This window comes from Streptomyces sp. NPDC037410 (assembly GCF_055602235.1).
Genome location: NZ_JBVJWR010000003.1, coordinates 429,518 through 487,188 on the forward strand (window position 1 = coordinate 429,518; position 57,671 = coordinate 487,188).

At 67.6% G+C, this 57,671-nt stretch carries 37 protein-coding genes and 6 pseudogenes (1 of these 43 cut by a window edge); 26 read left to right on the plus strand and 17 right to left on the minus strand.

The window, feature by feature from the left end:
• Window positions 1-101 precede the first annotated feature (101 nt).
• From ACZ7HT_RS07335 to ACZ7HT_RS07345, 3 genes are all read left to right on the plus strand, one after another.
• Window positions 102-1,217 (plus strand): ABC-three component system protein, encoded by a 1,116-nt coding sequence (locus ACZ7HT_RS07335; protein ID WP_471161008.1) that lies wholly within the window; start codon window positions 102-104, stop codon window positions 1,215-1,217.
• Complete coding sequence (locus ACZ7HT_RS07340; protein WP_471161011.1) at window positions 1,214-1,675, plus strand: ABC-three component system middle component 2; 462 nt, start codon at window positions 1,214-1,216, stop codon at window positions 1,673-1,675. The genes ACZ7HT_RS07335 and ACZ7HT_RS07340 overlap by 4 nt, the downstream gene beginning before the upstream one ends.
• Before the next feature lie 133 nt (window positions 1,676-1,808).
• Window positions 1,809-3,530 (plus strand): hypothetical protein, encoded by a 1,722-nt coding sequence (locus ACZ7HT_RS07345; protein ID WP_471161014.1) that lies wholly within the window; start codon window positions 1,809-1,811, stop codon window positions 3,528-3,530.
• Between the two features lie 28 nt (window positions 3,531-3,558).
• Here the strand turns inward: ACZ7HT_RS07345 and ACZ7HT_RS07350 are convergent, their stop codons facing one another.
• The 5 genes and pseudogenes from ACZ7HT_RS07350 to ACZ7HT_RS07370 all read right to left on the minus strand — a co-directional run bounded on the left by ACZ7HT_RS07350 (window position 3,559) and on the right by ACZ7HT_RS07370 (window position 8,035).
• Entirely contained in the window at window positions 3,559-3,885 is a 327-nt protein-coding gene (locus tag ACZ7HT_RS07350) for a hypothetical protein (protein ID WP_471161017.1), read from the minus strand.
• A 13-nt stretch (window positions 3,886-3,898) separates the two neighbouring features.
• Window positions 3,899-4,231 (minus strand): annotated as a pseudogene (locus ACZ7HT_RS07355) (transposase); the annotation flags it as partial.
• 323 nt (window positions 4,232-4,554) lie between these two features.
• Window positions 4,555-5,469: pseudogene (locus ACZ7HT_RS07360) on the minus strand (IS256 family transposase); the annotation flags it as partial.
• Window positions 5,470-5,706: 237 nt separating this feature from the next.
• Window positions 5,707-5,943 (minus strand): DUF6207 family protein, encoded by a 237-nt coding sequence (locus tag ACZ7HT_RS07365; protein ID WP_471161020.1) that lies wholly within the window; start codon window positions 5,941-5,943, stop codon window positions 5,707-5,709.
• A 595-nt stretch (window positions 5,944-6,538) separates the two neighbouring features.
• The gene (locus ACZ7HT_RS07370) at window positions 6,539-8,035 is read right to left on the minus strand and encodes a restriction endonuclease (RefSeq protein WP_471161023.1); all 1,497 of its coding nucleotides are present in this window, start codon (window positions 8,033-8,035) and stop codon (window positions 6,539-6,541) included.
• 332 nt (window positions 8,036-8,367) lie between these two features.
• On the opposite strand from ACZ7HT_RS07370, the pseudogene ACZ7HT_RS07375 reads away from it, so the two are divergent.
• The 6 genes and pseudogenes from ACZ7HT_RS07375 to ACZ7HT_RS07400 all read left to right on the plus strand — a co-directional run bounded on the left by ACZ7HT_RS07375 (window position 8,368) and on the right by ACZ7HT_RS07400 (window position 15,500).
• Window positions 8,368-9,490 (plus strand): annotated as a pseudogene (locus tag ACZ7HT_RS07375) (lipid II:glycine glycyltransferase FemX).
• 43 nt (window positions 9,491-9,533) lie between these two features.
• Window positions 9,534-10,088: a DUF6431 domain-containing protein gene (locus tag ACZ7HT_RS07380; protein WP_471161132.1), complete on the plus strand. Its 555-nt coding sequence runs from the start codon at window positions 9,534-9,536 to the stop codon at window positions 10,086-10,088.
• Window positions 10,089-10,193: 105 nt separating this feature from the next.
• Window positions 10,194-11,552: a DDE-type integrase/transposase/recombinase gene (locus ACZ7HT_RS07385; RefSeq protein WP_471161025.1), complete on the plus strand. Its 1,359-nt coding sequence runs from the start codon at window positions 10,194-10,196 to the stop codon at window positions 11,550-11,552.
• Entirely contained in the window at window positions 11,549-12,364 is an 816-nt protein-coding gene (locus tag ACZ7HT_RS07390) for an ExeA family protein (RefSeq protein ID WP_471161028.1), read from the plus strand. The genes ACZ7HT_RS07385 and ACZ7HT_RS07390 overlap by 4 nt, the downstream gene beginning before the upstream one ends.
• Before the next feature lie 754 nt (window positions 12,365-13,118).
• On the plus strand, window positions 13,119-14,333 hold the full coding sequence (locus tag ACZ7HT_RS07395) for a hypothetical protein (RefSeq protein WP_471161031.1): 1,215 nt from the start codon (window positions 13,119-13,121) through the stop codon (window positions 14,331-14,333).
• A gap of 474 nt (window positions 14,334-14,807) precedes the next feature.
• Window positions 14,808-15,500, plus strand: a complete 693-nt coding sequence (locus tag ACZ7HT_RS07400; protein WP_471161034.1) for an HNH endonuclease family protein — start codon at window positions 14,808-14,810, stop codon at window positions 15,498-15,500.
• A gap of 98 nt (window positions 15,501-15,598) precedes the next feature.
• Here ACZ7HT_RS07400 and ACZ7HT_RS07405 read toward each other — a convergent pair whose 3' ends face one another.
• Window positions 15,599-15,991 (minus strand): hypothetical protein, encoded by a 393-nt coding sequence (locus ACZ7HT_RS07405; RefSeq protein ID WP_471161035.1) that lies wholly within the window; start codon window positions 15,989-15,991, stop codon window positions 15,599-15,601.
• Between the two features lie 9 nt (window positions 15,992-16,000).
• On the opposite strand from ACZ7HT_RS07405, the gene ACZ7HT_RS07410 reads away from it, so the two are divergent.
• From ACZ7HT_RS07410 to ACZ7HT_RS07430, 5 genes are all read left to right on the plus strand, one after another.
• A complete protein-coding gene (locus ACZ7HT_RS07410) occupies window positions 16,001-16,705 on the plus strand; it encodes a hypothetical protein (protein ID WP_471161038.1) in 705 nt (234 codons plus the stop codon).
• Window positions 16,706-17,408: 703 nt separating this feature from the next.
• The gene (locus ACZ7HT_RS07415; protein WP_471161041.1) at window positions 17,409-17,669 is read left to right on the plus strand and encodes a hypothetical protein; all 261 of its coding nucleotides are present in this window, start codon (window positions 17,409-17,411) and stop codon (window positions 17,667-17,669) included.
• A gap of 344 nt (window positions 17,670-18,013) precedes the next feature.
• Window positions 18,014-18,865: a helix-turn-helix domain-containing protein gene (locus ACZ7HT_RS07420; RefSeq protein WP_471161043.1), complete on the plus strand. Its 852-nt coding sequence runs from the start codon at window positions 18,014-18,016 to the stop codon at window positions 18,863-18,865.
• Between the two features lie 121 nt (window positions 18,866-18,986).
• The gene (locus ACZ7HT_RS07425) at window positions 18,987-19,376 is read left to right on the plus strand and encodes a hypothetical protein (protein WP_471161045.1); all 390 of its coding nucleotides are present in this window, start codon (window positions 18,987-18,989) and stop codon (window positions 19,374-19,376) included.
• A gap of 224 nt (window positions 19,377-19,600) precedes the next feature.
• Window positions 19,601-20,383, plus strand: coding sequence for an SAM-dependent methyltransferase (locus ACZ7HT_RS07430; protein ID WP_471161048.1), 783 nt, complete (start codon window positions 19,601-19,603; stop codon window positions 20,381-20,383).
• Between the two features lie 13 nt (window positions 20,384-20,396).
• On the opposite strand, the gene ACZ7HT_RS07435 is transcribed toward ACZ7HT_RS07430, so the two are convergent.
• The 3 genes from ACZ7HT_RS07435 to ACZ7HT_RS07445 all read right to left on the minus strand — a co-directional run bounded on the left by ACZ7HT_RS07435 (window position 20,397) and on the right by ACZ7HT_RS07445 (window position 22,778).
• Complete coding sequence (locus ACZ7HT_RS07435) at window positions 20,397-21,341, minus strand: helix-turn-helix domain-containing protein (protein ID WP_471161050.1); 945 nt, start codon at window positions 21,339-21,341, stop codon at window positions 20,397-20,399.
• A 72-nt stretch (window positions 21,342-21,413) separates the two neighbouring features.
• On the minus strand, window positions 21,414-21,653 hold the full coding sequence (locus ACZ7HT_RS07440; protein WP_471161053.1) for a DUF397 domain-containing protein: 240 nt from the start codon (window positions 21,651-21,653) through the stop codon (window positions 21,414-21,416).
• 552 nt (window positions 21,654-22,205) lie between these two features.
• Window positions 22,206-22,778, minus strand: coding sequence for a hypothetical protein (locus tag ACZ7HT_RS07445; RefSeq protein WP_471161056.1), 573 nt, complete (start codon window positions 22,776-22,778; stop codon window positions 22,206-22,208).
• Between the two features lie 655 nt (window positions 22,779-23,433).
• Between ACZ7HT_RS07445 and ACZ7HT_RS07450 the strand changes: the two genes are divergently transcribed.
• The 8 genes from ACZ7HT_RS07450 to ACZ7HT_RS07485 all read left to right on the plus strand — a co-directional run bounded on the left by ACZ7HT_RS07450 (window position 23,434) and on the right by ACZ7HT_RS07485 (window position 41,092).
• On the plus strand, window positions 23,434-23,697 hold the full coding sequence (locus tag ACZ7HT_RS07450) for a helix-turn-helix transcriptional regulator (protein ID WP_471161059.1): 264 nt from the start codon (window positions 23,434-23,436) through the stop codon (window positions 23,695-23,697).
• Window positions 23,698-23,904: 207 nt separating this feature from the next.
• Window positions 23,905-24,714 carry a DUF6083 domain-containing protein gene (locus ACZ7HT_RS07455; RefSeq protein ID WP_471161135.1) on the plus strand — a complete coding sequence of 270 codons (810 nt, stop codon included), beginning with the start codon at window positions 23,905-23,907 and terminating at the stop codon, window positions 24,712-24,714.
• Window positions 24,715-24,811: 97 nt separating this feature from the next.
• Complete coding sequence (locus ACZ7HT_RS07460; protein WP_471161062.1) at window positions 24,812-26,290, plus strand: UvrD-helicase domain-containing protein; 1,479 nt, start codon at window positions 24,812-24,814, stop codon at window positions 26,288-26,290.
• A gap of 397 nt (window positions 26,291-26,687) precedes the next feature.
• Window positions 26,688-27,284, plus strand: a complete 597-nt coding sequence (locus ACZ7HT_RS07465; RefSeq protein WP_471161065.1) for a DUF4328 domain-containing protein — start codon at window positions 26,688-26,690, stop codon at window positions 27,282-27,284.
• 1,234 nt (window positions 27,285-28,518) lie between these two features.
• Complete coding sequence (locus tag ACZ7HT_RS07470) at window positions 28,519-32,274, plus strand: LamG domain-containing protein (protein ID WP_471161067.1); 3,756 nt, start codon at window positions 28,519-28,521, stop codon at window positions 32,272-32,274.
• 146 nt (window positions 32,275-32,420) lie between these two features.
• A complete protein-coding gene (locus tag ACZ7HT_RS07475; protein ID WP_471161069.1) occupies window positions 32,421-39,434 on the plus strand; it encodes a polymorphic toxin-type HINT domain-containing protein in 7,014 nt (2,337 codons plus the stop codon).
• A gap of 4 nt (window positions 39,435-39,438) precedes the next feature.
• On the plus strand, window positions 39,439-39,825 hold the full coding sequence (locus ACZ7HT_RS07480; protein WP_471161072.1) for a DUF5958 family protein: 387 nt from the start codon (window positions 39,439-39,441) through the stop codon (window positions 39,823-39,825).
• Window positions 39,826-40,016: 191 nt separating this feature from the next.
• Window positions 40,017-41,092, plus strand: a protein-coding gene (locus tag ACZ7HT_RS07485; protein ID WP_471161074.1) for an IS630 family transposase whose coding sequence is annotated in 2 segments (ribosomal slippage) — window positions 40,017-40,476 and window positions 40,476-41,092 — 1,077 coding nt in all. Because the reading frame shifts where the segments join, the coding sequence is not laid out codon by codon here.
• 36 nt (window positions 41,093-41,128) lie between these two features.
• Here the strand turns inward: ACZ7HT_RS07485 and ACZ7HT_RS07490 are convergent.
• From ACZ7HT_RS07490 to ACZ7HT_RS07500, 3 genes and pseudogenes are all read right to left on the minus strand, one after another.
• Window positions 41,129-41,504 (minus strand): annotated as a pseudogene (locus tag ACZ7HT_RS07490) (tyrosine-type recombinase/integrase); the annotation flags it as partial.
• Window positions 41,505-41,663: 159 nt separating this feature from the next.
• Window positions 41,664-42,458: pseudogene (locus ACZ7HT_RS07495) on the minus strand (IS481 family transposase); the annotation flags it as partial.
• A 23-nt stretch (window positions 42,459-42,481) separates the two neighbouring features.
• Window positions 42,482-42,865: a hypothetical protein gene (locus ACZ7HT_RS07500; RefSeq protein WP_471161076.1), complete on the minus strand. Its 384-nt coding sequence runs from the start codon at window positions 42,863-42,865 to the stop codon at window positions 42,482-42,484.
• Between the two features lie 991 nt (window positions 42,866-43,856).
• On the opposite strand from ACZ7HT_RS07500, the gene ACZ7HT_RS07505 reads away from it, so the two are divergent.
• Entirely contained in the window at window positions 43,857-45,194 is a 1,338-nt protein-coding gene (locus ACZ7HT_RS07505; RefSeq protein WP_471161078.1) for a NucA/NucB deoxyribonuclease domain-containing protein, read from the plus strand.
• 73 nt (window positions 45,195-45,267) lie between these two features.
• On the opposite strand, the gene ACZ7HT_RS07510 is transcribed toward ACZ7HT_RS07505, so the two are convergent.
• Complete coding sequence (locus ACZ7HT_RS07510) at window positions 45,268-45,738, minus strand: hypothetical protein (RefSeq protein WP_471161080.1); 471 nt, start codon at window positions 45,736-45,738, stop codon at window positions 45,268-45,270.
• 400 nt (window positions 45,739-46,138) lie between these two features.
• Between ACZ7HT_RS07510 and ACZ7HT_RS07515 the strand changes: the two genes are divergently transcribed.
• Window positions 46,139-47,059, plus strand: coding sequence for a hypothetical protein (locus tag ACZ7HT_RS07515; protein ID WP_471161083.1), 921 nt, complete (start codon window positions 46,139-46,141; stop codon window positions 47,057-47,059).
• Window positions 47,060-47,267: 208 nt separating this feature from the next.
• Here ACZ7HT_RS07515 and ACZ7HT_RS07520 read toward each other — a convergent pair.
• Window positions 47,268-48,292: pseudogene (locus ACZ7HT_RS07520) on the minus strand (IS3 family transposase); the annotation flags it as partial.
• Window positions 48,293-48,381: 89 nt separating this feature from the next.
• On the opposite strand from ACZ7HT_RS07520, the gene ACZ7HT_RS07525 reads away from it, so the two are divergent.
• A protein-coding gene (locus tag ACZ7HT_RS07525; protein ID WP_471161086.1) for an IS3 family transposase occupies window positions 48,382-49,583 on the plus strand; the annotation gives its coding sequence in 2 pieces (ribosomal slippage) (window positions 48,382-48,661 and window positions 48,661-49,583; 1,203 coding nt in all).
• A gap of 145 nt (window positions 49,584-49,728) precedes the next feature.
• Here the strand turns inward: ACZ7HT_RS07525 and ACZ7HT_RS07530 are convergent.
• The 3 genes from ACZ7HT_RS07530 to ACZ7HT_RS07540 are packed head-to-tail and all read right to left on the minus strand — an operon-like array spanning window position 49,729 to window position 57,130.
• Window positions 49,729-52,557 carry a pPIWI_RE module domain-containing protein gene (locus tag ACZ7HT_RS07530; protein ID WP_471161088.1) on the minus strand — a complete coding sequence of 943 codons (2,829 nt, stop codon included), beginning with the start codon at window positions 52,555-52,557 and terminating at the stop codon, window positions 49,729-49,731.
• Window positions 52,554-55,934, minus strand: a complete 3,381-nt coding sequence (locus ACZ7HT_RS07535; protein WP_471161091.1) for a pPIWI_RE_Z domain-containing protein — start codon at window positions 55,932-55,934, stop codon at window positions 52,554-52,556. The genes ACZ7HT_RS07530 and ACZ7HT_RS07535 overlap by 4 nt, the downstream gene beginning before the upstream one ends.
• A gap of 2 nt (window positions 55,935-55,936) precedes the next feature.
• On the minus strand, window positions 55,937-57,130 hold the full coding sequence (locus ACZ7HT_RS07540) for a restriction endonuclease-related protein (RefSeq protein WP_471161094.1): 1,194 nt from the start codon (window positions 57,128-57,130) through the stop codon (window positions 55,937-55,939).
• 391 nt (window positions 57,131-57,521) lie between these two features.
• Between ACZ7HT_RS07540 and istA the strand changes: the two genes are divergently transcribed.
• Window positions 57,522-57,671, plus strand: partial view of an IS21 family transposase gene (istA, locus tag ACZ7HT_RS07545; RefSeq protein WP_471161138.1) — the 5' end (the start) only. It continues 1,479 nt past the right edge of the window; 150 of the gene's 1,629 nt are visible here — the first part of the coding sequence; its start codon is at window positions 57,522-57,524; its stop codon lies off the right edge, out of view.

The window sequence follows — 57,671 nt, forward strand, 5'->3', positions numbered from 1 at the left end:
GGCGTGGCCTGATCTGGACGGCGAGCGTGCAGGGCCTCTTTGCTGAACGGATAGGCAGTGGTATCTCTTGCCTCGCTGTCCCGTGTTGATCACTACGGGATGTGGTCGATCCGGGGGGAAGCGTGCTGGAGGAAGGCGATGCCGCGGCGCATGGCGACGACACGCCCAAGCTGAGCATGTCCACAGCCGGCCTGCATTTCCCCTCTCAGTCCAGCCCGAAGAAGAGGGTCTTCGCCTACGACCCCGACGAGTTCGAAGAGTTCGTCAAGGAATGGGTGCCGGCACTCAACACCTGCTACGTGCGGGTGGATCGGCACGGCGGTGCTGGGGACCACGGTGTCGATGTGGCTGCCTACCTGACGCCGCAGGCCATGGAGGGGGAGTGGCACAACTATCAGTGCAAGCACTATGGCGAGGCACTGACCTGGTCGAAGGCCGCACCGGAGATAAGGAAGCTGTTCAAGTCGGTCGTCCAGGGGCACTACACCCTGCCGAGCCGATACATCTTCGCCGCACCGATCATCGGTCGCAGCCTGGTGAAGCAGCTCGCCAAGCCGTCTGACACACGGGCAAGGTTCCTCGAGGAACTCGCTTCCACCAAAGACCCCTCCATCACGTCGCTGAGCCCCGCCGAGCGTGAAGCGGTCGAAGTACTGGCACGTCGTACGGACTTCTCCATGTTCGAACCGGTCGACATGGACGAGATGCTCGACCTCCATCGCACCACCCGGCATTGGGCCGCCCGGTTCGCACAGCCGCTGCCCCCTCGGCCTCAGATCATGAACCCGCCAGCCGAGCACACCCCCATAGAGGCGCGGTACGTCCAGAAACTCCTCGACGCCTACCGTGAGGAATGGGGCGACAAGGCTGACACCCTGGATTGCGTCGCCGAGCATGAGGATGCGCGCGATCACCTGAAGTCCCAGCGTGAGGCCTTCTACAGCGCGGAATCCCTGCGCCTGTTCGCCCGCGATGCCACTCCCGAAGGGCACTTCGAAGCCGTCGCCGACGACATCCACGCCATCGTCGTCGAGGTGGCCCGCGGCCGGCACGCCAGCGGACTCGACCGGCTGCAAGCCGTCCTCGTCACCGCGAGCCAGGTGATCCTGACCGAGACGATCCTCGCCAAACTGGTGAGACCTCTGGACCGTAAAGGGGTATGTCATCACCTGGCGAACGAGGACCGGCTCACCTGGTGCCAGGGAGGCAAGGCATGAACCCGCTCAACAGCCCGCTGGAGGTTGGAGTGCGTGCTCTTGCCCTGCTCGCGGAAAGCCATCCCGAGCCGATGGACCTGGCCCAGCTCGTCGTGCTCGACTACGCCCTCCTGCACAGCGCGGAATTCGACGGCCCACCCAGCCTGCACCCCGACCTGCCCGCCCGCACCGGAGAGCTCGGCATGAAACGCCGGGTGCTGGAAGAGGGCCTGCTCGTCCTGATGCGCGCCGGACTGGCCGGCATCGAAGCGCACCAGGGGGGCCTGATGTACCGGGCGACGGAGCGGGGACCGGCGTTCATCGACGTCCTGGAAACCCCCTACGTGGACCGACTGCGTGACCGCGCCGAATGGGTGGTGCACGAATACGCGCCCCGCATCGACGTCGATGCGGCCACGCGCGAACTGATCAACCGTCCCGCCGAAACGCCCTTGCCATCCGAGGCCCACCGTGACTGACCTGAGACTGATCCACCTCACCTACGCCGGATCAGCAAAGCCCGCCGCGCAAGTTCTCTTCGACGACGACACGACCGTCATCTACGGGGCCTCCGACACTGGCAAGTCCTTCATCGTCGATTCCATCGAGTACATGCTCGGCGGCACCAGCCTGCCCCTCATCCCCGAAGCCGAGGGATACAGCCAGATCCTCCTCGGCCTGCGGCTGCCCGACGGCAACCCGCTCACCCTGGTGCGCCGGCCCGACAGCAACGCCGTTCACGCGCACTTCGCCGACCTCAGAGGTCTGGTGACCCGGCCTGCCGAGCGGGAACTGACAGCGGTCCACACCGCACGCAGCACCCGCAGCCTGTCGATGTTCCTGCTGGGTGAACTCGGCCTGGGCGACGTACGCATCCGCAAGAACGAAGCAGGCGGAACCCGCGACCTGACCCTTCCCGACCTTGCACACCTGTCGGTGATCACCGAAACCCGCATGGTCGACCCGCTCTCCCCAGTCTTACGCTCACAGGCGAACTCGACCAAGACTGCTGCCATGTCGGTGATGAAGTTCCTCCTCACCGGCGAAGATGACCCCGTCATCGAAACCGGCCCGAACCAGGGCCAGCGCCGCGTCCACAAAGGGCAGATCAACCTCCTGGACCAGATCGTCCTCGACCTCACCAGCAAGCTCATCACCCAGGAGAACGAGACACAGCTGCGAGAGCGCCTGGCGCGGATCCAGACCACCATCGACACCCAGTCCCAATCGCTGCGCGTGATCGCGGACCGACACGTCACCGCGGTCACCAGCCGCATGCAGGCGTCCCAGGAACTTGCCGCACTCGAAAGCCGCCTGGCCGAGGTCACCGACCTCCTCACACGATTCGGACTCCTTGAGCAGCAATACCGCTCCGACCTTGAACGCCTTCAAACAGTCAGCGAAGTCGGCAGCCTCCTGGGATTTTTCCGCGTCGGAACCTGCGTCTTCTGCGGAGCCGAACCCGAGCACCAGCACCCCAGCCACAGCGCCGAGGAGACCACCCAGCTCCACCAGGCCGTCCAGGCCGAGACCGACAAGACCACCAGTCTGCTCACCGATCTGCTGCCCACTATCAGCGATCTAGACGTCCAGCGAGACACCCTGCGCCGGCGCACAGAAACCCTCCTGGTACAGACGGCCGGACTCGATGCAGAGATCGACACGGCCGAAGAGCAGCTCGCCCCGCTGCGAGCACACATGGACGACCTTCTCGCCGCCCGCTCCACCATCGAGCGGGAACTCGAACTGCACTCCCGCATCAGCGAACTGGAGCACCGCCGCTCGAAACTCGACGGCGAAGGCGCTGTTGCCGCGACCCGCCGGGCTGAGCACATCCCGGCACGCATCCTGAGCGTCTTCGACAGCGTCCTCAGGGAGACCCTCGAAGCCTGGAAGGTGCCAGCCGTCGACTTCGCAGAGTACGACCAGTACAACGGCGACATCCGCGCCGGCAACCGCCCCCGCGCGGGACGAGGCAAGGGCGTGCGCTCCGTACTGCACTCGGCCTTCACCACCGCCCTCGCCCGGTACTGCATCGACCAGGACCTGCCCCACCCCGGCTTCGTCGTACTCGACTCCCCGGTCGTCACCTACCGAGAACCCGTAGGCGAGGACGTCGACATCACCGGACACGTCGTCGACCACTTCTACCGCCACATGGCCACATTCCCCGGCCAGGCCATCATCATCGAGAACGGCGACCCGCCAGCCGACGTACTCTCCCGCGTCACCTCCTACCGCTTCACCGGATCACACGACGGCAGACCCGGCTTCTTCCCCGCCAGCCCAACAAGCTCACGAGGAACAGCAGCCAGCCGGCACCCGCAGGATTAATAGTCAAGACCTGTGGATCGGCGGTTGCTCAGCTTCGCGCTGATCTGATCCGGGTGAGTCCTCCGACCGCCGAGAGCTCGTCGTCGAGGGGCTCGGCGGTGGCCGGTGAGGTGATGAGCAGGAGTACCGAGACGTCGGGGTGCTCGTCCTCGTAGAGATCGTCTTCCCCGTCATCTCCGGGAATCGCGTTCGGCTGGACCTGGAGGCAGGTCGTGCCGGCGAGGGTGGCCAGGAAGTAGATGCCGCGGTAGTCGCTCTCGCGTTCGGCGAAGGTCACGTCGAGCCGTTCGGCGAGCAGGTCGGCCAACTCCTTGGCCGTGTGGGCGTTCGTGCCGTAGGTGTCGAAGACGGTCATCTGGGCATTCTCCTCAGGCCGCGTGGCTCTCGGTGCGTTCGACCAGCAGACCGTTCTCGAAGCGGGCGCCCGCGCGGACGAGCGGGACCAGGTGGGCTCCGGTGATCGCTCGCCAGCGGGCCTGGGCGGACTCGACGAGCTTGAACACCATCGCGAGGGCCGCGGCCGAGCTGCCGGCGCCGCGGGTGACCTTCGTCCTCAGCTTGACCGTGGAGAACGTCGACTCGATGGGGTTCGTGGTCCGCAGGTGGACCCAGTGCTCGGCCGGGAAGTCGTAGAACGCCAACAACTCGTCCCGGTCCTCGGTGATCTTCGCGACGGCCTTGGGCCACTTCGTGCCATAGGTGCGGGCTGTGAACGCCGCCGATATTCCCCACCCCCAGCGTCACGGAATGGGCCATGGGGATGGCGGAGGTGCGCCGTCGTCCCCATGGGGATGCCACACCTTCCCCGGCCGCCCGATAGCCAGCCGAGATTCAGGGGCGGGGCGGGCAGTCAAGGATGAGCGCAGCTCATCGCCTTGGCGACGCCGAAGGCGTCCTTGACGGCCCGGCTCGGCCCGCACACTTCGAGATCGGGCGGCCCCCTCAGTCGGCACCGTCGTGTCGGAGCTGGCACGTGGGGACGAAGGAGGCCGAGATGGGGAATTAAGTGAACGCTGACACGGGCGAACGCGTCGATTGCCTTCTCCGCGTGCGCGCGGCCCTCCGCGTTGTAGATTTCCTGCATCGCCTTCGTTGCGCCCGGCTGTGCGGACTTTGGCAGGCAGTTCGCGACATTCCTGGCTTTGTGGACCCAGCAGCGCTGGTGCCGTGCGGCCGGGAACACCTCGACCAGCGCCTTCCACAGGCCCATCGCACCGTCGCCGACGACCAGCTCCGGGTCGCGCATGCCCCGGCGGCGGCAATCACGCAGCAGGTCCGCCCACGACTCGGTGGACTCCCGCAGCCCCTCGGCCAGCGCGATGAGTTCCTTGGTGTCGTCGAGACGGACGCCGAGCAGGACCAGGACGCACGAGTGCGCCTGGCCGAGCCGGACCTTCGGGTGCACCCCGTCGGCCCACACGTAGACGAAGTCGCGGTCCGACAGGTCCCGGTCCTGGAAGGCCGCGTGGTCGTCGGACCACTGCTTCGTCAGCCGGGTCACCGTGGCTGGCGAGAGCCCAGCGGCCGAGCCGAGGAACTGCTCCATCGCGGGCACGAAGTCTCCGGACGACAGGCCGTGCAGGTAGAGCAGGGGAAGAACCTCGCTGATCTTCGGGGACTTCCGGCACCAGGGGGCGAGGATCTTCGACGAGAACCGCTTGCGCTCGCCTGTCTCGTCAACGACCCGCTTGTCGTTCACCCGTGGCGCCTTCACCGTAATCGGCCCGGCGGCGGTGGCCACCGTCCGCTCGCGATGGTGGCCGTTGCGGACCACCAGACGGCGGCCGGCCTCGTCCCGCTCACCCGCCAACTCAGCTATGTACTGATTGACTTCGGCTTCCAGGGCCGCGGCGAGCATCCGACGGGCGCCCTCACGGACGATGTCGTCCATCAGGGAGCCGCCCTGGGTGGTGCCGTCCTCGTTGACTACGCTCAGCACGGGCGTGCCTTCCCGACCCGCGCTGCAACGCGGGCCTACTCGATGACCAGAAGTCGATCATTCGGGAAGGTACGCCCTCCGCGTTCCACCAGGCACCCCTCCCGAGACCGATCCACAGGTCTTGAGCATTGCTCCACCCGCAGCCGCGCTCCACCTGAGGCAACCCACCCGCCGGCTCAGCGGTGGGCGCGATCCCCCCGCTACCGGCGGGGATAACTGCCCCGGCGCGGCCGCGCATCAGTGTCTCGTGGCGGTCTCGCCTGTGTCGGGGATCCCTCCGTCCTCGGGACGGCGGCGCAGATCCGCGTCCACCTGGATACGCACTCCGTCCATGCCGGGGACACGCTTGACCGGGTACGTGCTGGAGAGCCACAGTTCCGAGATGCGCTCGGCGGCCTCCCGGGCTGTTGCCGTGTCAGCGGTCGTGATGTGGATGCGGACCAGTCCCGGTGTCTGCTCGAAGATTTCGGTCATGACGGCCAGGATGCTCGCGAGTCCCCTGCCTGATCACGATGACGGCAGCGCCCCACTCGATCGTGGGACACCAGCCGTCCGCCTTCCCGCCAGCAACGGCCCGACAGCCCCTCCACGCCCTGCACGCCACGCCCGTCACCCGGGCATGAGCAGAGCAGCCAGGGCCAGCGGGGCTCAGGGGCGCTGCTGGGGATCAGGGCCGCCGAACAGGTCAGCGAACGAGAACGTCGCGGAACCGGCGCTGTTGGCGGACTCTGAGCGCGCCCGACGCGCCTCGGCCTCGGTAGTGAGGCGGGCGATGAGGGCCTCCCAACACGACAGGCAGCCACACTGGGCACCATCTCGATGCTCGGCGCCGCTGCGGCCCACCGCTGTTCGCACCTGAGCGGCCAAGCCTCGAAAGCCGTCTTCCGCCTGTAGGCCGCCGCCTTGTGAGCGCCAGCCTCGCCACGGGCCGAGCTGGCCTCTCTCTCGGCCCGCCGCCGCGCCTGGATCATCGGCCAGTCAGGGCCCCGCCGTACCCGTACGACATGCGTCTTCCTTTCACGCCAGCTGTCTCCAACAGCACACCCACCGTGGAGGACACGCGAGCGCCTCAGCCCAGGTCGCGTGTCTGCCAGCCGGGCGGGAGTTTCGGCAGGCCGATGAGGGCGTCGATGCCGAGATGCTCCAGAAGCAGAGCTTTAAGGTGCCGGCCATCGATGAGCTCGACGCGGTTACGCGGGGCGAAATCCCAGCTCGCTTTCCCGAACCACGCGGTGGTGACCACGATGCCTTTCGAGGCGCTCTTGTCGTTCACGATGCCCGCGACCGACCGCACCGTCTCGGCGGAGACCACGTTCTTCGTACGCTTGGCCTGGATGATGCACAGCCCTCCGATGAGGGGTTCCTCGTTGACGGCGACGGCGTCGATGCCGTCGTCCCGGGAGGCCTGGGTGACCCACGACTTGAGCCCGATCTGCTCGAACAGCCGCCGGATGAGGTGCTCGAAGTCGATCGGGTCCATCGCGACCAGGTCGGGCCGGCTATCGAGCCCGGCGACCACATCCCGCTCGGGCGCGATCTTGTACCGAGACAGGTCGAACGTGACTACCGGCGGTACGGGCTGAAGGTCGTAGGGGTGCTGGGAGACGACCGCGCTCAGATGGTGGAGGCTGGCCACCGGGTCGAGCTCGGGCTCGTCAAGGACGAGCTCGGCGAAGTTCTCCCGGCTGACCCGCACACTGATCAGACACGGCTCGGTCGGCTTCCCGGTGGCACGGTCCTTGGCGTGGACTTTCCCGTTGAACGCGATCCCGTCCACCAGCCACGGCGGGGTCACAGTGAAGGCCTCATCGATCGCCCGCAAAGCGAGACGAGCGACCAGATCCCGGTACAGGGTTTTGCACTCGGCCTCCTTCCGTGGCTGCGGCACCACAGTCGGGGGAGCGGAAGCCTTGAACCGGTACTGCGTGACCGAAGGAACCACCGTCTGCGACGGCAGCTCGATCTCCAGGATCAGCTCCCGTGATTCCGGTGCGAACGCCGCCCGCCGCGTACCGCCGAGGCCGTCCGGATAGCTGATGGAGCCGAGCGCGGCCTCCACACCGACCGCGAACCCTTCAAGATCTCCTTCGCCCAGGGCCTGCTCCACCTGCAGCCGCAGCCGGTGAAGGCCGCCGGGGCGTGTGCGCAGAACCGAGGTCAGCAACTGAAGCCGCTCTTCGACCTCGGCCGTACGGGCGACGGCTTCCTCTCGCAGACTCTCCGCAGTCTCCTGCTTCGCACGCCGTTCAGCCGCCGCCTTCTCGCGGGCCGCAGCCCGGCGCCTCTGCTCGAGCTCCCGCTCCCGCGCCGCCTGGCGCTTCTCAAGGTCCCGAACGATCTGCTCAGCCTTACGCGACTCGGCACTCTGCCGCGCCTGCTTCTCCTTCTGAGCACGCATCCACGCTTGCGCCTGGTCACGTTCCTGCCGGGCTTCCTCTTTGGCCCGCTGTGCGGCCTCACGCTCAGCAGCCCTGGCCTGACGCGTAAGCTCCGCCTCAGCCCGCTTGGCCGCCGCGGCCTTCGCCTTCTGGCTGTCCCGGTACGCCTGTACCAGCTGCGCTGCCAAGGACTTCCTACGCGCCATTCGCCGCCCCTCACCACAAGTCAAAGCACAACAGATGCCCTCGTCAGCGGCAGGGCAATCCCAGTGGCCAGTCCCGTGGCCTGACTCGCTCGGAACATGACTGCTTTCGCTCTCACCGATAAGGATCACCGGCTGTTGGGCGACGCTCTGTACGTTGATGAAGGCCGGGGTTCGCGACACTCGCGATGAGCATGATCGGTGATCTTGCTGGGCAGCCTGCTTCTACTTCGTGCGCGACGACACCGTGTGCACGAGGAACCTGGACGTGTCGTACGCCTCAGTAGGCTTGTGCGTCGAACAAAGGAGCACTGCGCATGAGCTATCGCCTGAAGGCGATCACCCGCGAGGAGCATCTGGCCTTCGTCACGGCCCGGCCCTCAGTGAGCCACATGCAGGTTCCCTCATGGGGGGACGTAAAGCCGGACTGGCGGGCGGAGAGTCTGGGCTGGTTCGACGAGGACGGCCACCTCATCGGGGCCGGATTGGTGCTGCTGCGGCCGTTGCCGAAGCTGAAGAGATACCTCGCCTACCTGCCCGAGGGCCCGGTCATCGACTGGGCCGCGGCAGACCTGGAGCGGTGGCTTGAGCCGATGCTCGCGTACTTGAAGGAGCAGGGCGCCTTCTCGGTGAAGATGGGACCGCCCGTCGTCGCCCGCCGCTGGAGCGCCGAGGCGGTCAAAGCCGCGATCGCCGACCCGCAGGCCCGGCAACTGAGGGACGTGGAGGCCACCGCGCACGAGCCGCGGGCCTTCGACATCGCCGACCGACTGCGCCGGATGGGCTGGCAGCAGACCGAGCCCGGTGGCGAGGACGGCTTCGCCGCGGGCCAGCCGCGCTATGTGTTCCAGGTCCCCTTCGCTGGTCGGTCGTTGGAGGAGATCCAGCGTGACTTCAACCAGCAGTGGCGCCGCAACATCAAGAAGGCGGAGAAGGCCGGCGTCAAGGTCGTCCCGGGCGGCTACGAGGACCTGCCCGCCTTCTACGACCTCTACGTCGAGACCGCTGAAACGGGACCGGTTCATCCCGCGCCCGCTGGCCTACTTCCAGCGGATGTGGACCGCGCTGCAGGCCGAGGACGACGACCGGATGCGTCTCTACCTCGCCTATCATGAGGGCGAGGTACTCGCCGCCGCCACGATGCTGACCGTCGGCGAGCACGTCTGGTACTCCTACGGCGCTTCCACCAGCCGCAAGCGCGAGGTCCAGCCGAACAATGCCATCCAGTGGCGGATGATGTCCGACGCCCACGAACTCGGAGCGGCTGTTTACGACTTCCGTGGCATCACCGACACTCTGGAAGAGGACAACCACCTGCTGGGACTGCTCCGGTTCAAGGCCGGCACCGGCGGCCAGGCCGTCGAATACCTCGGCGAGTGGGACTACCCCCTCAACAAGGTCCTGCACAAAGCCCTCGACCTCTACATGTCCCGCCGCTGAGACGACGGCAGCCTTGCTGATCACCGACTCCGATGCAGTGCGCGTGGAACGCCGGCTGCTTGCGGGCGATTTGACCTGCCCATCCTGCGGGGCGCCACTTGCTCCCTGGGGGCATGGCCGTCCTCGGGAAGTACGCGGCGATCTCGGGGCTCGCTGGTTCGTACGCCCTCGCCGGTCCCGCTGCACGGGCTGCGGGATCACGCACGTGCTGCTGCCGGAGACGTTGTGGCCGCGGCGGATGGATGCGGCCGAGGTGATCGGGTCCGGACTGGAGATAGCGGCCCTCGGCATGGGACACCGCCGGGTCGCCGCCCATCTGGGCATGGCGGAGGGGACGGTCCGCGGCTGGATCCGCCGCTTCCGCCGCAGGGCGGAGGACGTCCGCCGGCACTTCACCGTCGCCCTGGTCGCCCTCGCGGACGATCCGGTGATCCCCGAACCTGCCGGCTCACCGCTGTCGGACGCGGTGTCGGTGATCACGGCGGCCCATCGGGTGGCGGCGATGAAGTGGCCGGAGATGAACGCGGTGTCGCGGTGGGCCTTCGCCGGCCGGGCAATAGGCGGTCGGGTGCTGACCTGCACCTCTTCGGCTAGTTGATCAACACGGGCCGCCCCTGGGCGGCGAAAGGAGGGGCCGGAAATCTTGATCGTGTCCGTCCGCGACAGAGGCGGACGCTGATCGAGATGCGAGGAGAGTCCGCGCATGGCATCGAGCGAGGACGAGGACCGCCGCCGGGCGGAGAAGGCCCGGCAGGTCGGTCTGTTCCGCTATTCCCTGATCCAGGACCTGCTGGACACCACTCTCACGACCCGCGAGCGCGGCCGTCTGGCACGGGAGTTGGCGGAGAAGGAACACACTGATCCGTTCGGCCGGCAGGTCAGGGTGTCGAGGGGCACGATCGACCGGTGGGCCCGGGACTACCGCAGCGGCGGGTTCGCCGCGCTGGTTCCCGAGCCGCGCAAGGCTGTTCCGAGGACGCCGCCGGAGGTGCTGGAGCTGGCGGCCGCGCTTAAGCGGGAGGATCCCGGCCGGACGGCCGCGCAGATCCAGCGGATCCTGCGGACCATGCAGGGTTGGTCGCCGACCGACCGCACGCTGCAGCGGCACTTCATGGCCGCCGGCCTGACCGGCACGGGCGCGGGCGAGAAGAGCGTGTTCGGCCGGTTCGAGGCGACCCGGGGCAACGAGCTGTGGACCGGAGATGCTCTTCACGGGCCGAGGGTCGGCGGGCGGAAGACGTACTTGTTCGCCTTCATCGATGACCACAGCCGGGCGATCGTGGGGCACCGGTTCGGGTTCGCCGAGGACACCGTCCTCCTGGCCGCGGCCCTGCGGCCGGCGCTGTCGGCCTGCGGCGTTCCGGAGTCGATCTATGTCGACAACGGTAGTGCCTTTGTCGACACATGGTTGTTGCGGGCCTGTGGGTCCCTGGCGGTCCGGCTGACCCATTCCAAGCCCGGACGGCCGCAGGGCAGAGGGAAAATCGAACGGTTCTTCCGGACCGTGAGGGACCAGTTCCTCGTCGAGCTCGATGACGAACGTGTCGGCCAGATCGAGCATCTCACCGAGCTGAACAGGCTTTTCACCGCGTGGGTGGAGACGGTCTATCACCGCACGGTGCACTCGGAGACCGGGCAGCCTCCGATCGAACGATGGCTGGGTTCGATTCCCCGGCCGCTGCCGCTGCCCAGCCCCGCTGATCTTCGGGAGGCGTTTCTGTGGTCGGAGTTCCGGACGGTGACGAAGACGGCGACGGTGTCGCTGCACGGCAACAGCTACGAGGTCGACCCGATGCTGAGCGGGATGAGGGTGGAGCTGGTCTTCGATCCGTTCGACCTGACCGAGATCGAGGTCAGAGCATCGGGCAAGACGACAGGGAAGGCGACCCCGCACCGAGTGGGCCGTCACACGCACCCGAAGGCGACTCCGGAGACCCCGGCCGAGCCGGCGCCGCCGACCGGGATCGACTACCTGAAGATCCTCGACGAGACGCACACGGCGAACACCGCGAGGGGCATCAACTACTCGTCCCTGTTGGACGACGGGCGGGGACAGCGATGATCGACCGTGTTCAGGGGTACTTCGGTTTCACCCGCGTCCCCTTCGGCCGCAACCTGGCTCCCTCGATGCTGCACCAGCACCACTCCCACCGGGAGGCCGCGGCCCGCATCGCCTGGTGCATCAACAACCGGGCGATCGGCGTGGTCACCGGTGAGGTCGGCTCCGGCAAGACCGTCGCCCTCAAAGGCGCCGTCGCCTCCCTGGACCCGGCTCGTTTCACGGTGATCTACCAGCCCAACCCCGAGGTCGGCATGCGCGGTCTCTATGACCGCATCGTCACCGCCCTGGGCGGCACCCCGAAGTTCCACCTGGCCGCTCTCGCAGCTCAGGCGTCTGCGGCGCTGGCCGCGGAGGTCGACGAACGCGGTCGGACCCCGGCCGTCGTGATCGACGAGTCGCACCTGCTCGACCACCACGAGCTGGACGCAATCCGCATGCTGACCAACTACGACATGGACTCCACGACGCCGTTCGCGGTGTTGCTGATCGGCCAGCCCACCCTCCGCAAACGGATGAAGCACGGCGTCCTGGCGGCCCTGGACCAGCGGATCTCGGTCAGCTACCAGATGCCCACGATGACGAAGGAGGAGACCTTCAGCTACATCAAGCACCACCTCACGATCGCCGGACGGCAGGACACCCTGTTTTCCGACGACGCCGTCGAACTGATCCACCTCACCAGCCGCGGCCTGCCCCGCTCGGTCAACAACATCGCCTGGCAGTCCCTCATCGCCGCCTTCACCGAGGAGAAGGGCATCGTCGACGAGTCCTCCACCCGCGTCGCGATCACCGAGACACACGCGACAGAGTGACGACGAAAGCGACACCACGTTCACGACGACCCCGGCGGCCTGACGCCCCCCGGGGTCGTTTCACCCCATGCCGTCGACAACCAGAACGTCGCCCTCGTGCGCATCTTCAACGTCGCTCAACAACCGGCCACCCGGGCCCGATCGCTGAACAAACTGACGGCCACAGGGCAAGGGACTACCGTCGAAAACCGAGATGCCATACGCACAGGGATCCCCGGCGTTCCCCCGGAGAAACAGTGCAGCGCGCCCGACAAGCGGTACCACCCCAGGAACGACGGCAGCCACGCTGAACACCTGGCCCGGATCGCGCGAAGGGGCGAACGGGGACAATTCCAGGGATCTGCCGTACGACCGACAGGAGCGCTCGTGCACTGGTAGGCAGCTTCGACTGCGAGACAAGCTCGACCGGATAGTGGATGGAGCGTGCCACCCCCTGCCATCTACCCTCGATCCGTCACAGCCCTCATCGGGGGAACGCGTGACCGCCACCGGGACACGCATTCACAACTTCTGGAGCATCTGGGCGATTCCACGGCCCCGCAGCCCGCCTTCAGGCGTGTCGACCGACACTCTGCGCGCCATGCGCCCTACGTCCCCACCCCGCCCACTCCCAGAACCCCCAGCGAGCAACTTCGCCGCCCATCCGGCACTGTGGAGCCTGACCTCCGGAGAGGTCACCACGATCGACTGTCCGACCTGCGGGGCGAGGAAGCACGCTCCATGCCGGACGCTGCGAGACCGCCCCACCACGGCATTGCACCGCGGCCGTACCACCCGTTACCTCAACCTGCGCTTCGGCCTGGACCTCACCGAACCCCACACCCGCCCACCCCAGATCCGCCGCGCACCCACAGATCCCCGTCTCGGCCTCCACGCCACCCGCACACCCGAACCGCAGCCCTGGCGGCTTCCCCTGCCCGAGCTGGCCGACCTCATCAACATCAGCTTCCTCGACCATGCCAAAGTCGTCACCGCACACGCCTGCGGGCTGCGCCGCACCGGCCTCGACGACCTCCTCTACGGCCCCGACCGCATCCACCAGAGCCTCGACGCCCTCACCTACGCCTTGCACGACCGCCAGATCCAACGCGAGACAGGGATTCTCACCCGAGGCCGCGACGAACACACCGCGCTGCTCGCCGAACAGGAGCAGGCCGTCCGAAGCATGCTCCGCGAAGCCGAACACCTCCTCAAACAGCGCCGGCTCGCGGAACTCACCGCAGCAGGCGTGCTGCCCTTCCCGCCGCGCAGCGACGATCCGCGGCACGTGGCCCGGGCCTGGCTCGGCCGCTACCTCGGGGGCGAGAAAGAAGCCCTCGTCCATGCCATCGCTACAGCCGCAGGAGTACCCCCGCAGGCCGCAGCCCCCATTCGCAGCATCCGAGACAAGATCACCAAAAGCATCGACAACGGCTGGATCACCGCACCGGTCAACGACACCGTCGAACGGCTCCTGGGCGCCGAAGACCCTGCCTTCCGCCACCAACTCATCGCCGACGCCACCCAACAGGACATCAGAAACGACGCCCTGTGCCACCCCCTCCTCCTCAACCGATGGCGTGACGAGCTCAACCACACCCTCACCGACCTGGCACCGGCCGCCGAAAACCCCACGACCAAACGGCTCCACGACCTCGCCCTGACCGGCCGCCCCCGCAACGCCCCCGGGCAACTCGGCAAGCGCCGCCGCCTCTTCGCCGCCCTGCTCCAGCGGCGCGACGAAGCAACCCGCCTCATCACCGAACTCAACGACACCATGATGCTCGCCGAGCAGGCCGACCCCAGCTACACCAAGCTCAAGCAGGCGGCAGACCAGGCATACGACGAACTCGTCCGCCGCCACCCCGACCTGTACCAGCGCATCCGCGCGGGCCTCACCCCTCACCAGACCCGCTACGGCCGCCTCGCCCCCAACACCCCTCGCGCCGAGCTCAGACAGCGGATCTTTGCCGACCTCGACAAGACCTGAACGGGCATGCACCGTCGGGAATCCCGTCCACACGCACTTCCACGGGCTTGGTGTTCTGGCCGAAGAAGACCTCATCGACGCGTCAACCCGGCCTCCTGGAGGAAAACGAGGCATGCGCGTCCTCGGACCGGGGTGCTGCGCCACACGGACCGCCCCAGCCCGTGAGCGGCAGGCCGTCCTCAGCCGCGAACACCCATCTCCTGAAGTCTCTGCCGCTGATGGGGATCTTTGAAATCCGGCCAGGGCCGCTCGTCGACCCACTCCCTCCGGACTTCAACGGAGTGGGGTGCTCCAAGGAGCGCCCCGCGCGTTGTCGCCCAGGACCGCCCATCCGTGGAGTGTGCTGCTGGCCATTAGCGAAGCGCCGGGTGGGTGTTGAGTGGGACGTTTCTGCGGTGAACCAGCTCGCCCACCTGGACGAGGCTTAAGGCGATCGCCGGACAAAGAGCAGGCCAGGCCGCTATCCATGCCTTCGTGATCAAGAACATGGTTCGCGGCCTGGCCGCACTCTCCCTCGCCCTGACCCCGCTCGCTGTACCCAACGCCGCGCTCGCCGCGCTCGCCGCGCCCGTCGCGCCGGCCGCCGCTGAAGTCCTGATGCTCAGCGAGGCGGTCGGGCAGATCCCCGTCGCCGACGAGAGCAGGGAGGGCTACGAGCGGACGAAGTTCAAGCACTGGAACGCCGGCCTGGATCTTGGGGACGGGTGTAACACGCGAGCCGAGGTGCTGTTGGCCGAGGCAATCGAGGCCCCGGCGGTCGGTGCGGGCTGCAAGCTCACGGGCGGGCTGTGGCGCTCGTACTACGACGAGCAGCTCATCGACGACCCCGCGAAGCTCGACATCGACCACATGGTCCCGCTCGCCGAGGCCTGGGACTCCGGGGCATCGAACTGGGACGCGAAGCGCCGTGAGGCGTACGCGAACGACCAGGGCACCTCGACCTCGCTCGCCGCAGTCAGCGCCCGGTCGAATCGCCAGAAGGCCGACCAAGACCCGGCCGAGTGGATGCCGCCGTCCCCGGAGGCGACCTGTCGCTACCTCGCCGAGTGGGTGGGCACCAAGCTGCGCTGGGGTCTGTCTGCGGACCAGGGCGAGGTCGACGCCCTCAAGGTGTACGCCACTGGCCCGTGCGAGAACACGGTCGTCCACTACACCCTCGCCCCCTGACGAACGAGGCCCCGCCGGCCGGTGGCGGGGCCTTGGGAGTGGCCTGGTGTGGGCTGCTGGCATCAGCGCTGACGAACTCGGCACGAGCCCATGTCGGGTCAGGCGGGGGAGAGGGCCTCCTCGGGGGTGAAGGTGAGGTGGCTGTCCGTGGGGGTGTTGCAGTCGAGCAGGAGGGCGGGAGCGGTGCCGGCGTCGCCGTTGCTGCCGGCGGTCGGCTGGCCGAGCTCGGAGGGGGTGGCAGGGCGGGTTACAACCCGGACGAGCCCGTCGGGCCGGCGGCCGTCGGAGCCGGGGCCGGTGATCGTGGCGGGCCAGCGGAACTGGGAGAGGATGCCGAGACGGTACGCAGGTCGGTAGGCGACGCCCCACACCGCGAGGTCGCCGGACGACCAGAAAAAGTTCGAGTTGGCCAGCGTCGTAGGAGCCTCATGGCTGTGTCGCCACGGGCCGGTCCCGCCCTCCCTGCAGGTCGAATGGGTGAGGAGATCCACTGAGCAGGTGTGAGGGAACCCCCGAGCAGGGGGTTTTCAACGAGCCTCATCAAACTGGGCACCGGCAAGCACGCAGACGTCGTCCTGTCTCATTACGCGCGGGCTCTTGAAGACCACGGTCGAGCCGAGGCCGCGGAGAAGGTCCTGCGTGAGTGCATCGGTTCCGCCGAGTACTCGGACCGGTTCCGCTGGCCCCTGATCGAGCTGTTGGCCCGCCAGGACAGGCTGGACGAAGTCGTCGACGTGGGCCGTCCCACGTTCGACTACCACGATGCCTGCCTCCTGGAAGGGGTCATCCACCTCCTCTACGAGGCCGGCCGGCTGGAAGACGCCCTGGCGATCCTCGACGAGCGCAGTGCCGAATTCGTCGACGAGCACCCGTCCTGGCACGCCTCCAACCGGCTGTGGCTGCTCGGCGAGGCCGACCGGTACGACGAAGCCCTCGCCTACGCCGCGACCCTGCCCCCAGACCAGTACGGCCTCGTGAATTCGACCGCTTGGCTCCTGGAGGAATCCGGACGAGCCGACGAGGCCATCAGCCTCCTCCAAGCCGACGAGGACCAGTACGGGGAACTGGCCGCCCTCCTCATCAGGCAAGGCCGGGCCAGCGAAGCGATCGCCTCGCTGCCCTCCCTCGCCGCCCTCCACGAAGCATCCCGACGACGCGGCGCCGCCGTCCGAGCCGCACGCGACGCCGGCGACCCTTCCTTCTAGCAGGGAGGCGCACGCCGAATACGCGCCGCACGCTCGTCGTCGGCCAGATGAGGGCCGCCCCGTCTGATGTACTGCGGCTGCGCTGAGACGCTCAGCGCGCCAGCGCCCGCAGCGAGAACAAGCCCCGCGGCGGCCAGTACGGGTGCCACGGCCAAAAGGCACACGAGATGGCCGGCAGCCTGCCGCTCGCTCCTCACGCGCTGCGCACCCCTCTGCATCAGCAGCTGTACCCCACTACGGCCTGGGCCTGAAGACGCGCGGGGCGTCCCTCTTGATCGGCTGCCCGAAGCACACGAGGCCCACCCGGCTGGCGGTCTGGAACTCCCTGCCCAGTTGTACGCACCTCCCGAGGGGCATCCGTTTTCATCGCCACCAGAAACACCCCGCCCTGATTCACTCGTGCGGGTTAATTCTCCGAGGGTCGGATGAACGCGTCTCACCGGGCAAGCGAAAGAATCCAGTGGTTCCCCGTTCGGAAACGGGCAAGACGCCCTCAAGAGCCGCCCTGGTGTGCTCACCTTGCGGCTTGCGAGACCTTGATTGATGTCAACAGGGGGATCCCTGTTCCGTTTTCACTCCTGGCACGTCGAATGCCTCTGCTGCGGACAGGCATATAGCGTTCCGCGCACATGAGTCGGGGCCCCTGGTCAGAGGGGCCCCGACGGGAACCATGTCCGCCTTGAACCCCTCGGAGGGAACGACCATGATCCGCATCCGCCGGATGCTCACGAAGCTGCTTCCGGCTTCAACAGAAACTAGCATTCCGCTGGTTTTCATGACTGAAACGCAGTCGCTCAGCTGTCTCGTCTTCAAGATGCGCTGGAGCGCCTTTGCCATGACGGCCCTCGGCATTGTCACGGCTGTCCACGGCCCGGTGGTGCCCGAGGAGACGTGGTGGGGTGTCGTGGCCGCCGCTGTCGCGGACGGGTCGGTGTTCAGCTACCAGCGCTTCCGTCGCCGCTGAACCACGCAACGGGAGGGGGCGCGGTCTGCGCCCCCTCCCCAGCCCTGCCAGCTCGGTCTCGACAGGGGAGCAGCGCAGTCTTCTCGCTCTCCGCAGAGGGCCACAGATCCAGCGGATGGACCAGCAAGGTGACACGAAGTGCGCAGCCGTCGGAGCACGGTGAACGCTACGAGTACAGCAGGTGTGCCTTCAGCTTGTGCGGGCGTCGTTTCAGACGGCTCAAGGGGCCGGGGCGGCCGCGCCGGTACTGCCAGGACGCGTGCCGGCGTCGCGCGCAGCGCGTGCGTAGTCGTCAGCGGGTCGATGAATCGGCCGTGGTGTACCCGTCCCGGTGGGGTCCAGCAGTGGCGCAGAGGCTTCAGAGTCTGGCGTCGGAGCTGATCCAGGCGGAACAGCGAGGCAGCGACCTCGAGGAACTGGCCCGACGGGCTCTGGCCGTAAGCGCGGAAGCCGCCCACTACCTCACAGCAGCCGTGCACGATGCCCGGGCCAACGGTCTGGGATGGAACGAAGTGGCCCGCAAGACCCATCTCAGCACCGCCGCCGCGCGGGCCAAGTGGGGCCCTTCATCTGTACGCCGGACGACGGAGAGCCGCGCCCGTCACACAGCCCTGCCGGCGTCTGAACCATTAGGGGGAGAAGCGCGTTCTGCGGCTGTCGAGCACAAGAAGCGTCTGGGGTCGGCCCTTTCGTGCCTGCTGCGCAACTACGGGGTCACCGCGAAGGAAGCGGCCCGCGGCGCCGGTGTCTCCCCGTCATGCGTGTCACGGCTCCTGGGTGGCCACAGGGTGCCGGACTGGCCCGTGGTCTTCGCCGTGGTGACGGCGGCCGGCGGCAGGCCTGACGAGTTCCGGCTCCTGTGGGAGTGGGCTCGCGGACACCAGCGGGCACCCCGACGGTCCGTGGCTGCCTCCGTGGCCCGGTTCCACAGTGCGATGCGCGGCTTGAGGTGGGCGGCACTGGGCGCCGCAGGGACCAGTACCGGCACCGACGTCGCGGATGAATGCGACGTCGTCGTAGCCGTGCTCGGCGGAGACCTGGTGCCCGACTGGGAGACCACCCAGCAGATCGTGCTGCACTTCAAAGGCAATCCGGACCAGTTCAGATCGCTGTGGGAGGACGTGCACCACAGCTTCGTCCTCGCTCACGCATTCCATCCGGCGCAGGAGGTGTCAGATGCGGGCGACGTCGCCTGACCCCCGCGAGCACGGCCGTGGACACAGCCCCGGAGCGGGCGCCAGGCTCACGCGTGCCGGAGAGCCGGTTCCGTCGGCATGGCTGGCCATGGTGGACGCTCGGGGCACTGAGCCCCACGGCGTGCGGATCACTCTGCCCACTGCGTTTTCCGCCTTCTGCCAGCGCCACATCGGCACCTACACCCGATACGCTCTCGCACGGACCGGGAATCCTCAGGCGGCGACCGCCCTGGTGGGGGAGGCGCTTGGAGCTCTGGCGATGGCCTGGGCAGAGGCGCTAGAAAGCCCGTCGCCGTCCGCGCTGGCCTGGCGGCTGCTGTCCGCACGGGCTGGCCAAAGCACATCGGCCCTGGGACCGCACCGCGTTCTTCCCCCGCCACAGGCGGACGCGGTCCTGCTCCATTACCGGCTCGGACTGCCCGCCGAACAAGCGGCCGAGACGATGGGGTGCAAGGCGCCGGAGTTCACCTTGCTCCTGAAACAGGCCGTGAAGGACGGAGCAGCCGCCTGAACAGAGCCGATGAACAGCTCCACGGTGTGCGCCCGCGCAGAGGACGGATCCAGGCTGCACAACAGGCCGCGGTTTCACCCCTGCGGGGCACACCAATCCGATGGTTCGGGGTGGATCAGGTGGTGCGTAACTCATAGCATGGAGCCTCGATCTGACACGTGCCCGGCGGCTGTTGGCTGTCCGGGCGCGTGCAGTGGGCGACAGCAATCGGGGGGCGCGCGACGGTGATCGATGTAACCCAGGCCAGCGACGCTCGCATCCACAATTTCTTCTTGGGCGGGCACGATCACTACGAGTCCGATCGAGCAGCAGCCAGACGCCTGACGCACCTCGCACCGAACGCTCCGCAATTAGCCCGCATCAGCCGTGAGTTTCTGATGCGGGCTGTTCGATACCTGAGCGTCGAGTACGGGATCAGCCAGTTCCTCGACCACGGATGCGGACTGCCGACCCGCGACAACGTCCACCAGATCGCCCGCCGAGCCGGCACAGACGCCCGCGTGGTCTACATCGACAACGACCCTGTCGTCCTGGCACACGCGCGCATGATGCTCGACGACGCCCGCACGCTGGTCCTCGACGCCGATCTGCTCGACTTCACCGCCATCCTCACCCGCAGCGAGCAGGCGGGCATGCTAGACCGTGACGAGCCCGTGGCGGTGCTGTTCACCTCGGTCCTTCATTGCATCGCTGACGAACGCAACCCCTGGCGGCACGTGACGGAACTGATCAACCAACTTCCCTCAGGCAGCGTCCTTGTCCTGAGTCATCTGGCCGGCGAAGACCACGTGTTAAACGACCAAGCCCTGCAGCTCATGCAGCAGCTCACCGGCCAGCAGTGGGCCAAGGTCCGTCCCTTCGCAGATGTCGAGCGGTTCTTCACCGGCCTCGACCCCGTCGGCGGGCCGATCGGAGACGTGACGCACTGGAGATCCGCGACCGGACCTACCCTGCACCCCGCCGACCGAACGTGGACCATCTACGGTGGAGTCGCCCGCAAGAGATGACGAACCCCCTTGCTCAGAGCTTGCGGATGTAGCTATCCAGCAGCTCCAACGTCTGATCGCGGTCCGCGGCCTTGTGCCACAGAGAAGTCAGCGCAAGCCGGTACCGGTCGACATCCTCAGGGTTGGTGAGGTAACTGCCGCCATTGCGGACCTCCAAATACACCATGTCCACCTCCCGGTTCGCCGGGAACGACAGGTAGGTGATGGACGGCGCGGGCGCCATCGCCTCGTCACCAGCACTGAACGGCAGAACCCGGATATGGATCTTGTCCATGTTCTCTTCCAGGCTGTACAGCTCACGCAGCTGGCCACGCATGACAGACGAGCCACCCACCGGACGAGCGAGAACAGCCTCATCCACCAGCGCGTAGTAGTCCGGCGCGCTCGCATCATGAAGCACACCACGCCTGGTCTGCCGGACACGCACCGCACGATCCCGCTTCACCGTCTGCCTTTCGGCATCCTCGATGGAGGTATCAGGAAGAGCGTGCCTCATGAGTACCCGGGCATACTCCGGTGTCTGCAACAGGCCGGGCACGTACTGCACCTCGTAGGTACGGATCTCCTGAGCGGAGGCCTCCACACTGATCAGCCGCTCCAGCCAGCCCGGGATAGCGTCCCGGAACTCCTCCCACCACTGGGTGTCCTGCGAGCGGCTCGCCAGCAGCTCCAGAGACTCCAGCGCGGCCGGGTCAGTGACACCATAGAACTGCGCAAGGGCCAGCAGCCGATCCGGCTTCAGCGGCGACTCGCCGTTCTCGAGCCGGCTGAGCGTGGGAGCGGACCCGACCAGTCCCGCCTGGACCACATCCACCAGGCGCAGACCCTGCTCCTTGCGCAGCCGGCGCAGGTAGGCGCCCACCACCCGTCCCGCGCCGGCCAGATGGCCGCCCGAGTCCTCTCCGCCCCCGACAGCCCACAGGACTTGACCGCCCGACACTCTCAACTCCTCGGCCAAACGACGCTGTTACCGTAACGCCTTCAGCCTGGAGAGTCTGGTGGGGCGGCCGCAAGCCTCAAGGGGCGAAATTCAGACGATCAGGCGGTTGAACTCATCGCGCTTCGCGCCGACGAGCATCGCACTGATCTCCGAAGGAGTGAACACCAGTGCCGGCCCGTCAGGAAACCGGGAGTTCCTCACCGCGATCTCGTCGTTGTGGAGCCTGGCGAACTCCACACAATTGCCGCCCTCCGGGTTACTCGCAGAGCTCTTCACCCACTGCACTCCTACGATGCTGCCGCCCGCGACGCCATTTACGTAACCGCTCACGCCTCATCCTTTCGCTGCTTCCGTCTCCTCGGCACCACGCTCAGGCCGTGCTCGGCCTGGACGACGACGCGCCCCGCCACGGCCGCACGGCCGATGAAATTTCATGGATGCGTGGAATGTCGTCGATCTTAGGCGGCCGTTTTCACGTACGCCGTCCCTCGAAAGGGCGTTCTTACTCGTGTGGTGATCGGATGAATTCAAGTCGGCGCGCCAGAGAACCCATGTTCACGCACGCGTGAGCATGGCCGGATAGGCATTGGTGGCGAATCCTGGCGCACCAGGGCGTTCTACGTCTCCCGGCCCGCTCGCACGCCGAGGCCTGCCCGCCTACGCTCACCAACGGTGTAGGTGCCTACCGCCGGGCCCGCGCGGACCCCGATGCCGTTGAGTGCGCTGCCTGCCCGAGCGGATCGCGGCCCCCCGTCTGTATCCGCCTGTCGCAATGTGAACGGACGCGCGCCGGGCTGCGAGCCCGCTGCGCGGCGATCCTCTGAACCGGACCAGTCTGGCAAGGCGTGTGACCGAAGGGTCCACGCCGACAGCCTCATGAACTCATAGCCCGGGGTCATTACCGGGCTTCGAGGAGAGGCGGGAGCTCATGGTCCAGGTGAGGTCGTCGGTCGCAGGATCGAGACTCCAGTGGGCGATGCCCCCGGTTGCAGACAACAGCCGCATGGCGTTGAGCAGTTCGGGCACTGATAGGCCGCTTGCGCGGGCCAGTTGGCCGATTTCCGTGATGCCGGCAGTGCGATCCGGGGCTCCATGGGTGGCCAGGGCAAGGGTTACCAGTCGAACCGCGGGAGTGCCCGCGCGGACAGGACGGGATTGATGGGTGCGCAGAGCCCAGTCCGCAGCGCGTGCTCGCGCCTTGCGGCCCGGCGCTCCGATGAGGGGATCCGTGAGCTGAGCGCTGCCGACGGGGCTGCCGGGCAAGCTCTGGTGGATCCAGCGCATCTCCTCCAACTCCCGCCACGCTGCGGGGGCCTGCGGTACGGCCATGGCGCGGATCAGTCCGGCCGGGAGCCGGACTCGGCCCGACGGGGTTGAGCGCAGTGCGCATTGCAGGGCGAGAAGCCGGGCCTGGGGGCTGCAAGGCGAAAGTGAGGCGGCCAGGAAGCTGAGCATGTCCCGCACCAGTGTCCTGTCCATCCGGTCGGTGAGGGACCGCCTGCTGCTCCGTGACCGGGCAGGGGCCGGGACGGCGGTGCGGTGCGCGGCGATGAGGGTGGTCTCCGGTACGACGGAGGCATCGGGCATGGCCCGGGCGCAGGCGGTGCAGGCGTCCGCGAGCCGCCACAGCCGCCCCCCGTGTTCACGGGAGAGGACCAGTAGAAGGGGGCCGGCGCAGCCGCGGTGACGTGGGTGCCAGCGGCAGCCGCGTTCATGGCACTGGCAGGTCCGCAGGTACGGGGGGAGGAGTGAGCAGCGGGCATGGCGCGCGAGGTGCGCGAGAGCGGCCGAGCGCGCGGAGCGGCCATGAAGAGTTTCGGGCACGGAGCTGCACTGGGGGCAGACGAGCAGAGGACCTTGAGGTTGAGGCCGTAGCTCGACGATCCACGTGCGAGGCGCCGGCGGGCGCATGGTGCACAGCCTCATCGACCGAGGGCCCTTCTCTGTTGTCCGCCTGACCAGGACCCGAGTAGGGCCTGCGGCGGGGGAGTGTGGTGATGGCGGCACACCGTAGTGCAGACCCCTGCCCTCCCGGAGGGAGTCGTCACCTGCACAAATAGGGCAGACCTCTGCACTGACAGGGCAGGGGTCTGCACCATCGGATGGACGGGTGACGATCTTGCCGCCCGAACCGAACCTCGACGCGCTACGCCTCCAGCTCGCGCAGCTGAGGGGTGACAGCGGCTGGACTTACGACGAGCTTGCCGAAAGAACCGGCCTGTCCAGGCGCACCCTCATCGAAATCGAGCAGGGCCGCACCGTCGGATCCCTCGCCACCTGGCACGCCCTCGGCCACGCCTTCGACGTCCCGCTCGGAGGGCTCTTCGCCTCGCTCTGTGAAGGCCATGCACCCCCCGGCGAGGCGCCGAAGTAGCCCCACACCGGAACCTGAGCGGATCACCTGAACCGGCTACGAGGTGGGAACGGAGAAGCGAACTATCGGACACCAGTGTCCATCCGCTGGGCCGATCGAGGGTGACTGGAGCGTGGACGGCATCACCACGGCGCGTCGCCTGGAACCTTCGCGGCCATGCACCCCACCCACACCTCCCGCGGCCGTCACTGGGACGGCAGCCTTCACATGCCAGGCCGCCGCCGCGCTCTACGCGTAGCCGCCGACAGCCCCAGCCGCCTGCTGCGCACGGCGCAGCACGGCCAATGCCGTGACTGCGGCAACCGGGTCGAGTGGCACACCACCATCACCCAGCGGGCCGTCTCCCTCCACCCCGCAGAACTCCCAACCGTGATCGTCCCCGAACCGCACCGCTGGCACGTCGCCTCCGGCATGGCCCACCACGCAGACGACGGAACCCCCTGGTGCCGCATCACCCACCCCACCCTGTGCCCCGCACACACCACGCCCCAGACCCTCCCACCCGCCCTCGACGCGCTCCGCCGACGCCTCGCCCTACGCACCCGCCGCCTCCTCGACGCAGGCGTCTTCACACCTGGCGAGCAGCCCCTCCCCGAACCTGCCGAGACAGAGATCTGCCGGCCCGCTCGCCCCGTCGCCCAGCTTCTCTACGGCCGCTACCTCGCCGCCAGACCGGTCGAAGACATCCAGTGCGTCGCCCAGACCATCCGCCGTACCCGGTGCCCTCACCCCGTCCTCGCCCCTGGCACCACCCCCGGAAGATGGACGCTCGCCCCCGCCGCACTCCACCGGACCCGACGACAGCAGGCCCTGCCCGCAGTCGACATCGCCCTCTACGACCTGGGACACCTGCCCTACAGCGAGCAACTGCGCTGGCGCACCCAACACTGCCCCGCCCATGCCACCCCCCAGGGCGCACCCGACCTAGCCCTCGCCGAATGGGAACCCTTCGACCCGCTGCTCCACCACGCCTTCCTCGCCACACGCCTGCCAGGAAGCGGTCAACAGCACCGGTAAAGCGGGGCATTTTTAACTGCTCAAGTCCGCCACGGCCAGCCGCCGGCAGCGACCTCTAGCCCAACCGTTCCCATCGTCCGATCCGGAGCAGACCCCGTTGTTCACCCCCACCGACGAACAGACACAAGCCGCCGACCGCTTCCATGCAGGCGACCACATGGCCCTCCAGGCCGGAGCCGGCACAGGCAAGACCTCCACCCTCGCCCTGCTCGCCAAAAGCACCCGCCGCCGCGGGGGCTACATCGCCTACAACCGAGCCATCGCCCGTGACGCCGCCACCCGATTCCCCAGCACCGTCAGATGCAAGACCGCCCACGCCCTCGCCTACGCAGCCATCGGCCGCCACTACGCACACCGTCTCGACGCACCCCGCCGGCCCGCATGGAGGACAGGACAAGACCTCGGCATCACCAAGCCCGTCCGCATCGAGGGCCACGACCTCGCCCCCACCACCCTGTCCAACACGGTGGTGAAGACCGTGAGCCGGTTCTGCCACTCAGCAGACACCACCCTCGCCGACCACCACGTCCCGCTCCTGCGCGGCCTCGACAGCCCCACTGCCCGCACCCAGCTCGCCGGCATCGTCCTGCCATACGCCCGCAAAGCCTGGGACGACCTTCAGCAGCCACAAGACGGTGTCGTCCGCTTCGACCCCGACCACTTCCTCAAGATCTGGTCCCTCACCAACCCCAAGATCCCCGCCGACTTCCTCCTCCTCGACGAAGCGCAGGACACCAACCCCGTCGTCGAACACGTCTTCAACGCCCAGCGCGACCACGCCCAGCTGGTCCTCGTCGGCGACTCAGCCCAGGCCATCTACCACTGGCGCGGCGCCAAAGACGTCATGACCGGCTTCGACGGCACCCACCTCACCCTGTCCCGCTCCTTCCGCTTCGGCCCCCGCCTGGCCGCAGAAGCGAACCGATGGCTCACCATCGCCCAGGCGCCCATCCGCCTGACCGGCACCGACACCATGCCCACCGAACTCGGCCCCCTCACCCGCCCCGACGCCATCTTGTGCCGCACCAACGTCGGCGCCATGAAACACGTCATGCATCACCTCGCCATCGGCACCAAAGTCGCCCTCGTCGGCGGCGGCGACAGCCTGCGAGCCCTCGCTCTGGCCGCCCGAGACCTCAAAGACGGATGCCGCACCCACCATCCCGAACTCGTCCTCTTCCCCACCTGGGGAACCGTCCAGGACTACGCCGCCCACGACCCCTCCGGGCGCGACCTCCAGCCCTTGGTCGACCTCGTTGACACTCATGGAACCGACGCCATCCTCACCGCCGTCAGCCGCCTCAGCACCGAAGAGCACGCCCAGGTCACCGTCTCCACCGCCCACAAGGCCAAAGGCCGCGAATGGGCACGCGTACAAATCGCCGACGACTTCAGCCCGCCCAAGGACACCGACCAGCAGGACAGCCAAGGCCGCCCCATTCCCGGACCGATCGACGACAGCGAAGCCCGCCTCGCCTACGTCGCCATCACCCGCGCCCGTACACATCTCGACACCAGCGGCCTCGCCTGGATCAACGGACACCCCGACGGAAACCCGCGACACCAGCATCAGTGAACGCCGCAAGTTGTGCATCTGACTTCGGGGTTCAGAAAACGAGTCGGAGCGAAGCTCCCGAGCGCCGCGTCCCGTTCCTAGACCGAGTCCTGAAGTCAGCATCCCTACTACAGGGCCAACAGCCTTGCACCCGGCTCGTACGCGATGTTGGAGCCACGCTGCTGCACAGCTGTTGGGACGTCCCGCCGTCGTGACCGAAGCGACGATTGGCCGTGGACGGACGGGCCATCCGTGGCGTAGCTTGCCTCTGCACGCAGGTCCGCGGGCACATTCCCGTTCCACGCCCGTAGGGGGCCACACCGCCATGTCCTCTTCCCCTCTCGGCGTTCTGCGCTCACGCCCTGCCCTGCCCGCCCAGATGTCCAATCCCAGGCGTGCCTTGCGCGTTGCGGTGTGTGTGCTGCTCGTGGCCGTCGCCGCATGTGATCTGTTCGCCGTGTACGCCGGCTTCCGGACCCACTTCTCGGTACGGGAAGACGGCGGCTTTCTGTTCGCCCGGCAAGATGAACTGGATGCGGCAGACACCCTGTTCAGGAGGGTGGACCGGTTCTACGCTCCGGCGTTGATGGCCTGCGCCGCCGTCTTCGTCACCTGGTTTCATCGAATGCGGCGCGCCACCGGAGCACTGGCGCCGGATGGCTTCAGGTGGGGAACCGGCTGGGCGATCGGAGCCTGGTTCGTTCCAGTGGCATTTCTCTGGATGCCGTACCGGATCGCTGTCGAGATGTGGGCCGCCTGCCTGCGGGGGCCCGGCCGCGGGACAGGTGCCAGCATCTCCTTCTGGCCCGTGAACCTCTGGTGGGGCACCTTCGCCGGTTCGCTCTTGCTCCGCTGGTATTCAGGGTTCCGCCATCAACGGGCCGATGGCCTCCCCGAGGTGCTGGACGCCGTGACCCTGGGAATGGTGGGCGACGCGCTGAACGTTGTCGCGGCTGGCGCGGCAGGGTACTTCGTCGTCCGGCTGACTCGCATGCAGGTCGCAGCCGGCCGTTAAAGGAGCGGCCCCCATCCAAGCCCAGGCTGCCCGACTCCTGGCTTGTCACTGCCGGGTTGGCGGCCGGAACGCCTACGGCCGACTCATGGCGTAGGAAACCTCGCTGGTTACGTGCATGCGGAATCGCGTGCCCGGCACCGGAGCGGCGTCCCCTGCACGGCGGAGCTGTCAGCGGGACGGCCGCCCAGGCCATCCCGGCCGGCGACGGGAGGGCTCTTCACAGCCCGTGCCACAGCGGGCGATGACCACATCTCTCCCAAACTGCACGAGATCTGGACAGCCAGGGCCTCACGGAGAAGAGGCCGTTCGAGCTTGGCCGGGCGTGTTCCTCCGCGCACTCAAGGCGCGCCCGCGCTCATGGTCCACGGCGCCGAGGATACGTTTCACGTCAGTCGACTCGTCCTGCAGGTATCTGCCGGTCGGCGGGCAGGCCGAACTGATGGAACTCGAGGACGCACACTCATTGAGTGCGGCCTCAGTGATTTTGCCAGACGGGTCTCGTAGGCTCCCCTTGACGTCGGCCCGTTCGGGCCGGAGACCTTCTGTGCCGCTCTGGCCATGAGGTGGTCCACGCTGGCAAGGCGCACAGCGGGCCGGCGTCGCCTTCGAGAGGTCGTCTTGGGGGCTTGTCGAGCCGAGCTGTTGGGATGTGAGGAGAGCGCCGAGCCTGACTTCAGCGGTTCCGGTACGGCCCGACTGATGAGCAGGAAGCGACCGGCGAGGCCGGGGCGCGAAGTCGTCAACGGGTGGGCTGTCACGCCGGGCTGCTGGTCGGAAGCGATTTCACCGGACAACTCGTGCGCATCACTGGCAAAGATCTCGGGGTTGGCGAGTTTCCAGGACGCCGCGAGTCCAGTCTGCCCCCGGCTGTTCTCTGTGCGGATGATGGGCCGACGCGAGTGTCGGCGGCATGCTGTGGTACCTGCTGTGCGCTGGGACCTGACAAACAGTTCCCCGTGACCACGAGAAATTTTGTGATGCGCGCCACTCTCGATTAGGGCATGTGTCCGATTTGCTGGCGGCGGTCGGTCGGGGATGTCTGGTCTATGCCAGCATCGGCGGGGTGTCTGTGCAGGTCAGATGCGTTGTCGGGGAGTGGCTCCGGGTGTTGGATCCCCGGCACAGGAAGATCACATAAAGCGCTGGCGATCTTCACGTCACATGCACGTCACTGACGTGTCATGCCGGGCCGTGCGCGCTTCGCGTCCGGTGTAGCTGCGGGTGGGGAATGAACATGAGATCGGGACGCGCTGGGCGCGCCCATAGAAGAGGGCGTGTTCTCGCCCTGGCGGCCGCCTGGCTGCTGGTGGCGGGCGTAGCGCCGGGGCTGGCAGCCAGCGCGGCAGTGGCGGATGAGATTCCTGCCACCGCCCTGACCGAGTCGGAACAGGCACTGAAGGAAGCCGCTACTTCGGGTGACCGGGTGGAGGTCGTGGGGGAACGGACGGAGCGGGAGACCGTGTTCGCGAACCCGGACGGCGCGACGTTCACGCTGGAGAAGTCGATCGCTCCGGTCCGTGTGGACACCGGGAGCGGCTGGACGCGGCCGGACGCGACGCTGGTACGCCGCGAGGACGGGTCCATCGGCCCGAAGGCCGCTGTGGTGGACCTGGCTTTTTCCGGCGGTGGTTCGGGCGAGAGCCTGGTGACGATCGGTCAGGACGGCCGATCGGTCTCGATGGGCTGGCCCGGCAAGCTGCCCGAGCCGCGGCTCGACGGTGAACGTGCCGTCTACGAGAACGTCCTGCCGGACGTGAACCTGATCCTGACCGCGACCGTCGAGGGCTTCCGCCAGGTGCTCGAGGTCGAGACCCCTGCGGCCGCGGCGCTGCCGGAGCTCAAGTCGATCGAGTACGGCCTGAAGACGGACGGGCTGCGCCTGCGCGAGGGGGCGGTGGGCAGCGTCGAAGCACTGGACGGCAACGGCCAGGTGGTGTTCCGGTCGCCGACCGCCCGGATGTGGAACTCTGCCGGTGATGACGGCGTCGAGCCCCCAGTCTCGGGGACGAGTGCGCAGAGTGCTGGATTCCGGGCGATCTCCGGTATCTCCTCCGAGTCCGCCTCCTCGGAGGAGCCGGCGCCGGAGCCGGTGGCCCCTGCCCAGGAGGGCGACCCGCTGGCAGGGCCGGGGGCCGGCGACGAAGCCGCGTTGATGGATGTCGACCTGACGCAGGACGCGTTGACGGTCACGCCTGCCGCCGACCTGGTCACCCGTACCAACGCGGAGGACTTCCCCCTCTACATCGATCCGTCGGTGGAGATGAATGAGGCGGAGCGGACGGTGCTGTCCTCGGACGGTGACGTCTTCTACAACTTCTCCGGCGGCGACAACGGCATGAGTGTCGGCAAGTGCGGCAGCGCGGTCGTCAACGGCGTGACGTACTACTGCGGCTCCGGCTACGTGAACCGTATGTACTTCGAGTTCGTCCCCACCAACCTCCAGGGTAAGGAGGTCCTGGACGCCACCTTCCGCGTGACCGAGACGTGGTCGTTCTCCTGCAACCCGCGCTGGGTGAACCTGAAGCGCACCGACCCCATCTCCCAGTCCTCCCGCTGGCCGGGCCCCACAGCCCTGGACCACCTGGGCGACCGCTACGTCTCGGCAGGCCGGGGAACAATGTGCTCGCCCTCACAGCCGCGCGCCGCGATCGAGTTCAACGACAACCCGGACGAGCCCGACGAGAACCTGACCGCGACCACCAAGTCGTTCGCCGACGGCAAGCTCAGCGTCCTGACCCTGAGACTGTCGGCACAAGACGAGACGGACACGGAGGAGTGGAAGCGTTTCGACGACGACGCGGTACTCGTGGTCACCTACATGAGCAAGCCCGCGACACCGGCCGAGTACGGACTCCTGTCGGGTTCCACCCAGATCTGCAGCAAGTCCGAGGGCGCTCCGACTACGGTCTCCGATCCGACGCCGACCCTCGTAGCAACGCCTCGTGTGGTTTCCGGTGGTGAGAGTGCTGCCATGCTGAGGGTGTACTTCGACGTCGACGGTAAGAACGCGGACGGAACCTGGTCCGACGCTCCGGAACCGACGACAGGATCGCTGGCCCCGACGACGGGGCACGTCGCCTACAGCAGCACATTGAAGGATTTCCCGAGCCAGGTGAAGGACTGGAACGTTGCCCTCAAGGAGGGCGTCCGCTACCGCTACCGCGCCTTCACGCAGTCATTCCCCAACACCTCCTACACGGGGGCACTCAGCAGCGGCGCCACCGCGTGGTGTTACTTCAAGGTGGACCCCACCGCGCCTAAGCCACCGCTGGTTAAGTTCGGCAGCGTGTACTCCGAATGCGTCACCGGGGGCTCCTGTGCGCCTCATGGCGGGCCCGGCGTGCCGGACTCGGTCACCTTCAGCCCGTACGTCGGCGACGTGAACACCAGCTACCAGTACAAGCTGTCCACCGATAAAGACTGGAGCGGGTGGAAGACCGCCGTTTCCGGCTCGTACACCGCGACCATCGATCCTCCGGTGTCCGGCACGTTCGTTCTGAACGTGCAGGCCAAAGACGCCCAGGGGCGTGTCGGTGAGAGAGCCGTGAAGTTCCTGGTGGATGAGGGAAGCGGGCACATCGGCCGCTGGAGCTTCGACGATCCGTCCGGCGTTGCGGTGGACAGCTCCACGGAGGAACCCACGCTGCAAAACAATCTGACGCTCACCGCATCCGGTGCCACACGAAGCGACCATGGCCGCCGTGGTGAACTCACAGCATCAGACGGTACGAAGACCCAGGACAAGGCCCTGTCTCTGTCGAGTGCCAACCAGGGCGCTGCATCGACTACCAAGCAGGTGGTCGAGACGGTATCGGCCTACACCGTGACGGCATGGGCCCGGCTCGACGCTGCCGGCTCCCTCAACGCCACCGTCGTCGGGCAGAACGGTAACCGGCACAGTGCCTTCTACATGGGCTACTGCGCGAACGTGAAGACCTGGTGCGTCCGGCTGCCCGAGGCGGACTCCGACTCGGCCTCCCTCTTGACCCAGCGGATCAACGCAACGGGGTCGCCGCAGCCCGGAGCCTGGACCCACCTTGGCCTCGTGGTGAACCCGTTGAACAGGAAGATCTACTTCTACGTTAACGGCGTCCTCCAGAACAGCAAGGACTTCACCACCGGCGTGTGGGCCTCCACGGGCGGCCTGCAGGTCGGACGGGCCAAGTACGCCGGCGCCTACGGCGACTACTTCCCCGGCGAGATCGACGAAGTCGCCATCTGGCAGCGAGCGCTGACAGAGACTGCGATGAAGAGAGAGGCCGGAGCCAGGGACGCGGACGGCAAGGGGTATGTCGAGCTTGTTGCCCAATACAACCCGGACGGCGGCTCCGGTTCCACGTTGCAGGACAACAGCGGCTACGGCAACACACTCACCCTGACCGCCGGAGCCTCGGTGAATGGTCAGAACATTGTCCTCGACGGCACGGACGACTCCGGCTCGACGGCCCGGCCGCTCGTGGACGACACCGGCTCCTTCACTGTGTCCACTGAGGTGAACGTGACCGCGGCGAATCTGGAGACGATGCCTGACGGGTCCCGGATGCAGGTCCTGGGTCAGCAAACAGGTACAGGTTCCTCGTGGGGCATCTGGTTTGAAAAGACCGGCATGCAGGAGAAGGTTGTCGAATCGCCTAATCCTGAAGATCTGCCGACCACTGAGCTGGTTCCGGTGGGGCGCTGGTTCTTCGGTCGCTGGTCTCCGGATGGTTCGGGTTCGGTGCAGAGCGACGAACTCCTCACGCCCAGCGGCGAAGTCCGGCTGACCGGCGTGTACGACGCCACAACGGGGACAGTTCGTCTTTACGCCGGTACTACCCGGCAGGGTGATCCGAAGGCCTACGAGGCCACGGTTGGGTCGGGCTTCAGCATCGGAAATGAGTGGACCGGGACTACCTGGGGGAGCTACCTGCCCGGCACGATCAGCGACATCCGCCTGTGGGCGGGAGCGCTGAGCGACGAAAACCAGGTGCTTGCCGTCGTCGGTCCCTGATCCGGCGCAGCACTCTCATTCCCTGCTAGGGCAACGGGGCGGGGCGCACGATCACGCCCCGCCCCGTTGCCGGGGCTTGCCCGCGCGTCCATTCCGGGCCGCTACTTCCCCCATCTCGATCGAAGATCTGAAGGAGTCGTTTCGTCGTGTCCAGACGTACAAGTCTGCGCAGACGCCGAGGTGCCGTGATCGGCGCCCTGGCGTTGGCGTTGTCCATACCCACGCCCCTGGTGCCTCTGGCCCAGGCCGTGCAGGTTCCGGGGCGTCCGGAGGTTCCCGCTTCCGCGCCGGTGAAGGTGCACGCCGTCACCGAACCGGGCGCGAAGAAGGAGCGCGCCAAGGTCGCGCAGGATCGGGCGGCCAACCGCCGCCTGTCGGACCTGGCAGACCAGGAGCGCGCCCGGAACGCCTGGCCGAAGGCACAGACGCTGACCGGCCGACTGACCTCCACCTCTGCCCCCGACGGCAACGCGCTGGTGCGCCTGCACGGTGTGGAGAGGGCGGGGGAGGCCCGGTTCGTCCGGCATCCCGCATCCGGCACTTCGACGGTGAAGGTGCTCGACCAGAAGGCAGCCCGGGCGGCCGGCGTGACCGGTGTGCTGTTCACTGTCGCGGCCCAGGATGCGGGGGCTGCAAAGGTCGAGGTGAACTACAGCTCCTTCGGTTCCGCGATCGGCGGCGCATGGGCCACCCGTCTGGGTCTCGTGTCGCTGCCGGCGTGTGCGCTGACCACTCCGCAGAAGGCCGAGTGCCGCAAGACAACACTGATCAGCTCGGAGAACAAGGCCGAGGATCAGACGGTCACCGCGAACCTGGCGCAAATCAATGCCGCACCGCAGGTGCTGGCCCTCACGGCCACGACGACGGGTGGCTCGGACAAGGGCGCGGGCGACTACAAGGCGACCCCGTTGGCAAGCTCCTCCTCCTGGGAGGCCGGCGGCTCCTCCGGCTCGTTCACCTGGTCCTACCCGATCTCGGTACCCCCGGCGGCAGCCGGCCCCGCCCCGTCTCTGGGACTCTCCTACGATTCGGGCAGCGTCGACGGCCGGACGGCGAACACCAACAACCAGGGCTCCCTGGTCGGTGAGGGCTTCGACCTCACGTCCTCGTACATCGAGCGCAAGTACGGCTCGTGCGACGACGACGGGCAGACCGGCAAGCACGATCAGTGCTGGAAGTACGAGAACGCCTCTCTCGTTCTGAACGGCAAGGCCACCGAACTCGTCAAGGACGACACCAGCAACCACTGGCGGCTGAAGAACGACGACGCCTCCATCGTCACCCATGCGACCGGCGCCGACAACGGCGACGACGGCGACGACGGCATCGATGGTGCCGGCGAGTACTGGAAGGTCGTCACCGGCAACGGCACCACCTACACCTTCGGCCTGAACAAGCTCGACGGCGCCGACACCGAGCGCACCAACTCGGTGTGGACCGTCCCGGTCTTCGGCGACGACGACGGCGAACCCGGCTACTCTGCCGACACGTCCTTCTCCGGCCGTGCCAAGCAGCAGGCATGGCGCTGGAACCTCGACCTGGTCGAGGACGTCCACGGCAACGCCTCCACCTACTGGTACACGGCGGACACGAACTACTACGCGAAGGGCGGCGACAAGACCGCCCTCGCGAAGTACACCCGTGGCGGGTACCTGAACGAGATCCGCTACGGCCAGCGTTCCGACACTCTGTTCACCGGCACCGCCTCGGGCAAGGTGGCCTTCGGGTACAAGGAACGCTGCAAGGACATCGGCGGCGGCTGCGACGCACTGACCGAGGACACGGCCAAGAACTGGCCGGACGTGCCCTTCGACTCGATCTGCACCGCGAGTGAGACGGACTGCAAGGCCATCGGCCCGGCGTTCTTCACCCGGAAGATCCTCACCGGCATCAACACTTACGTCTGGTCCACGGCCGCCGAGCCCGATGCCTACCAGCCGGTCGATACCTACACCCTGACCCAGGACATCTTCGACGGCCAGGACATCGGCAACAGCTCTGACCAGGTCTGGACCCTGACCGGACTGAAGCGGACCGGCAAGAACGGCACCGCCCTCGACCTGCCGACCATCGGCTTCACCTACCAGCAGCGCGCCAACCGAGTCGACGTGCCCGGCGACGACATCGTGCCGCTGACCCGTCCCCGGATCTCCACCATCACCTCCGAGACGGGCGCGATCACCACCGTCGCCCTCTCCGAGCCGGACTGCGTCCGCGGCACGCGAATGCCCGCAGCCGAGGACGACAACAACCTGTCCTGCTACCCGGTGTACTGGCCGATCAACGGCGGCGACCCGGAACTCGACTGGTTCAACAAGTACCGAGTCATCGCGGTCACCACCGCCGACACCGGCGGCCGCAGCGTCCCCGTGGAAAACGCCTACACCTACGAGGGCCCGGCCTGGCACTACAACGACGACCCCTTCACCAAGGAGAAGGAACGCACCTGGTCGTCCTGGCGCGGCTACCAGAAGGTGACCGCTCAGACCGGAGCGGTCGGCAACACCCGCTCCAAGACTGTCAGCCTGTACATGCAGGGCATGAACGGCGACCGACGTCTGGGCAAGGACGTCAACGGCGAACCACTGACCAAGAGCGTCACCGTCCCGGGCATCGACATCGACAACATCGCCGGCAGCACCGGCGACGAAGTGACGGTCGGCGACGTCACCGACAGCGAACAGTACGCCGGCCAGCTGCGCCAGCAGATCACCTACAACGGCACCCTCGCGGTCGGCAACCAGGTCAACGACCTCTGGTACCAGCAGACCGCCAGCCAGCAGAAGTCCTACGCTCACATCACGGCCGGCTACGTCCGCACCGCACGGACCTACTCCAACACCTACCTGACCGCAGCGAAGAAGTGGCGCACCACGGCCGTCAGCACCACCTACGACGGCTACGGCATGGCCATCCGGTCGGACAACCACGGCGACTGGTCGACCGCCGGCGACGAGACCTGCACCCGCACCTGGTACGCCCGCAACGACGCCAAGGGCCTGACCAGCCTGGTCTCCCGCACCCGGACCGTCGGCCAGGCCTGCTCGGTCACCGACGACCTGCTGAAGATGCCCACCGGCATCACCCACAAGTACACAAGTACCGAGGCCCCGGACCAGCGCGGTGACGTCCTGTCCGACACGGCAGTGGTCTACGACGACCCCGCAGCCACCGGCTGGACCGCCGCCCAGACACTCACCCTCGGTCTTCCCACCTGGACCGGTCGCGCCAAGGGCTACCCGGCCGTGGTCGCCGGCAGCACCGACGACCGGCACCCCACCGGCTGGCAGACGCTGACCAAGGTCACCTACGACGGCGCCACCGCCAAGCTCGGCCGCCCCCTCACCGTGACCGACGCCGCCGGCAAGGTCACCACCACGGCATATGTCCCGGCCACCACAGGCCCGCTCACGGCCTTGATCGTCATCAAGCCGACGCTCGCCAACGGCCAGGCCCACAGGTCCTACACCTACTACGATCCCGCCCGCGGATCGGTCACCCAGACCCTGGACGCCAACCTCAAGCGGACCGAGAACACCTACGACGCGCTCGGCCGCATCACCGCGACCTGGGCCCCCAACCGCTCCAAGTCCGGCGGCGACACCGCCACCGCCACCTTCGGCTACGGCATCAACCAGACCAAGGATCCCTCCTGGACCTCGGTCTCCACCCTCAAGGCCGACGGCCAGTCCTACGCCACCGGCTACAGCCTGTTCGACTCCCTGCTCCGGCCCCTCCAGACCCAGACCCCGGCCCCCAACGGCGGCCGGATCCTGACCGACACCCGCTACAACGACCGCGGCCTGGCCTACGAGACCTACGCCGACGTCTTCGACTCCACCACCGCCCCCGACAGCACGTACACTCGTGCCGAGTACGGCGGCGCGCCCCAGCAGTACAACGTGGAGTTCGACGGCCTGGGCCGCCAGGTGAAGTCCACCCTCCTGGTCAAGGGCGTACCGAAGTTCGACCCCGTCGTCACCACCTACACCGGTGACTCGGTGGCCGCCACCGCCCAGCAGGGCGGCACTGCCACCCGCACCATCACCGACGTCCTGGGCCGTACCGCCGAGACCCGCACCTACGTGGGCACTCAGCCCGACGACACCGCCTACGGCGCGACGCTCGGAGCCTCCTACACCTCGGTCAAGTACGGCTACTTCCGCGACGGCAAGCAGAAGCAGGTCACCGGGCCCGACAACGCCAAGTGGTCGTACACCTATGACCTCTACGGCCGGCAGGACACCGCGAGCGACCCCGACAAGGGCACGTCCAGCACGTCCTACACCGATCTCGACCAGCTCCAGACGACCACGGACGCGGAACAGCGGGTCCTCGTCTACGGCTACGACGAGATCGGCCGCAAGACCGGCCTGTGGCAGAACAGCGCCACCGATGCCAACCGTCTCGCGGAGTGGACGTACGACTCGCTCCTCAAGGGCCTGCCCGACGCCTCCATCCGCTACGTCGGCGGCAAGGGCCAGACCGGCAGCAAGACCTACACCAAGAAGGTCACCGCTTATGACTCCATGAGCCGGCCGACCACCACCACCCTGACCCTCCCGGCCGACGACGCCCTGGTCACCTCAGGAGCCGTCACCGCCACCACCACCGCGAAGGTCAACTACCGCCTCGACGGCACGGTCGGCAGCACCACCGAACCGGCCGGCGGCGGCCTCACCGGCGAGATCGTCAGCACCGACTACAACACCTACGGCCTGCCCATCGGCCTCTCCGGCGCCTCCGGCTACCTCCTGGGCGCCTCCTACACCGATCTGGGCCAGGTGCAGCAGCTCACCCTGGGCACCTCCACCGCCAACGGCACCAAGAACGTCTTCCTCACCAACTTCTACGAGGAAGGCACCGGCCGCCTCACCGACGCCGACGTCGACGACCAGACCCACGGGGCCGTACGCGACACCGCGTACACCTACGACCCGGCCGGCAACGTCACCTCTATCCTCGACCACTCCACCAGCAGCAGCGCCGCCGACTTCCAGTGCTTCAGCTACGACGGCCAGCGCCGCATGACCGAAGCGTGGACCCCGAAGACCGCCAGCTGCGCGACCACCGGCCGCACCGTCGCCAACCTCGGCGGAGCCGCCCCCTACTGGACCTCCTACACCTACAACACCGCAGGCCAGCGGGCCACGGAGAAGCAGAACACCGCCACCCCCGTCACCCGCACCTACTGCTACAACACCCCCCGCACGCACGCGCTGAAGGCCACCACGACCGACGGCAACTGCACGGACGAGACCACCCGCTACACCTACGACGCCACCGGCAACACCACCGCCCGCGTCGAAACAGCAGGCAGCACCACCACCCAGTCCCTGACCTGGTCCGCCGAAGGAAAACTCACCAAGCTCACCGAAGGCACCACCACCACGGACTACCTCTACGACGCCGACGGCCAACTCCTCATCCGCCGCGCCTCCGGCACCAGCGGTGAGACCGTCCTCTACCTCGGCGCCACCGAAGTCCATCTCAAGGGCACCAAGAAATGGGCCAACCGCTACTACAGCGCGGCCGGCTCCGCTATCGCCCTGCGCACCAACGAAACCGGCACAGAGAAGCTCCACTTCCTCGCCGCCGACCACCACGGCACCGGCAACCTCTCCATCACCGCAGACACGACCCAGGGCCTGACCAAGCGCTATACCACTCCCTTCGGCGCAGCCCGCGGCACCACCAGCGGCACCTGGCCCGACGACAAGACTTTCCTCGGCAAGCCCACCGACACCGGCGCCAACCTCACCCACATCGGCGCCCGCGAATACGACCCCACCCTCGGCCAGTTCATCAGCGTCGACCCGGTCCTCAGCGTGGATCTCCCGCAGTCGCTCAACGGCTACGGCTACGCGAGCAACAGCCCCGCGACCCTCACCGACCCCACGGGAACTCGAGAGACCTGCGGGGATTATGAAGGCGCGTGCAACACGGTCAACCACAACAACGACGGGACCGACGACACCGACGGTAACCCCGAGACGATCGACGAGAAGGACACAACTGAAGACTCGAGCGGCACCGCTGCCACCACTGGCGGAAGCGGAACGCCAAAGCGGTTCCAAAAGGTCTACGGCTCCACACCTATCGACCAGGTCTTTTACGGAACCATCAGAAATGCCGCCGATTTCGCATCACTCTTCGGCTGGACGGCCGACGACGACTGCTGGGAAGGCGGAGCAGGAGCACCCGGCTGCGACTACGGCAGCGACTACGACCAGTGGATCCTTGAGCACGGAGTCAATACCGAATCTGACTGGTACCAGGTTCCCGGATTCATTGGGGCAATGCTGGCTCATAGGGAAGCTGGTGCCGGATGGGGCATCAAGCCCCGTATAGCGACGGGAACCGGAGGAAAGGTAGGAGGGTGTAAGTGCTTCCTGGCCGGCACCGATGTACTTATGGCCGACGGCACAACGAAGGACATCGAGGATATAGCCGTCGGAGATGAAGTCCTCGCCACAGATCCGAAAACAGGAAAATCTGCCGCCAAACGGGTCACACATCTCATAGTCACTGAAGACGACAAGAACTTCAATGAACTGGCCATCGCGACACCCGATGGAGAAAAGAAACTCGTAGCCACACACGAACACCCCTTCTGGTCCCCTTCAGAGCGGCGGTGGGTCCCCGCGCGTGAGCTCACCCACGGCATGACGCTACTTACCGACCGTGGGACCCCCGTCAGAGTGGCAGGAAACCGCCCCTTCAAAAAGCATGCTCAGACGTTCAACCTCACTGTCAGCGACCTGCACACGTACTATGTGCTGGCGGGGGCTACGCCGGTTCTCGTGCACAATTCGGGCGGGCCGTGTGGGTCGGGGTTCAGAACTGCATCACAAGCCGGGATCAGCCCGAACGATGCGCAGCGTATCCAAAACGCTGCCGATAAGGCCGGCCAGCCGGTCATCGTAGTAGGAAGCCGCGCGAACGGCAGCGCTAACCCGGCATCGGACTGGGATTACATTTTGTCCGGCCCGTCGGGGTCTCGGCATAGTCAGCAGAGCTCCTTGCCAAGGGGAACCGGAGATGGTGAAGGGAGTGGCCGAGGGCGCGACTTCTGGCAGAACTACAATCCAAGTAGGCCAGACTATGCAGAATTGGACCCGAGTAAACCCTATGTAATATTCGAGCCCCGGAGTCGGTGATCAATTGAAAGCGTCGGAACGAATCATCAACGAGGTCGCCCAGGAGATCCTTGGCTGGGAGGAGGGGGTGAGCTGGTTCTCCTCCCTGGAGCAGGTCGAGCAAAAGGCGGTACTGCATGAAGTGGTTCGCCACTCCATGCAGGCCCACGCAACGGCGGAGGACGGCCGAGAGGGCGTTTTGCGATCCGGAGTGAAGCCGACAGCAAATCCCGCTGTTCTGATTGTCAAGGAACCGCTACTCCAGCAAATGGGAAAAATTATCAATCTCCCTGAAGCTGAGTATGTGAAGGCGTTTCGTGTTCTCCTTTCCACCTTCGTCGTGGCGGATACACGGCGGAGGGAGCTGGAGTGTCGAGGACGTTGCAGCCACGCTTGGCATAACTTGACATAGGAGTGATCGGCGGTCCTTTCGGCCTCTCGGCAGAGCCATCAAGTACCGGTCACCACGACTACCTGAATTCGGGTCGGCGTACAAAATGGGAGCCCCCACCAGGCGCGTGCTTGGCGGGGGCTCCCGGTCGTTTGCCGCTGAGGTTGAAAGGGTGGGGTGACAGCGGGCGTTGGCGGTGCTACATCCTCGTCATGAGGTATGCGGATGGCGGCGGTCTGACCGCCGCGGGGCGGGCGAAGCGTGAAGCGGTGCGCTTTGAGGCCGCGGAGATGTTCGAGCAGGGGCTGCGGCCGCCGGAGGTGGCCCGCAGGTTACGGGTGTCACAGAAGTCGGCGTACGCCTGGCACGCAACCTGGCGCGACGGCGGCAGGCCGGCCCTGTCCTCCAAGGGGCCCGGCGGCTTTCCCTGTCAGCTCAGCGATGACCAGGCAGAACGGCTGCAAGCCGAGCTGGATGCCGGCCCTGCGACGCACGGCTGGAGCGAGGACCAGCGGTGGACCCTCGCGCGCGTGGCCGAACTGATCCACAGGCTGTTCGGGCACCGGTACACGCCACGTGGGGTGTCGTATCTGCTGCACCGGCTGGGCTGGTCACCGCAGGTTCCCGCGCACCGGGCAATCGAGCGCGACGAGCAGGCCGTCGCCGCGTGGCGGACGGAGCAGTGGTCACGGGTAAGAGGACGGCCCAGCTCCTGGGCGCGTGGATAGTCTTCGAGGACGAGGCTGGGCAGGACCTGAAACCCGGCAAGGGCCGGACCTGGTCACGGCGCGGGCGGACGCCGCTGGTCAGAGTCACGGGCAAGGGGTCCGGCCGGGTCCTGATGGCCGGGATGATCTGCGTCAGACCGGGTCGTGAGACCCGTCTGATCTACCGGACGCAGACGTACCGGGGCCATACCGGCGAGAAAAAGGGTTTCCGGGCCCGCGAGTTCGTGGACTTGCTGACCTCCGCCCGTCGGCAGCTCGGCAATGTCCCGCTGATCGTGGTGTGGGACAACGCCAGCACCCATCACGCCAAGGCTCTGCGGGAGTTCTGCGACCGCAACAGCGACTGGCTCACCATCGTCAAGCTCCCGCCCTACGCACCCGACCTCAACCCCGTCGAAGGCGTATGGGCCCACCTGAAGAAGTCCCTGGCCAACCTCGCACCCCACACGATCGACGACCTCACCCCACTCGCGAAGAACCGCCTACGTGGCATCCAACGCCGACCGCAGATCCTGAACGGCTTCATAGCCGAGACCGGGCTCACGCTGGAGCCCCCGTAGCCCCGTCACCCTGCCCTTTCAACCTCAGCGGCAACGTCAGCGGACGGCGGCCGCAGTGGGCGGGTCGTCAGGGGTCGTCGTCCTGGCTGCCGAGGGCGTGGCCCAAGGCGTCGATGGCGTCACGCTGGAGGCGGAGCCGTACGTGGGCGTAGACGCCGGCGGTGACGCCGATGTGGGCGTGACCGAGGAGTTCCTTGATCACGACGAGGTCCACGCCTTGCTCCAGGAGCAGGGTGGCGGTCGAGTGCCGGAGGTCATGGAAGCGGATGGGGCGGAACCCGGCCCAGTTGAGGAAGCTGCGGAAGCGGCGGGTGAGGTTGGCAGGGTCGAGAGGCCGGCCAGTTGGCGTGGTGAATACGAGCCAGCTGTCGCTCCAGTCCGTCCCTGCTATCCCTCGCTCCTTGCCCTGTCGTGAGACCAGAGCGCCTCTCTCCGGCAGCACGGCGGAGAGAATCTCCCGACACAAGTCACTGCAGGGTTCGGAGCGAACCCTGCAGCCGCACCTGATCGCCTGCGAGGTACCTGAGGCTTCCCCGTGTGGGCTTCGCGCCGCCGGTCATCGACGGTGGCGCAGGGTGCGGTTGAAGCGTTCGACCTTGCCGTTGGTCTGCGGCCGGTAGGCGCGGGTGAGCTTGCCCGTGGCGCCGAGGTCGGCCAGGACGTTCTTCCAGGCCAGGCCCTTGCGGTAGGCCCAGGCGTTGTCGGTCAGGACCCGCTCGATCCGGTCGATGCCCTGGGAGTGGAAGAACGCGGCCGCGCGGGCCAGGAAGGCCGCGCAGGTCGCGACCTTCTCGTCGCCGTGGATCTCGCTGTAGGCGAGGCGGGAGTGGTCGTCGACGGCGGAGTGGACGTAGTCGAAGCCCATGCTGCTGCGGGTGGATCGGCCGGCCTGGCGCCCCAGGACCTTGTGGCCGCCGCCGTCGGGAATCCGGCCGAGTTTCTTCACGTCCACGTGGACCAGCTCACCGGGACGGTCTCGCTCGTAGCGGCGGATCACGGTGCCGGTCGGCCGGTCCAGCCAGGCCAGTCGGTTGAGCCGGTGGCGGGTCAGGATCCGGTGCACGGTCGAGGCGGGCAGGCCCACGATCGGGCCGATCCGGGCGGGGCCGAGCTTGCGGCTTTGCCGCAGGCCGCAGACACGGTCTTCCACAGCAGCCGGAGTCCGGTGCGGCGTCGTGCGAGGCCGGCTCGACCGGTCGTGCAGACCCGCCTCGCCCTCGGCCCGCCACCGGCGGATCCATTTGTGGGCCGTGGCCCGGGAGATACCCATCTCGGCGGCCACATGCGCGACCGGACGGCCTGAGCAGACACGTTCGACCAGCAGTCTCCTACCGAAGACGGTCAGCCGGGCATTACGGTGGGCCACGAAGACCTCCGGGCGGTGAGTTCCTAGACAGCTCCCACCCCACCGGAGGTCTTCGCCATGTTCAAGACCAGACCAGTGTCAACAACGCTCGTGACCAATACATCTAGCTCAAGCATGTTCTTCTCGATCACAAGCTCAGAGCAGGGAGCGACCCCGGGGAACGTCTCAACGTATCGCCCCCGCGGTGTCCTGATCCCTCCGATCGTCACTTCGAAAGCGCGGAAAGCCAGCGTCAGGTCGCTTACGGGATCCACAGAGCCGTTCCTCACGTGCACGCGCTGCGCCGCATCGGCGTTGTCGGTCCAGAAGGTGATGCGTGCGGCTTGGGCGCGCTCCGCCCGCCTGACCACCTCCTTCGACTGTCGAAGCTCGTCAGAGGCCACCCGGGCCTGGAAGATGGTCGTCACACCGGTAAAGGTCAAGGTCAGAACGGCTGCGATCACGCCCATCGCTGCGCCAACCGTTTTCCACTGGGTCCGCCTGTCCCAGGGCCTCGACCGTCGATTCCGCGCTCTTTGTTGTGCCGCCCTGGCCGCCGCTGCGTTCCCAGCCCTTCGGTTTCTACTGCGCCCCATCGGGCACGCCTCCCTTGGTCAGCCGCAACCCACCGGCTACTCCAGACCCATCCCCACCGCGCGAACGCGCGAGCGATGGCCCGTCTCGTCGGGGGTTCTTCTCGCAGGTGACAAGTACCGCGAGCAAATGGTGCCAGCCACCGTGCTCCATCCCTCAACCTCACACAGGTCGATTGGCGCAGCCAGTGACGAGTACCGGGCTCTGGCACAGCCGTCACCCCACCGGCGCAACGCGGCGCCGGCGCGCCATGGGGAGGGAACCCTGGCCCAGGACATCGGATGGGGCTGCAGCAGCGACTCGAGCTGGGGGGGTGACGGACACGGGATGGGCCCGGCGCGATGTCGGCTGGGGCGCCGTCGGCGACCCGAACTGGAATTGAAGGCGACGGCTCGGCAAAGCAGGGCTGGCCGCGCGGGGCCCGAACGTACCTGTGCCCCGCGCCGGCGCGGGGCACAGGAGGGCAGCCAAACGGGGACCTGACCAGTCAGCTCGCCACCCGGGTGGCACCGTAGCGTCCCCGGGCTGCCCGTCGCGCGTCGTTCATGTCGACGAGTCCACGCCCTGGCACGAGGGTCATATTTTGGCATCTGTGATGACCTGCGAAAACGCCTCCTGCAAGGGCATGTCAGTCGGCGGACACGCACGATTCTTCAAGGGCTGGCTGTACGCCGATCGGGTGGTGAGTCTCCCCGATTCGGGAGACTCACCTGACTGGGCTTTTCGCCACGCAGCAGGCGGCTGCGGTGAACCCGTTCGCCCGGACGGCTGACGGCTTGGGGCTTTCGGCACGTCAACGGCCCAGCGGCGGATATCTCTGCAGTCGTGATCAAGAACCACCTGCTGCGCGGTGCCGCCGTGCTCTCCCTCGCTGTGGCTCCGCTCGCGCAACCAGCCCAGGCCAGCCCGCCCGACTGGGACCTGCACACGTCTGTGTTGCCCGTCGGAGCGAAGCTACCGTCGCTGGCCGATCTCCGGCGCGGCGCCCGTACATCGCTCTCGCGCAGCGGTGGCGGGTTCGGAACGTCGCAGAAGGCGGTCGATGTCGTCGGCCCGGCCGCGTCCTTCGGCCGGCCTGCCGAGGAGACGGCCGCGGTCGCCGATACGCCGACGGTGACGTACCCGGCGCCGTCGCGCACGATGACACCGGACGAGTGCATCCGGGGGCTGGGCACGGACAAGAAGTTCTTCATCAAGTCCCGGTACGCGGCATGCTCGGGGGCGGTGTTCTTCACGGTGTGGTCGAAGAACAACCAGCCGTCCGGGGAGACGCAGTTCGTGTACCTGTCGATCGGGACGATCACGAAGGACAGCCGCGAGGTCCGGCTCACTCAGTACTTCACCCGGATGGGCAAGGCCGGCGACGTGGCGACGTCGGGATTGATGATCAAACCGGCCGTCAAGGTCCCCACGGTGTGGCCGTCCACTGCCCGCGTCGGCCAGAGCGGCACCGTCCCCGGGGCCCGGAGCTTCGACGCTCTGGCCCGCCAGCAGGCCACCGGCTTCACCAGGGTCCTGAACACCTCCAGCGGACAGGGCAGCGGCCGCGATGACACCATCTCGGCCGTCGCCGAGGCGTCCGCGACGATCACGCCGCCACCCGGCTACCGGCCCGGCGGCGAACTCAGCGGCACCCTGTTCTTCCTGCCCCCACGCTGGGACAAAGCCTCCTACCTGAAGGTCCCGGCCGGCGCCGCCGCCTTCAGCTACGCCGTCCCGCTGCACTACAGCACCAAGCAGGGCGCGCCCGAGAAGGCGGTGGCCGAGCACATCAAGACAGCGTTCACCACCCCGGGCAGCACCAAGCCGGCCAACCGTGCGAAGAACGTCGCCGGGCAGAGCCCGGCCGTTCCGCTGAACCGGCTCTACTACGACAACGCTCGCCGCAAGAAGAACCGGTCGACCGCGGTGGCCACATGCAAGCGCGAGTTCGGCACCGGCTACGCGGCCGGAGGCAAGGAGTGCGACGAGTACCCCTTCGCCACCACCTACCAGGGCTGCGCCCAGTCCACCTACGAGACGGGCGCGGCGAAGGACAACTTCTCCGTCAGGGCGCTGCCGAAGACGGACAACGGCAACGCCGGAAATCTGCTGGGCCAGTTCATGACACTCAACCGGATCATTGACGGCAAGGACGACGGCTTCTACGTGACCGTCTCCTGACGCACCAGTGGTCGGGGGAAGACCATGCCCGCGTCTGTCCCGGGCCTGAGCCCTCGGGCCCGGGCCCGAGGGCTCAGGCCGTCGGCCAGAACTGCACCAGGTAGGTCTCGATGCCCTCGGCGATGCCCTCCTTCTCGACGGCCTTGGCCGCCTCCGCTCTCCCGCCACTGCAGAGCCGGACATTCCACTCGGTTTCGGGGGTCCCGAGTTCGATCTCCTGAGCGATCGGCCCGCACGTCACCCCCCACACCTGCAGGTTCCCGGTCCGACAGCGCACCGTGGTCTCGGCCTGCTCGTCCCAGGCCCGCGTGTCGTCGGCGGGAGGCTCGGCGTCCCACACCTGCGCGGTCATGACCGCTGTATGGGTATGCGCCGCGCTCTCGATATCCACCCGGCCCGGCCGGGCGTGCACGAACCCCTCCATCACCCGGCCCGCGGGGTAGGGGGCGGGCACCACGGACAGATCGGCGTCCTGCAGACACAGCCCGTAGAAGTCGACCTCCGGTTCGAGAAACTGCTCCCTCACAAGCGTGGCCTGGCCCACCGTCCACCTCCTGAACTCGTCCGCACCGCCGACCCCAGCGTCTTCAGGGTGCAGGCCCAGCATGCCTCCCCGCCGCCGCCGCGGCCTCCAGACCACACCGTCCACAGCGACGGTCGGCGAACCCGGCTTGGCCACTGTCTTGAGCCGCCTCGGTGAACGCAGCCGCGAGGGCCACCTCCTCACCCGTTGGGGTCACGGCTGCTGTGGCGCCTTGCACCGCCGTCTCGCCGCGGGCTTCGATGTCTCCGGGCTCGTGAACGCCCGGCCGCGCGATGGAAGACGCCCCCGTACCCTTCGCCGAGGACCGGCCAGAAGCATCACCGTCCGTATGACACCGGCTGACCTACCTCACCAAAGCGCTTGCCGCCGGGGGCCGGTGTGGCGCGGAACAGCGATCACGATGCCTCAGGCAGCCCTGGCCCTCACCGAAGACCGCCGTCGCAGCACCGGCGAGTCCCACCAAGCCCTCCAGGCACTCCTCACGGATGCTGGCCAGCCGCTGACCATCCCTGCGGCCCATCATCCGGAGCAGGCACAACTGGAGGCTGCGGTCTTCCTCGCCTGCTGCAAGATCGGCAGCCTCTCAGAGCACCCCCTGGGCATCGTCCAGGTGCGTCCAGAGGAAGACCAGCTCACCCTTCGGCTCCTCGACGAGCCGTACATCGTCCACCACTGGGCAGAGTTCCTCCTCCCCCGACTGACCGGCGAGGAGAGCGACCACCCACAGGACCGCGTCTCAGGTGTAGCTGTCCTCCGCTACCGCCGAGAAAGCCGCAGCATCAGCCTCCACCGCCCCGACATGCCAGCCCGCATCCTGCTCACAGGCTTCAACCCGCGCTGGTGGGAGCGGATCGCCGACCGGCTCTCCACCCACTACGACCTGCTCCAGGGAGAGCCGGACTGGATGCCCACGGAACGAGCCGCGTACAACGCGGCCGAGAGCTCCTCCTGCGAACCGCCGTCGCTCTTCTCTCCCCTGTTGCGACGCATCCGGGCGACCGCCGGCCACGGCCCGTTCAACGGCACCGATGCCTGGCACGCGGTCGGCGGCTCCTTTCGGCTGGAGACCACCGACGGTCCGCCGTGCCCCGAACTCATCCAGCTCCTCGGTGACGGCCCCACGGGGTTGGGCTGGAAAATCGATCACAAGAGCTGTACATGCCTGTGTGACCACACCCACTCCGGCATGGGCTGCAACATTGACTTCCTCGAACCCACCACGGGTCAGTTCGTGTACTACTCCAACCTCAAGTGGGGCCGCACCCTCAGCGCCCGCGGCCGCCAAATCATCACCGAGCTGAATCACCTGGCCTTCGCCTGATACAGCCGCGCACGGCCCGGCGATCAGCGCCAGCCCGACTCCGCGTCAGGGCTGCGCTGAACACCGGCTGCCGGGTCTTTCGTGGTCAAGGTGGAGCAGCTGTTGACCGGCCTAATCAGCGGTGTGGCTGTGCGAACCACGCAGCTCCCACCAGAGCTGATCCAGCTCTGGGGCCTTGTCCCCGAAGAGTGGACACCTGTTCGTGTCGTTATGCGGCAAGTGTCAGAGTAGCTGACTGCCGCTCGTAGGCGATCGGTGCCTGCTGTCCGTTCGCCGAGTGTCGGCGACGGGTGTTGTAGCGCGTGGCCCAGCGGAAGACCGCCAGGCGGCAGGCCCGGGCCCCGTCGAAGCGGCGGGCACCACGGAGCGTCTCGCGCTTGAGGGCCGCATTGAACGACTCGGCAAGTGCGTTGTCCGCGCTGGTGCCGACCGCGCCCATGGACTGTATGACACCCAACTCGGCGCATGTATCAGCGAATTGGCGGGAGGTGTACTGGGCTCCGTGGTCGCTGTGGAAGACGGCGCCGGCCAGGCTGCCGCGGACCCGGGCGGCTGCCCGGAGCGCGTCGGTGATTAGCGAGGTGCGCATGTGGTCGGCGATCGACCAGCCCACCAGGCGGCGCGAGAAGCAGTCGATCACCGTCGCCAGATACAGGAACTCTCCGTCGCCCACCGGCAGGTAGGTGATGTCGCCGACGTACTTGGTGTTCGGCGCGCTCGCGGTGAAGTCACGCCCCAGCAGGTCGGGCACCGGGGTGGCGGACGGTTCGGGCACGGTGGTGGCCTGGCGCTTCCGCAGCCGCAGCCCCGCGATGCCGAACTTCCGCATGATCCGCCCGACGCGCTTGTGGTTCACGCGCTCACCGTCGTCGCGCAGCTCGGCGGTGATCCTCGGGCGGCCGTAGGTGCCGTCCCACTCGGCGTGCACAGCCCGGATCCGCTCGGCGAGAGCGGCATCGGACCGCTCGCGGGCGGCACGGGCCTCGCGGCCGGCCCGCCACTTGTAGAAGCTGGAGCGGGCGACCTCCAGCACGGCGCACAACCGCTTCACGCCCCAGGCGCGGTGGTGGTCCTCGATGAACTGGAAGCGGTTGGTCACCAGGTCATCTCTTGTGCGAAAAACTTTGTCGCCTTGCGGAGAATGTCCCGTTCGGTGGCGAGCTTGTGCATCTCCTTGCGGGCTGCCGCCAGCTCACGGCGCAGGGCCTCGTTCTCGGCCTGGAGCTCCTCGGCCGTCGGCGGGGAATCCACCGTGGGGCCTTGACCCCGGATCCTGGACACCCGAGACACTTGGATCTTGAGTCCAGGAGAACGGATGTCCCGTGGTCATGAAGCACTACCCGCCGGAGTTCAAGGCGGACGCGGTCGCGTTGTACGAGTCGCGGCCAGGGGCAACGATCGGGTCGGTCGCCGCCGATCTGGGGGTCAACCCGGAGACGCTGCGGAACTGGGTTCGGGCGGCCGGAGCGAGCCGGCCCCGGGGACGCCGGGCGGAGGCGCCGGCCGAGCCGCCCACGCCGTTGGAGGCGGAGAACGCCGCTCTGCGCAAGAAGGTCCGCGAGCTGGAGGAGGAACGCGAGATCCTGCGGAAGGCGGCGAAGCATTTCGCCGGGGAGACGCGCTGGTGAACCGCTTCCAGTTCGTCGCCGACCACCAGCGCCGCTACGGCGTGAAGCGGTTGTGCACCATCCTCGGCGTCGCCCGCTCCAGCTTCTACTACTGGCGCCGCACCGCCGCGGCCCGGGCTGCCCGGCAGGCGGCCGACGCCCGGCTCGCCGCCCGGATACGGGCCGTGCACTTCGAATCGGACGGCACCTACGGCGTTCCCAGGATCACCGCCGAGCTCCGTGATGAGGGCAAGCGGGTCAACCACAAGCGGATCGCGCGCGTGATGCGGAGCATCAATCTCGCGGGCGTGCGGCTGCGTCGCAGGCACCGCACCACGATCCCGGACCCGGCCGCGGCGAAGGCCCCGGACCTGATCGGCCGCGACTTCACCGCGAGCGAGCCGAACACGAAGTACGTCGGCGACATCACCTATCTCCCGCTGGACGACGGGAAGTTCCTCTACCTGGCCACCGTCATCGACCTCGCCTCACGCTGCCTGACCGGCTGGGCGATCGCGGATCACATGCGCACCGAGCTCGTCACCGACGCGCTCGCCGCCGCCGAGCGGACCCGCGGCAGCGTCGCCGGAGCGGTCATGCACACCGATCACGGCGCCCAGTACACCAGCCGGGCGTTTGCCGACGCCTGCCGCCAAGCCGGCGTCCACCAGTCCATGAGCGCGATCGGCTCCAGCGCGGACAACGCGCTCGCCGAGTCCTTCAACGCGACGTTCAAACGCGAGACGCTCCAGGGCCGAAAGAGCTGGTCCAGCGAGCGCGAGGCCCGCCTCGACGCGTTCCGCTGGCTGCACCGTTACAACACCCGACGCCGTCACTCCCGCCTCGGGCAACGCAGCCCGATCGCCTACGAGACAGCGTCCGGAACAACATCAACTACGCTGGCACCAGCCGCATAACCCGTGTCCAGGATTCGGGGTCAAGGCCCGTCGGGGTCTGTGCCGTTGGCTGGACACACTCGTGGGTAGGTCAGGTCATCGCACGGTCTGCCGACCGGGAGCCGGGCGCACACCAATAGGGCCATTGAGCCCGCAGGGCCCGCCCTCAGGGGATGTACTCCTCCATGAGCTTGCCCAGGTGCAGGATCATCGGCAGCCGGGTCGCCTTGCTGGTGTGCGTGTGGAATCGGCGCAGTGTTTGCACGTACAGCGCCAGCTCGTCCGGGTCGTCGCCGTCCTGGAGAAAGGAGGCGTGAATGTGCAGCGAGGTGGGGTTCTGGCCGTTCTTGCTGTCGTTGGCCGGCCCGGACAACTTGCTCACACCCTTGGGTAGTTGGCTGGTGTCCGGGCGAGGGTTGATAGCCAGGTAGCCGCGATCCCTCCAGCGCACGACTCCGGAGAACCGCCCCCAACCATAGGAAAGTTCGGGCAGCACGGCGTCCGGCTCCCCCTCCGGGGCATCGCCGTCGACGGCTCCGCCATCGCCCACCGCACCGGAGTCTGGGACGTCGTCCAGGTGGGGTTTCGCGGGGTCCTGCGTGTCGTCGGCATCCTCGATGCCGGCTTCAGGCTCGGTTGCCTTCGGGGCCGGGCCGATGCCGAAGCCGTGGGGCAGTTCGTTGGTGTCGTCGTTGATTCGCACGATGCGCAGGCCCGGCAGGCTGGCCGGTGTGCGCGGGGTGGGTACCGTTTCGGGGTCGGTGAGCGATACCCCTGGCCACACGAGCGTGTCGGGGGTGATGTGGTGGTTGGAAAGCCAGGGCCACAACCCCTTGTTGCGCAGCGTGGCGGCGCGGGCGATGAAAAGCCGGTCGTGGGCGGCGTCCTCGGCGAGCGCGCCGCGCAGGAAGCGGGCGAGCGCCTCCTGGTCGGTCCGCTTCACTTTCCCGCGGCCTGTGGCCAGCGCTGCCGGAAGCAGCTCGAGGGACATCTCCGGCTCGACGGGGTGGTTCGGGCTGGGGATCAGCTGACCCGTCGCGGTGCCGTCGGTGCGCATCCGCAGCAGCATCGGAACGAAGTGAGGTCCGGCGTGGGCCAGCCACAGCGCGGACACCTCCAGCGGCGCGGTGTCGGACAGCGGCGGGACCGCGGGGAGCCGGCCCAGCTGCCGCAGCAGGTCCAGCACCGCGGCGGTGACACGTTCGATGTCCTGCTTGCGTACGGCGGTGTCCTCGAACGGGTGCAGGCCCCTGCTCTTCGCGTCGGGGTTCGGGTCCCGGTTGACGGGCTTGACGATCTGGACCAGTCGGCGGCACTGGGGCGGCAGAGCGGTCTTCAGTGGCTTCTTCGGGTCCTCCAGCCGGGCGGCCTTGTAGTAGCCCGGACCCTCCAACTCGATGAGGCAGCCGACCTGGCGGTCCTCGGGCGGGAACGCCTCCTGCCACAGGCGGGCGCGGTCCTCGAGGGCGGCCTGGCGGGCCTTGCGCCGCTTGTCCAGGTCGCTGTCGGTGGCCTTGGGCCAGCCGGCCAGCAGCAGCCCGGGCTTGACCAGGCGCAGCCGGACGGAGAACTCGTCGCCGCGGTAGCAGCGCACGAGCACGTCACCGTCCTGGGTGGTGGTGTGCTCCAGGCCGAGGATCCGGGTGAGCACGAGGTGGACGGCGTCGGCGGTGCGCGGCGTGGCGTGCCACAGCTCGATCGGGTACTCGATGCCGACGGGGGTGCGCTTCTTCGGCAGTCGCCTCGAGCGCGGCTTCACCTCCGAGACGGGGGCGACCGGCACGAGGTGGTGCTCTTCCAGGGCCGGGGCCAGGGCCTCGAAGACGGTGAGGTGGTCGATCGGCTGGAAACCCGTTCCAGTGGGATGCCCACCGGTCTCCCGCGCCCCGTCGTCGGTGACGTCCTCGTCGTCGTTGAAGTAGCTGTATCCGGTGCTGTGCAGGAGAAACGCCTGCGGCTTGGGCGTCTGTTCGCCCCTGGCCTCGCTGGGGGAGGCGTAGCTGCCGGGGTCCATGCGGACCTGGTCGGGCAGGGGGAACAGGTCGGGGCTGGGGAGTCGGGACAGGATCTGGGGCAGGCCGGGCTTCCACGTCCACCGCATCTCGTCCTTGACGCCGGTCACGGTGACAGGGGCGCGCAGCAGCGTGTCGCGTTCGGTGCCGCGCAGCACGCCGCGTGGCGCGTACAGCAGCATGGTGGCGGTGGCGGGCTGGTACTGGCTGCGTCGTGGGATGTAGGCGGGCTGGGTGGCGGCCATCCGCGCGACGTGCGGGACCACTCGCAGCAGCAGCCGCTCGTCGTGGGGGAGGGTCACCACGTTGAAGCGCAGGTAGTGGGTGCTGTAGCCCTGCTCTCCGTTGCGGGACAGCCGGGTCGGCGGCCACAGGAACACTGACCGGTCACCGTCGGGCGAGGCCGGGCCCATGATCCATGAGGATCCCTGGTCGGTGTCGCGGCCGCCCAATCGGCGGCCCTGGTCGACCCAGTCGGCGGCAAGGGCCGTCGCCAGCACCTTGTAGGTGGCCTCGCTGGGATCGGCGGTGCCGTTCGGTCGAACCCCGTGCTCGAGCAGGTCCGGCCGGGCCGGTTTCCAGTCCAGTCTCAGTGTCTCGTCGATGACCTCGCCCCACGGGACGTCGGCCTGGTGGGGGGCGACGTGTCCACAGACCCAGGCCTCCAGCGCGAGTGCCAGCACGGTGGTGTCGGTCAGTGGGCGTACCGCGCGCAGCCAGGTGCCGGCGCGTAGGTCGGTGGAGACGGCCAGCAGCTGCGGCTCGAGTTCGAGTAGCAGCTCCGTGAGCGCCCATGTCGGCAGGCGGTCCTTGCGACGGGCTTTCGGATTGGAGGCCCAGGCCCGCTCCACGCGGGGGAGCAGGGCGGCGGGGAACGCGGCACCGTGCAGTTCGCACGGCCACCACCCGTCCGGTTTCGCGGCGAACAGCGGGAACTGGATCCCGCTGAAGGGGATCCTCGGGCGCTTCGGTCGCTCGGTCATCGGCTCCAGTCCATGGTCTCGAAGAGATTGTCCAAAAGGCCCCAGGTCGCACTCGCGATCTCGTGCTCGAGGTGCCGCCCAGATGGCGAACCCGGCTCCGGGGCAGCGAGTAGGCGGTTGATCAACTGCCTGCCCGCGACCAGCACGCTGGTGCGGTCGGTGTCCTCGGCCGTCTCGCGCCGGTTGGCGGCCCGGGGCGCGAACGCGGCGTCGATGAGGTAGATCCGGGTCGGCACGTTGCCGCGGATCGTGCGCCCGAGTGTCTGGTACAGCTGCACCATCAGGTCGCTGACGAACGCCCGCCGAAGGTCGTCGCGGGCAAGGCGGGAGAAGAACAGCGGCTGCCCCATCAAGGTCAGCCACAGGCCACGGGCATCGGCGCGCAGCAGCTGAGCCTGCTTGCTCAGGTCCACACCCCGGTCCGTGCCGTCCACAGGGGTCAGCAGCCGTTGCATTGCGTACTGGTTGAGAACGGCGAGCGGGAACGACAGGTCGTCGGCGGGCGGGTGCAGCCTGGCGAGGTAGAACAAGGCGCCGAACGCCGCCACCCCCCGCTCGTTGAGGACGTTATGGCCGCGTTGCAGCGACCCCTCCGGGGCGAGCATGACGTCGGCGTCCGTCGCAGCGAAGCGCCCGATCCTCCGGTAGGCCAGCCCATACCGGCCAGGGGCTTCGGAGTCGGGGGTGACGTGCCGGGCCGACAGGCGGGTCCTGAGATTCATGTGCAGTGCGCACGCGGCAGCGTCCTTGCCGCTGAGTGTGACGAACGCGAGCCGCTGACGATCGGGGTCCAGCCGATCGCGCACCTGGTCGACCAGCGACTTCGAAGCCCCGGACGCGGGGTTGCAGATCGCGTCCAGGACGTCGCGCAGCGCGTCCTCCCGCCGCTGGCGGCCACCGGCGCCGGACACGAAGATCCCCTTGTGGTCGCCGGGCCGGTACTGTGGCCGAAACAGCATCCGGCTCTGCCGCAGCGCCTGCGCGCACGGCTCGGGTTCGCGCAGGATCAACTGTGGAGTGATGGCCACGTGGTAGCGCGCCGAGCCGGGCATCCAGCTTGTGGCAGAGGTGAGCACCACGTTGGGGCCCTCGATACCTTCGCACCCCAGCAGGTCGTGCAGGTGGTAGAGCAGCCAGCGGCCCACCCCGCGCAGCCACAGGATCTCCAGCGAACCACTGCTGCCGTCCCGGTTCGGCTTCCACTGCAGCGCCAGCATGTTGCCCATCGCCTGCTCCGGCACGAGCATCTGCAGGTCGGGTGGCGGCTGATGCTTGAAGAAGCTGTCGGCCGCCTCCATCGGCATCTGCTTTTGGACCGCGGGCAGCAGCGAGTTGGCGCCGAAGAAACTCGTGGTGATCCGCGCCGACCAGATGCCGGCCATGAGCAGCCGTACCAGTTGCGGCAGCATCTGCTCAACCCAGCCGTCGACGTTCCCGTCCTTGTCCTTCGGCGCGTGTTCGAGCAGCCATCCCTCGGCTGCTTCCTTCGCGGACCACTCGGTGTCGTAGCCGGCCGTCATAGCGGTCATGAGGCGGTCCAGGTGACCGGGAGGCGCCTTGAACGGGTCCCGGGCCAACGGCGCGAGGAACTCGTCGAAGAACCGGTCCGCGGCCTCTTCCTCCCCGGCCTGGTCCGGCCGCTCATGCAAGGTCGTGATCCCGTGCAAGGAACGGGCCAGCCGGTTCAGCAGCGAGAAACCGCTGAACGGCCCCTCCGCGACGATCTCCGACAACAGATCCTCGACGCCCCGACCCTTGCCGCCCCGACTCCTGCTGTTTCCACCCTTGGTCTGGCTCTTGTCCGGCGGAATCACCAGCAGCGGGTACAGACCGGCCAGCGCCTGATAGTGCCGCAGCATGTAGCCCTGGTAGCGGCGCACATCAGGGTGGGTCAGCGGCTGATGCCAGGCGGCATCGAGACTGTCATGGCAGGCGATCGCCGTGCGGGCACTCCAGCCACCCGGGAAAGTAAGCGGCTCCTGCAGCATGAACCGCTGGTCGAAATCACCCATCACCTTGTCGGCCTCGTCGACCAGCAACAAACCCAGCTCGTGCTGGATCGCCTCGATCTGCCGCGCCCGATAGGAGGAGCCCTCCATCCGGCTGCTCACCAGACCGGAGGATGTCATCACCCACACCTGCGCATCCGGGATCGCGCGAGCCGCGGCCTGCTGCGGACACACGTGTGTCAACGGGCAGTCATGCAGCTCGCGCCTATTCGGCAGCTTCAGCCGCCCGCGGCAGGGGAAATCCTCCTCCCGCAACGGCGCGTCACCGCGCCCGGCACCGGTACGCAGCGGCTCGAGCAGGCACATCGACGTGGTGAACTCCGCTGCCGGATCCAACCCCGGGCCGGGCAGCACGTCCCCGGCGTCCACGTCGTACAACTCGTCGCGCCAGTAGCCCTCTACATGGCGTTCACGGGTGGTACGCCCGATCAGGGGGACCGCACGAATCCCCAGCGCGCGCAGGAACCGCACCTTCGCGAGCGCGGCGCTGATCGAAGGCATCACGTAGCCCACCCGCAGTCCACGCTGGACACCGATGAACGCCAGCCCGTCCAGCAAGGTGCTCTTACCCGCGTTCATCAAACCGACCGCGTGGGCGATCCCGTCGACGGTGAACACACCCAGGCCGTCGACAAGCTTCCCGGCGGCTTCGTCGACACGCGAGAACGTCATATTCCGAAAACGCTGCTCGAAGTTGCGGTCAGTGATCTGCGGATGTGACTCCAGGGCCCGGTCCATCTCCTTGAAAGCCTGCGCCAGATCGCCGCGGGTGACGGGGAACGGCTCCCGGACACGGCTCGCGCGAGCCACGAGCCGCGCGGTCGGCGGGGCGACCTGGATCCAGGACGGGATCCGCAGGCTCTCGGTCGCACCATCGCGTCGTTTGAAGAAGCACTCGGCGCCCGGCGGCACCGGTTCGTGGGCCGGCTCGATGTCATAGGGAACCGCGTCGGTGAGCGCAGCCCGGTAGATGCCTTCCCGCTGGGGAAGGTGCGGCGAGGGATACCGCTCGAAGAGGGTGTTATTGAGGACCCGATGCCCGGACGGGCCGGTGCTGGTGAACATCCGCAGCTCGACCGGGACTTTGCGGTACTCATTCAGCCGCTCGCGCCACTGGCCGCCGCGCGCTGCGTCGCCCATCCGAAGCCGCACCCGCCGGCCGACCTCCACGCCTGCCGGACCCAGGTCGGCATAATGGTTGAGCGCCGTCCACAGGGCGCCGACGGACTGCCCGGCCAGATGCTGTTCCAGATAGAACAAGCCGAGCTCGAGCTGGCAGAACTCCGCCGGCGACAGGTCACCCAACCGCGCATCCAGGCCGGTCTCCTGGAGGTCGGTGACCAGGCCCTCGTACCACTGCGAGCCCATCCTCACCACGGTGCGCCTCCAAGAGCCCGAGCGCGTGCCCTCGAAATGAAGTCATCTTCGGAGATGACCCGGACGCCGTCGCTGCGGCCCTGCATCTCCCGCTTGAGATCGTCGACATAGTGCTTCTGCTCAAACCGGTGCCGAGGCAGGATCAAGAACCGATGCCGTGTCCGCATGCGCTGATCCCATTTGAACGAGCGCCCCAGCATCGTCGCACTCGTGCAGTCCTTGGCATCCCCGGCCCACCACTCGGACCGATCCGGATCATCCGGCGCGGCCGGATCAGGGAACTCCACGGCGACGTCGCAGGCGTCCATGACCGGCCACTTGTGAAGCCGCATCCGGCCTTCCGGCAGGTCTCCGAACGCATCGAACAGGCGCTTTTCCACCAAACCCGGGTCGTGCATACAGATCCGCACACCGCGGTGCTGCACGTAGTAGCCCTCCAGCACCCTGAGCCGCTTGATTTCCGGAACCCCGGCACAGCCGGGCGTCCCGCACATCTCAACGCCCTCATGCAGGGGGTTGCCACAGTCGCTGCAGACCCGGCAGGACGCACGACCTCCGGTCTTGCGGTACTGGTAGGCGGCGTCAAAAAAGTCCCGCACATAAAGGCGACCGTGACGGTCCACCTCCTTGAACCGCCTCGCGAGCTCGTTCAGCTCAAGGTCGGACACCACAGGGGTCTCGATCAGGAACAACCGCAGCGCCACATAGGCCTGCTGGACCTCCTCCTCCGTGCGCCCGTGCAACTCCGCCACGGTGAGCAGCTTGGCGAACGCCCGGTTCTCCGTGAGCTCCGCCTCGGCATCCGACCTGGGCGCGAGCCGGGCGGCCTCATCCGCGAACGCCGACAACTCCTCGCCGTCGATCAACAGGCTCTCTGCGTCACTGTCAGATACATCCAGTCGCACAGGCCAGCACCCCAGCGGCAGTCGGCACCAGGCGAACACTTCCATGTCGCTGACCGGCAGATCACTTCCCTGCTCCAACGCACGCCACCACAACCGCGTCACCCCCGCGCGCCACGCCTGAGGGAGCAGACCGGTCGTGGGCTCCGCCCCTTCACGGACGCGCTGACGCTCCCACAGGATCCGCGCCAGGCCGGCCGCCAGCAGTTTCAACGTCATGTAGTCGTCGGAGATGCTGCTGCCGACCTCCGCCAGCCGCTCGCGGGCTGCCTGGTGCACCGTCACACGCATACCGTACGCAGTTAACTACACAAAGTGACGTTTCTGCCGGTTAGGGATCACCCTTTGGGAGGCGAGACGCGAAGGCGCGACCGCGAGCAAGGGGCGAGCGTGATAGCCCGCTCAGAACTGCAGAGGCGGCGGCCCCGCACTCATCGCGCGGAATGGATCTCCGCCGCATAGAGGCACCCACGCGACCCACCCCTGGTCTCCCCGCTCAAGGACCCGCGGGAGTCGATGGGCTGGCTTTATCGAGCAGTAGCGACGTCGCTTGTCGATGGGTTTGGGAGGCGCCCTGTTCCACGGATGGGTGATGTCGACGAGTTTGGGAGGCACCGGGGTTCTTGCCAGGGCAGCATCGGGATGCTCCTGGTGAAAGGTGCTGGTCATGCCGCGGATGTCGAAGGTCGAGCTGTACGCGGCGATCCGGCGTGACCACCGTGGCGGCATGTCGATGCGGGAGCTTGAGCGCAAGCACGGCGTGACGTGGCGGACGGTACGGAAGGCGTTGGATTCGTCCTGGCCGGAGCCGCGCAAGAAGCTGCCG

Excerpts from the sequence above, each read along its gene's own strand:
- ACZ7HT_RS07340 (WP_471161011.1), top strand. The coding sequence starts at position 1,214 with ATGAACCCGCTCAACAGCCCGCTGGAGGTTGGAGTGCGTGCTCTTGCC.
- ACZ7HT_RS07345 (WP_471161014.1), top strand. The coding sequence starts at position 1,809 with ATGCTCGGCGGCACCAGCCTGCCCCTCATCCCCGAAGCCGAGGGATAC.
- ACZ7HT_RS07350 (WP_471161017.1), bottom strand. The coding sequence starts at position 3,885 with ATGACCGTCTTCGACACCTACGGCACGAACGCCCACACGGCCAAGGAG.
- ACZ7HT_RS07365 (WP_471161020.1), bottom strand. The coding sequence starts at position 5,943 with ATGACCGAAATCTTCGAGCAGACACCGGGACTGGTCCGCATCCACATC.
- ACZ7HT_RS07385 (WP_471161025.1), top strand. The coding sequence starts at position 10,194 with ATGGCATCGAGCGAGGACGAGGACCGCCGCCGGGCGGAGAAGGCCCGG.
- ACZ7HT_RS07390 (WP_471161028.1), top strand. The coding sequence starts at position 11,549 with ATGATCGACCGTGTTCAGGGGTACTTCGGTTTCACCCGCGTCCCCTTC.
- ACZ7HT_RS07415 (WP_471161041.1), top strand. The coding sequence starts at position 17,409 with ATGATCCGCATCCGCCGGATGCTCACGAAGCTGCTTCCGGCTTCAACA.
- ACZ7HT_RS07445 (WP_471161056.1), bottom strand. The coding sequence starts at position 22,778 with ATGCTCAGCTTCCTGGCCGCCTCACTTTCGCCTTGCAGCCCCCAGGCC.
- ACZ7HT_RS07455 (WP_471161135.1), top strand. The coding sequence starts at position 23,905 with ATGCCAGGCCGCCGCCGCGCTCTACGCGTAGCCGCCGACAGCCCCAGC.
- ACZ7HT_RS07470 (WP_471161067.1), top strand. The coding sequence starts at position 28,519 with ATGAGATCGGGACGCGCTGGGCGCGCCCATAGAAGAGGGCGTGTTCTC.
- ACZ7HT_RS07515 (WP_471161083.1), top strand. The coding sequence starts at position 46,139 with ATGCCTCAGGCAGCCCTGGCCCTCACCGAAGACCGCCGTCGCAGCACC.
- ACZ7HT_RS07530 (WP_471161088.1), bottom strand. The coding sequence starts at position 52,557 with ATGACCGAGCGACCGAAGCGCCCGAGGATCCCCTTCAGCGGGATCCAG.
- ACZ7HT_RS07535 (WP_471161091.1), bottom strand. The coding sequence starts at position 55,934 with ATGGGCTCGCAGTGGTACGAGGGCCTGGTCACCGACCTCCAGGAGACC.